The 43,648-nt window shown below is 60.5% G+C and carries 50 protein-coding genes, 1 tRNA gene and 1 rRNA gene; 29 read left to right on the top strand and 23 right to left on the bottom strand.

Translation table 11 applies throughout. The features are described 5' to 3' along the window. The 9 genes from catA to OJHNALOF_RS01400 all read right to left on the bottom strand — a co-directional run. Window positions 1–803 (bottom strand): catechol 1,2-dioxygenase (gene catA, locus OJHNALOF_RS01440; protein WP_165660933.1); only part of this gene is annotated, 803 nt, incomplete at its 3' end. Between the two features lie 56 nt (window positions 804–859). Then, on the bottom strand, window positions 860–1,150 hold the full coding sequence (gene catC, locus OJHNALOF_RS01435; RefSeq protein ID WP_094201632.1) for a muconolactone Delta-isomerase: 291 nt from the start codon (window positions 1,148–1,150) through the stop codon (window positions 860–862). Window positions 1,151–1,163: 13 nt separating this feature from the next. Then, window positions 1,164–2,303 (bottom strand): muconate/chloromuconate family cycloisomerase, encoded by a 1,140-nt coding sequence (locus tag OJHNALOF_RS01430; protein WP_165660932.1) that lies wholly within the window; start codon window positions 2,301–2,303, stop codon window positions 1,164–1,166. A gap of 53 nt (window positions 2,304–2,356) precedes the next feature. Beyond that, window positions 2,357–3,418 carry an NADH:ubiquinone reductase (Na(+)-transporting) subunit F gene (locus OJHNALOF_RS01425; RefSeq protein ID WP_165660931.1) on the bottom strand — a complete coding sequence of 354 codons (1,062 nt, stop codon included), beginning with the start codon at window positions 3,416–3,418 and terminating at the stop codon, window positions 2,357–2,359. Window positions 3,419–3,427: 9 nt separating this feature from the next. Next, window positions 3,428–3,790 carry a phenol hydroxylase subunit P4 gene (locus OJHNALOF_RS01420; RefSeq protein WP_165660930.1) on the bottom strand — a complete coding sequence of 121 codons (363 nt, stop codon included), beginning with the start codon at window positions 3,788–3,790 and terminating at the stop codon, window positions 3,428–3,430. Between the two features lie 57 nt (window positions 3,791–3,847). Beyond that, the gene (locus tag OJHNALOF_RS01415; protein ID WP_094202165.1) at window positions 3,848–5,353 is read right to left on the bottom strand and encodes an aromatic/alkene/methane monooxygenase hydroxylase/oxygenase subunit alpha; all 1,506 of its coding nucleotides are present in this window, start codon (window positions 5,351–5,353) and stop codon (window positions 3,848–3,850) included. A 14-nt stretch (window positions 5,354–5,367) separates the two neighbouring features. After that, window positions 5,368–5,637, bottom strand: coding sequence for an MmoB/DmpM family protein (locus tag OJHNALOF_RS01410; RefSeq protein ID WP_165660929.1), 270 nt, complete (start codon window positions 5,635–5,637; stop codon window positions 5,368–5,370). Between the two features lie 12 nt (window positions 5,638–5,649). Next, on the bottom strand, window positions 5,650–6,639 hold the full coding sequence (locus OJHNALOF_RS01405) for an aromatic/alkene monooxygenase hydroxylase subunit beta (protein WP_165660928.1): 990 nt from the start codon (window positions 6,637–6,639) through the stop codon (window positions 5,650–5,652). A gap of 23 nt (window positions 6,640–6,662) precedes the next feature. Continuing rightward, complete coding sequence (locus OJHNALOF_RS01400) at window positions 6,663–6,962, bottom strand: phenol hydroxylase subunit (RefSeq protein ID WP_165660927.1); 300 nt, start codon at window positions 6,960–6,962, stop codon at window positions 6,663–6,665. Between the two features lie 339 nt (window positions 6,963–7,301). Between OJHNALOF_RS01400 and OJHNALOF_RS01395 the strand changes: the two genes are divergently transcribed. Continuing rightward, the gene (locus OJHNALOF_RS01395; protein WP_165660926.1) at window positions 7,302–9,005 is read left to right on the top strand and encodes a sigma-54-dependent Fis family transcriptional regulator; all 1,704 of its coding nucleotides are present in this window, start codon (window positions 7,302–7,304) and stop codon (window positions 9,003–9,005) included. Between the two features lie 29 nt (window positions 9,006–9,034). Here the strand turns inward: OJHNALOF_RS01395 and OJHNALOF_RS01390 are convergent, their stop codons facing one another. The 7 genes from OJHNALOF_RS01390 to OJHNALOF_RS01360 form a co-directional block, all read right to left on the bottom strand. Beyond that, window positions 9,035–9,883, bottom strand: coding sequence for a transporter (locus OJHNALOF_RS01390; RefSeq protein ID WP_165660925.1), 849 nt, complete (start codon window positions 9,881–9,883; stop codon window positions 9,035–9,037). Window positions 9,884–10,383: 500 nt separating this feature from the next. Then, on the bottom strand, window positions 10,384–10,800 hold the full coding sequence (locus OJHNALOF_RS01385; RefSeq protein ID WP_094202160.1) for a CoA-binding protein: 417 nt from the start codon (window positions 10,798–10,800) through the stop codon (window positions 10,384–10,386). A 29-nt stretch (window positions 10,801–10,829) separates the two neighbouring features. Next, a complete protein-coding gene (locus OJHNALOF_RS01380) occupies window positions 10,830–11,675 on the bottom strand; it encodes a pirin family protein (protein WP_165660924.1) in 846 nt (281 codons plus the stop codon). Between the two features lie 11 nt (window positions 11,676–11,686). Then, window positions 11,687–12,673 (bottom strand): glutathione S-transferase family protein, encoded by a 987-nt coding sequence (locus tag OJHNALOF_RS01375; protein WP_165660923.1) that lies wholly within the window; start codon window positions 12,671–12,673, stop codon window positions 11,687–11,689. Window positions 12,674–12,832: 159 nt separating this feature from the next. Further along, window positions 12,833–13,264, bottom strand: coding sequence for a thioredoxin TrxC (gene trxC, locus OJHNALOF_RS01370; RefSeq protein ID WP_094202157.1), 432 nt, complete (start codon window positions 13,262–13,264; stop codon window positions 12,833–12,835). Further along, entirely contained in the window at window positions 13,264–13,674 is a 411-nt protein-coding gene (locus tag OJHNALOF_RS01365; RefSeq protein WP_165660922.1) for an META domain-containing protein, read from the bottom strand. Before OJHNALOF_RS01365 ends, trxC begins: the two co-directional genes overlap by 1 nt. A gap of 9 nt (window positions 13,675–13,683) precedes the next feature. Continuing rightward, complete coding sequence (locus OJHNALOF_RS01360) at window positions 13,684–14,673, bottom strand: 2-hydroxyacid dehydrogenase (RefSeq protein ID WP_165660921.1); 990 nt, start codon at window positions 14,671–14,673, stop codon at window positions 13,684–13,686. A gap of 177 nt (window positions 14,674–14,850) precedes the next feature. Here OJHNALOF_RS01360 and OJHNALOF_RS01355 point away from each other — a divergent pair, with 177 nt between their 5' ends. Both OJHNALOF_RS01355 and OJHNALOF_RS01350 read left to right on the top strand, forming a co-directional pair. Next, on the top strand, window positions 14,851–15,540 hold the full coding sequence (locus OJHNALOF_RS01355) for an MOSC domain-containing protein (protein WP_165660920.1): 690 nt from the start codon (window positions 14,851–14,853) through the stop codon (window positions 15,538–15,540). A 61-nt stretch (window positions 15,541–15,601) separates the two neighbouring features. Then, a tRNA-Pro gene (locus OJHNALOF_RS01350) sits at window positions 15,602–15,678 on the top strand. Window positions 15,679–15,769: 91 nt separating this feature from the next. Here OJHNALOF_RS01350 and ybcJ read toward each other — a convergent pair. Next, window positions 15,770–15,985, bottom strand: a complete 216-nt coding sequence (gene ybcJ, locus OJHNALOF_RS01345; RefSeq protein WP_094202153.1) for a ribosome-associated protein YbcJ — start codon at window positions 15,983–15,985, stop codon at window positions 15,770–15,772. A 284-nt stretch (window positions 15,986–16,269) separates the two neighbouring features. On the opposite strand from ybcJ, the gene OJHNALOF_RS01340 reads away from it, so the two are divergent. The 17 genes from OJHNALOF_RS01340 to rmuC all read left to right on the top strand — a co-directional run bounded on the left by OJHNALOF_RS01340 (window position 16,270) and on the right by rmuC (window position 30,802). Beyond that, the gene (locus tag OJHNALOF_RS01340) at window positions 16,270–17,403 is read left to right on the top strand and encodes an aminotransferase class V-fold PLP-dependent enzyme (RefSeq protein WP_165660919.1); all 1,134 of its coding nucleotides are present in this window, start codon (window positions 16,270–16,272) and stop codon (window positions 17,401–17,403) included. 286 nt (window positions 17,404–17,689) lie between these two features. Beyond that, the gene (gene phnC, locus OJHNALOF_RS01335; RefSeq protein WP_165660918.1) at window positions 17,690–18,547 is read left to right on the top strand and encodes a phosphonate ABC transporter ATP-binding protein; all 858 of its coding nucleotides are present in this window, start codon (window positions 17,690–17,692) and stop codon (window positions 18,545–18,547) included. Next, complete coding sequence (gene phnD / locus OJHNALOF_RS01330; protein ID WP_165660917.1) at window positions 18,544–19,533, top strand: phosphonate ABC transporter substrate-binding protein; 990 nt, start codon at window positions 18,544–18,546, stop codon at window positions 19,531–19,533. Before phnC ends, phnD begins: the two co-directional genes overlap by 4 nt. A 55-nt stretch (window positions 19,534–19,588) precedes the next feature. Further along, window positions 19,589–20,374 (top strand): phosphonate ABC transporter, permease protein PhnE, encoded by a 786-nt coding sequence (gene phnE / locus OJHNALOF_RS01325; RefSeq protein ID WP_206063518.1) that lies wholly within the window; start codon window positions 19,589–19,591, stop codon window positions 20,372–20,374. Between the two features lie 106 nt (window positions 20,375–20,480). After that, window positions 20,481–21,176 (top strand): phosphonate metabolism transcriptional regulator PhnF, encoded by a 696-nt coding sequence (phnF, locus tag OJHNALOF_RS01320; RefSeq protein WP_094202150.1) that lies wholly within the window; start codon window positions 20,481–20,483, stop codon window positions 21,174–21,176. Then, window positions 21,177–21,620: a phosphonate C-P lyase system protein PhnG gene (gene phnG, locus OJHNALOF_RS01315; protein ID WP_165660916.1), complete on the top strand. Its 444-nt coding sequence runs from the start codon at window positions 21,177–21,179 to the stop codon at window positions 21,618–21,620. Next, window positions 21,620–22,216, top strand: coding sequence for a phosphonate C-P lyase system protein PhnH (gene phnH / locus OJHNALOF_RS01310; protein ID WP_165660915.1), 597 nt, complete (start codon window positions 21,620–21,622; stop codon window positions 22,214–22,216). Before phnG ends, phnH begins: the two co-directional genes overlap by 1 nt. Window positions 22,217–22,219: 3 nt before the next feature. After that, window positions 22,220–23,320, top strand: coding sequence for a carbon-phosphorus lyase complex subunit PhnI (locus OJHNALOF_RS01305; RefSeq protein ID WP_165660914.1), 1,101 nt, complete (start codon window positions 22,220–22,222; stop codon window positions 23,318–23,320). Further along, window positions 23,317–24,174 carry an alpha-D-ribose 1-methylphosphonate 5-phosphate C-P-lyase PhnJ gene (locus OJHNALOF_RS01300; protein WP_165660913.1) on the top strand — a complete coding sequence of 286 codons (858 nt, stop codon included), beginning with the start codon at window positions 23,317–23,319 and terminating at the stop codon, window positions 24,172–24,174. The genes OJHNALOF_RS01305 and OJHNALOF_RS01300 overlap by 4 nt, the downstream gene beginning before the upstream one ends. After that, window positions 24,171–25,028, top strand: a complete 858-nt coding sequence (gene phnK, locus OJHNALOF_RS01295) for a phosphonate C-P lyase system protein PhnK (protein WP_305081006.1) — start codon at window positions 24,171–24,173, stop codon at window positions 25,026–25,028. The genes OJHNALOF_RS01300 and phnK overlap by 4 nt, the downstream gene beginning before the upstream one ends. Before the next feature lie 8 nt (window positions 25,029–25,036). Next, window positions 25,037–25,747, top strand: coding sequence for a phosphonate C-P lyase system protein PhnL (gene phnL, locus OJHNALOF_RS01290; RefSeq protein WP_165660912.1), 711 nt, complete (start codon window positions 25,037–25,039; stop codon window positions 25,745–25,747). 12 nt (window positions 25,748–25,759) lie between these two features. After that, on the top strand, window positions 25,760–26,896 hold the full coding sequence (gene phnM, locus OJHNALOF_RS01285) for an alpha-D-ribose 1-methylphosphonate 5-triphosphate diphosphatase (protein ID WP_165660911.1): 1,137 nt from the start codon (window positions 25,760–25,762) through the stop codon (window positions 26,894–26,896). A 14-nt stretch (window positions 26,897–26,910) separates the two neighbouring features. After that, window positions 26,911–27,477 carry a ribose 1,5-bisphosphokinase gene (phnN, locus tag OJHNALOF_RS01280; protein ID WP_165660910.1) on the top strand — a complete coding sequence of 189 codons (567 nt, stop codon included), beginning with the start codon at window positions 26,911–26,913 and terminating at the stop codon, window positions 27,475–27,477. Next, entirely contained in the window at window positions 27,468–28,232 is a 765-nt protein-coding gene (phnP, locus tag OJHNALOF_RS01275) for a phosphonate metabolism protein PhnP (RefSeq protein WP_165660909.1), read from the top strand. Before phnN ends, phnP begins: the two co-directional genes overlap by 10 nt. A gap of 82 nt (window positions 28,233–28,314) precedes the next feature. Continuing rightward, complete coding sequence (locus OJHNALOF_RS01270; protein ID WP_165660908.1) at window positions 28,315–29,208, top strand: PfkB family carbohydrate kinase; 894 nt, start codon at window positions 28,315–28,317, stop codon at window positions 29,206–29,208. Next, window positions 29,205–29,438, top strand: a complete 234-nt coding sequence (locus OJHNALOF_RS01265) for a hypothetical protein (RefSeq protein WP_094202140.1) — start codon at window positions 29,205–29,207, stop codon at window positions 29,436–29,438. Before OJHNALOF_RS01270 ends, OJHNALOF_RS01265 begins: the two co-directional genes overlap by 4 nt. Window positions 29,439–29,440: 2 nt before the next feature. Further along, a complete protein-coding gene (rmuC, locus tag OJHNALOF_RS01260; RefSeq protein WP_165660907.1) occupies window positions 29,441–30,802 on the top strand; it encodes a DNA recombination protein RmuC in 1,362 nt (453 codons plus the stop codon). A gap of 12 nt (window positions 30,803–30,814) precedes the next feature. Here rmuC and trkA read toward each other — a convergent pair whose 3' ends face one another. From trkA to def, 4 genes are read right to left on the bottom strand one after another with little or no spacing between them, the layout of a single operon-like run. After that, the gene (trkA, locus tag OJHNALOF_RS01255) at window positions 30,815–32,191 is read right to left on the bottom strand and encodes a Trk system potassium transporter TrkA (protein WP_094202138.1); all 1,377 of its coding nucleotides are present in this window, start codon (window positions 32,189–32,191) and stop codon (window positions 30,815–30,817) included. Then, window positions 32,188–33,483: a 16S rRNA (cytosine(967)-C(5))-methyltransferase RsmB gene (gene rsmB, locus OJHNALOF_RS01250; protein WP_165660906.1), complete on the bottom strand. Its 1,296-nt coding sequence runs from the start codon at window positions 33,481–33,483 to the stop codon at window positions 32,188–32,190. The genes trkA and rsmB overlap by 4 nt, the downstream gene beginning before the upstream one ends. Window positions 33,484–33,506: 23 nt before the next feature. After that, a complete protein-coding gene (gene fmt / locus OJHNALOF_RS01245; RefSeq protein WP_165660905.1) occupies window positions 33,507–34,451 on the bottom strand; it encodes a methionyl-tRNA formyltransferase in 945 nt (314 codons plus the stop codon). Window positions 34,452–34,471: 20 nt separating this feature from the next. Then, entirely contained in the window at window positions 34,472–34,981 is a 510-nt protein-coding gene (gene def / locus OJHNALOF_RS01240; protein ID WP_165660904.1) for a peptide deformylase, read from the bottom strand. Between the two features lie 113 nt (window positions 34,982–35,094). Between def and OJHNALOF_RS01235 the strand changes: the two genes are divergently transcribed. Genes OJHNALOF_RS01235 through hemF form a run of 6 tightly spaced genes read left to right on the top strand, consistent with a single transcriptional unit; the run spans window position 35,095 to window position 39,840 of the window. Beyond that, window positions 35,095–36,168, top strand: a complete 1,074-nt coding sequence (locus OJHNALOF_RS01235; protein ID WP_165660903.1) for a LysM peptidoglycan-binding domain-containing protein — start codon at window positions 35,095–35,097, stop codon at window positions 36,166–36,168. Then, window positions 36,149–37,243, top strand: coding sequence for a DNA-processing protein DprA (gene dprA / locus OJHNALOF_RS01230; RefSeq protein ID WP_094202133.1), 1,095 nt, complete (start codon window positions 36,149–36,151; stop codon window positions 37,241–37,243). Before OJHNALOF_RS01235 ends, dprA begins: the two co-directional genes overlap by 20 nt. Before the next feature lie 2 nt (window positions 37,244–37,245). Then, complete coding sequence (locus OJHNALOF_RS01225) at window positions 37,246–37,719, top strand: DUF494 family protein (RefSeq protein ID WP_094202132.1); 474 nt, start codon at window positions 37,246–37,248, stop codon at window positions 37,717–37,719. A 48-nt stretch (window positions 37,720–37,767) separates the two neighbouring features. Then, the gene (locus tag OJHNALOF_RS01220; protein WP_094202131.1) at window positions 37,768–38,310 is read left to right on the top strand and encodes a type I DNA topoisomerase; all 543 of its coding nucleotides are present in this window, start codon (window positions 37,768–37,770) and stop codon (window positions 38,308–38,310) included. Window positions 38,311–38,344: 34 nt separating this feature from the next. Further along, on the top strand, window positions 38,345–38,908 hold the full coding sequence (locus tag OJHNALOF_RS01215) for a Sua5/YciO/YrdC/YwlC family protein (protein WP_094202130.1): 564 nt from the start codon (window positions 38,345–38,347) through the stop codon (window positions 38,906–38,908). Window positions 38,909–38,931: 23 nt separating this feature from the next. Further along, window positions 38,932–39,840, top strand: coding sequence for an oxygen-dependent coproporphyrinogen oxidase (hemF, locus tag OJHNALOF_RS01210; protein ID WP_165660902.1), 909 nt, complete (start codon window positions 38,932–38,934; stop codon window positions 39,838–39,840). On the opposite strand, the gene hdfR is transcribed toward hemF, so the two are convergent. Then, window positions 39,837–40,694, bottom strand: coding sequence for an HTH-type transcriptional regulator HdfR (gene hdfR, locus OJHNALOF_RS01205; protein ID WP_206063516.1), 858 nt, complete (start codon window positions 40,692–40,694; stop codon window positions 39,837–39,839). The two genes, hemF and hdfR, sit on opposite strands and share 4 nt — an antisense overlap. Window positions 40,695–40,856: 162 nt before the next feature. Between hdfR and aroE the strand changes: the two genes are divergently transcribed. Both aroE and OJHNALOF_RS01195 read left to right on the top strand, forming a co-directional pair. Next, entirely contained in the window at window positions 40,857–41,681 is an 825-nt protein-coding gene (gene aroE / locus OJHNALOF_RS01200; RefSeq protein ID WP_165660901.1) for a shikimate dehydrogenase, read from the top strand. Continuing rightward, window positions 41,678–41,938, top strand: a complete 261-nt coding sequence (locus OJHNALOF_RS01195) for a DUF1488 domain-containing protein (RefSeq protein ID WP_094202126.1) — start codon at window positions 41,678–41,680, stop codon at window positions 41,936–41,938. The genes aroE and OJHNALOF_RS01195 overlap by 4 nt, the downstream gene beginning before the upstream one ends. Before the next feature lie 66 nt (window positions 41,939–42,004). Here OJHNALOF_RS01195 and OJHNALOF_RS01190 read toward each other — a convergent pair whose 3' ends face one another. Further along, a complete protein-coding gene (locus tag OJHNALOF_RS01190; protein WP_165660900.1) occupies window positions 42,005–42,541 on the bottom strand; it encodes a gamma carbonic anhydrase family protein in 537 nt (178 codons plus the stop codon). A 458-nt stretch (window positions 42,542–42,999) separates the two neighbouring features. On the opposite strand from OJHNALOF_RS01190, the gene OJHNALOF_RS01185 reads away from it, so the two are divergent. Next, a 16S ribosomal RNA gene (locus OJHNALOF_RS01185) occupies window positions 43,000–43,648 on the top strand; the annotation flags it as partial.

Genomic DNA, 43,648 nt, shown 5'->3' with positions numbered 1-43,648 from the left:
GCGTCGTCGATGCGCACGGCGTCGCACACCAGCTCTTCACGGGTGGCAAAGGCGAAGTCGTCGTAGGTGTATTCGTCACCGGCCAGGTTGATCTGGGTGGTCAGGTGCTTGTAGCCCGGCTTGGACACGAAGTAGTGAATGTGGGCCGGGCGGCGGCCGTGGCGGCCCAGCTGGTTCAGCAACGCCTGGGTGGCGCCCTCGGGCGGGCAGCCGTAACCGGACGGAATGATGCTTTGCGCGGTATAGCGGCCATCGGCGTCGGTGCGAATGCTGCGGCGCAGGTTGTATTCGCTCTGGGACGGGTCGAAGTAGGAGTAGCCCCCCTTGAGATCGGCGTGCCAGATCTCCACCAGGGTGTTGGGCAGGGGCTGGCCGTCCTGGTCGGTGACCACGCCGGTCAGGATCATGGTGTCGCCGTCCTGAGTGCCGTCGTCCATGCGGGCGAAGCCCGCGGACTCCGGGGCGCCGGCCACATACAGCGGGCCTTCAATGGTGCGCGGGGTACCGCCGGCCAGGCCGGCCTGTTCGTCGGCGGCGTCCATGCGAATGTCCAGGTATTTGTCCATGCCCAGGCCGGGAGCGAGCAGGGCGGCTTCGCCGTTTTTGCCCAGGTCGTTGATGTAGTAAACGGCGCTCCAGAATTCTTCCGGGGTGATGTCCAGGTCTTCGATGAGCTGGAAGACGTCGCGCATCACGCGGTGCACGATGGTCTTGACCCGCTCGTTGCCACCGGCCTGGTTCAGACCGGCGACTTTTTCCAGCAGCTCTTTTACCTCGGGGGTATGGGTGGTTTTCACAGACATGATATTGCTCCTTGCATCTTTTTTATGATTTGGTCGTAGGGGGGGACGAACGTCGGTTAACGGTCATCCTGATGAATGGAGGACGGGTGCCGGCACAGGGGCGCCACCTGAATGTCCATGTAGGGAAACAGTGGCAGGTTGCTGATTAGATCCTGCAATTCGGCGTTGTCGGCCACATCAAAAATGCTGACGTTGGCGTAGCTGCCGGCCACCCGCCACAGGTGGCGCCACTTGCCCTGGGTCTGCAGCTCCTGGGCATAGGCCTTCTCCCGGGCCTTGATCTCGGCGGCTACCTCGGCCGGCATGTCGTGGGGCAGATTGACCTTCATCTCGACTTTAAACAGCATGGTTGTCTTCCTGTTACGCGTGGGGGGCGAGTGATGACTTGCGGCGGTATTCGGCCAGCTTGTCTTCGTTGAGGGTGACGCCCAGGCCCGGCCCGGCGGGCAGGGTGACGCCGTGATGGTGGAAGTGCAGCGGCGTCTCCACGATGTCGTCCTTCAGCAGCAGCGGGCCGAACATTTCGGTGCCCCAGTGCAGGGTGTCCAGGGTGGACCAGGCGTGCAGGGCGGCGACGGTGCCGATGGTGCCTTCCAGCAGGGTGCCGCCATAGAGGCCGATGCCGGCGGCGCTGGCCACATTGGCCACCTTCAGCGCCTGCAGCGGGCCACCGGCCTTGGCGATCTTGAGCGCCACCGCGCCGGCAAAGCCGGCCGAGGCCAGGGTGAACATGTCGGTGGCGTCGGCCACGGTTTCATCCGCCAGAATGGGCAGGTGAAACTTCTGCGACAGCCGCACCAGGGCGGCGTGTTCCTTCATGGGGGTGGGCTGCTCGACCAGATCGATGCCGGCGGCCTGCAGCTCGGCCATGCCTTTGGCGGCGGTGCTTTCATCCCAGGCCTGGTTCACATCCACCCGCACGCTGGCGCGGTCGCCCACGGCGGCCTTGATGGCGGCCACATGGCGCACGTCGTCCATCAGCGCGCGGCTGCCGATTTTGAGTTTGAAGTCGCAGTGGCGTTGCTCGGCGAGCAGGCGCCTGGCTTCGTCGATGTCGGTCTGCGTGTCGCCGCTGGCCAGGGTCCAGAGCACCGGAATGTGCTGGTGCACGGCGCCGCCCAGCAGCTGATGCAGGGGCTGGTTGAGGCGCTTGCCCATGAGGTCGAGCAGGGCGGTTTCAATGGCGGACTTGGCCAGGTTGTTGCCGCGGGTGGCGCGGTTGAGCCTTACCCTGAGGGTATTGATGGCCTCGGCGGGCTGGTTCAGCAGCAGGGGCGAGAAGTAGGTGTCGATGGTCAGCTTGACGCTTTCGGGGCTTTCCGGGCCGTAGGCGAGGCCGCCGATGGTGGTGGCCTCGCCGAGGCCTTCCAGGCCGTCGCTGTCTTTGATGCGCACGATGACCATGGTCTGAACGCCCATGGTGGTCATGGAAAGCTTGTGCGGACGTATGGTCGGAATGTCGACCAGAATCGCTTCAATGGACTGAATGGTTGCTGCCATGTCACTTCCCGATATTTCTTGTTCACCATTTAAGTTCTGCATCGCCAACCTTCCTATATGCGCTTGAACAGGGCCGAGCGGTGTTGCTCCTGAGCGCCATCGGCCGCGGTAACAAACCTTTCCATATGGATATCCCGTTCGAACAACCGGCTGTGCATCAGCGTGGTGATGGCGGCATCGATCATTGGTGGCGGGCCACAGAGGTAGGCCTTGTTGCCGGCGCAGCGCTCCTCGAAGTAATCGGCCACCGCCTCGTGCACGAATCCGGTAAAGCCCTGCCAGTCATCTTCCGGCAGCGGCGCGTTCAGTGCCGGGACATAGTGAAAGTTGTCATGCTCGACGGCCAGTTGCTCAAACAACTCACGGTTATAAAGCTCGGCCAGGTTACGTGCGCCCTGAAACAGATAGATGGGACGGCCGTCGCCTTCGGCCAGCATATCCAGGATCATCGACTGGGGGCTGGACAGGCCCGAACCACCGGCGATAAAAATGGCGCCCTGCTCATCGCTCTTGCGAACAAAAAACTGGCCGTAGGGGCCGGACAATTCGAGCCGGTCGCCGACCTTCAGCGCCTCATGCAGCCAGGTCGTGGCCTTGCCTCCTTCGACCTTGCGTACGTGCAGTTCGATTTCCTGCGAAGAAGAGGGCGGGTTGGCCAGGGAGAAGGCGCGGCTGCCAGCCACGCCGGGCACATGCAGGTTGATGTACTGGCCGGCCTGAAACTCCATATTCCGATCCAGCCTGATGCGAAGGCCGCGAATGGTGGGAGACAGGGCGATGATCTCGGTGACGGTGCCGCTGTAATCCTGCACCGGGTAACCGGCGAAATCCGGGTCGACATCGATATCGGCCTCGATCACCAGGTCAGATTCTGGCATGCAGCAACAAGCCAGCACCTTGCCTTCTTCCCGCTCCACATCCATCAGGGCAAAGGGGGATGCCTCACCCACATCGGCAAAGCCATCGGTGACCTGCACCTTGCAGGTGCCACAGGTGCCGTGGCCGCAGGCGAAGGGCAGCCACACACCCTGGCGCAGGGCGGCATCCAGTATGGTCTGCCCTTCTTCCACCTCGATCACATCGCCGGTGGGCTCAATGGTGACTTCGTAGCTCATAAATCCTCCTTACACGCCCGTGCCTTTGTAACCGTTCAGACCCGGAGTCCTGAAACGCAGCAACGATTTGTGATCGAAGCCCAGTTGCTCCAGCGTGTGCTCACGAGACGGTGACAGCGGCTTGCCGTTGAGGATCCACTGCACGCTGGCCCAGTCGATGTGTTTGAAGTCGGGATGCTGGTTGAACCCTTCATTGAGGGGGGTGTCCTGCAGCTCGCCAAACCGCATGGTCGGAGGCAGCAGGAAGGTCTTGGCAGAGCAGAACAGCAGGTGCTCGTCCCATCCGATATACACCAGGATATTCCCGCCAAAGTTGGCTTTGGCATCCCTGACTTCGCCCTTGTAGTCTTTGTTGAGCGCGATAACCGGCATGATGTGTTTCTCCTTGATATCGGGGGCCTTATTCGCCCCCAGTTAAGATGGATGGGGTCAGGCCATTCCTTTCCATTGATTCCAGCGCTGTTCGTCCGGTGAGCCTTTGAAGTCCATGTTGTCGGCACCGACGTTCATGCGGTAATACTCGCTGAGTACTTTTTCCAGCTCGGGACCGCCACAATTGCCCTGCAGGATCTGGTGTACCGGCAGCCAGGCCTGAGCGTATTTTTCCGGCTCGTCACAGAAAATGTCGTGGCAGCCATCGGAGCACATGTGGTAGCGCTCACCCTGGTGCATGGCCTCCCGGTAGCTGATCTGGCCCGGGTCCTTGTCCATCTCGGTAAAGGTCATGGGTACCTGGCAGACCTGACAGAGCTGGGGCAGGCCGGCGCTGTAAAAGCGCTTGCCTTCCGCTTCCATTTTTTTGGCCAGCTCCCAGCGGGGGCGATAATATTTGTCGAAGGTGTCGGGGTACTTTTCACTCAGCCAGTCCAGCTCCTCGTCGCTGGGGATCCAGGTATGGAAGCCGGCGGCATGACCGAAGTTGTAGAAGATCCACCAGGCCTGGTGCGACACGTGTTCCTTTTCTTTTTCGATGACTTCGCTGTATTTCGGCATGCGGATACCGTAGCGGGCCAAATCCTTGAACAGGGCACCACCGGCCTCCTCGAAATACATTTCCCAGGCTTCCTTCCAGGACATCACCTTGTTGGGCAACATGTAATCCATCATCATGCCGACGATGGACAGCAAGCGGGTGCCACGCCAGAACCACTTGTCGATCCATTTTTGTACTATCGGCAGGTTGTCTTCGTGCTGCTCCAGCAGGAACTTGATGATCTCCAGGCCCAGCGTCATGTGACGGGCTTCGTCGGATTGAGCGCTGAACCCGAAGGTAACGGTGGCCATGTCGCCGTTGTGGGCGGCGCCGGACATAAAGGGTACAAACAGCAGGTTGGTCAGCACATATTCAAAGGAGAAGCTGATGGCCAGCAGGAATTCGAAGGGGCCGGCACTGCGGGCGTCTTCAAAGAAGGACTTGGGCACCGACAGGTACCAGACCCTGTCATGCATGTGGCTCCAGTCCTGAAAGCCGTCAAAATGTTTGTTGTAGTGGCTCATGGCGTGGATCTGGGTCTGCACATGGCGCAGTTCATCAATGGCCTGCATTTGTGACGCGATACGCGCGCCAATGCCACCGAATTGCCGGCCCACGTGGGCGTATCCCTGATAAGCCTGATATTCCAGCGGCGTAACGGCCGTCAGAAACAGTTTGATGGCGTTGACATAGCGCGGATCGGAGACGTTAAGCTGACCGTTGTTCTGGGCAAATGCATCGAAAATGGCGTAGAGCTTCTTTTCTTTTTCGGACTGGTATTTCCAGTAGGCATCCATGGTCAGGCGAAAGGGGTCTTCCCATTTTGACCAGTCGGTGATTTTGATGCCTTCGAATTCTTCGAACGGAAAGGCGTCCTTGCGATCCTGGTAGGAGAACTCCCAGTCCAGATCGCGGGTCAGCAGCCGGTATTTATCCTTGATGTTCAGTTTCTTAGCAGCCATGAGTTACTCCTTGCTCAGCCTTTCCAGCACAATGTGAGTTGGTCTTCGTCTTCATCCACGTTGCCGCCCAGGGTGATCAGGTTGAGGTGCAGTTCCTGCACGTCCCAGTCGCGGCCCAGCTTGTCTTCGACGGTTTCACGCCGGATCACCAGCTGATCTTCGTTTTCTATGCGGATCATCGCCGGCATGTGCTGAATGCTGGCACTCGGGTTATCTTCTTCGATGGCCTCGACGATATAGCGGGAGACGTCGTTGTCTTGCAGGGCCAGATACACTTTTGACATGTGATGGTTTCCTTATTTCTTGCTGATGCCAGCCTTGGCGATACGTGTGTCGAGAGCGATCAGCGCTTCCTGCAGGGCATCATCACCCAGTATGTCCCGCACCAGCGGAGACAGGGCGTCGGCAGCCTTGCCACGCCATTTTTCGGTCCATTGCAGCAACTGCTGTCGATTAGCCTCGCTCTCATTGGCCGCAACCTTGAAGACGCTGTCGCTCCAGCGGCCAAGATCCTTATGACATTCCTGCATGAACTCGGTCAGCAGGCCGAGATCACGGCCATCATTGGTGACTAGCCAGGCATCAAGCTGGCGATAGATGACATCATGGAGCAGGGTGTCCAGCACCAGGCTTTGAGCGGTAAAGAGCTCAAACCAGTCTTTGGTGACCAGGGTTTCTTCGCACAGGGCCCGCAGGCCCTGCCAGGCAGGATCCGTCATCCAGTACTCTTTGGCCTGGGCCAGGGCCTCGGCACTGTTGCCATCAAGCAACAGCCCGATGCGGGAGAGATACTGGGCCATGCCCAGCCTGTCCATGCCGGCAAACAGCTGGGCCTGGGTGAGGGCGGTGCCATAGCCGTAGTCGGCGGCAAACATATGATTCAGGTTGGCGGTTTGCTCTACATGACGCAGGGGCAGCAGAAAGCGGGTGACACAGGCTTTCAGTTCATCGCTCAGCTTGGCGGCCAGGTCGCGTTTTTCAAAGAAGGCATAGTTGTTCTCGGCGCCTTCCTGCATGCGGGCCCGATGCTGCACATAGGCGCCGTAGTAGAACTGACGCGGATCGCGGAAGCTGTACCAGTCGGCCATTTCAATGACGGTACGGCTCTTGTCGTTAAGCTGCTTTTCCTGCTCCCATAGCGGGCGGTAATGAAAGTTGGCTTCGCCCTGTACGTCGTAGGTGGCTTCCTGATATCGGCTGGCCGGTTTTTCGCCAAAACGACGGCTGATATTGGCAAAGGTCTGGCGGATCGGTTCTATCCCCGCAGTTTTAATTTCCAGAGTCATTTTGCTTCCTCTTTCCTGAGCATTTATTGCTGCGAATGATCGTGGTTGCGGCCCATCAGGGTTTCTTCACCGTATCGCCACTTGTCTATCTCGGCGTCGACGGCTTCAGTCTGCTCCTGAGTCATGGCCACGACCTGATTGGTGTTACAGAAGGCTTCGAAAGATTCCCTGGGCAACACCAGCTCAACAAACAGGCCGGGATCGCCGATGGCGAAGTCGAACTCGACGAAGCGGGCACCCGGTTGGCTTCGCACACGGATATATTTGGTCAGCTTGCTGGCCTCTGCGTGCGCCGATACGAGGTGTGAACGGGTGGTATTCATCCTTAAAAGCTCCTGAGGCTGTTTGTGGTTTGTAACCTTCACTTAACCTTTCTCACTGTTATTGCAGTGACTGTGCCAATTCGTGAATAGAGTTGTGATATAGGTTTATATGTCTGATTTTTATATATTTAATTTTTGTTTTTGCGTTTTTTAAACGGGGCTAAGTAGAAGGGAGCAGAAGGTGGATTGATCATTTGATCAACTTTGTTTTTGTTATGTTAATTATTTGGTCAATTGATAACCCATCAACGGGTCCATACACTAACCGACAGCGCACATTGTCAGGTGTCATCGCCAGTAGGAAGGTGACGCGGCCATGGAGAGGGAGTGAAAGGGCTGATGCAAGATATTGAAAATATGAACATTCCCGAAACCAGTGACCTGATTGCAGGCATTCGTTTTGATGGTGAGCAGGGAAAAATCTGGTTCAACGAGCAGCGTATGCTGTTGATCCATGCGGCTGTGATGGGATTGCTGCGAAAGGAGCTTATTGAAACCTTGGGTGTACTGCGAGCCAAACGCTTCCTTATGCGCTTTGGCTATCATTCCGGTATGAAAGATGCCGAGATCGCCCGCAAGGTGCGCCCTCATATTGCTCGTGAAGAGTGCTTTATGGCCGGTCCTCAGATGCATGGCATCAGGGGAATGGTCAAGGTGGTCCCCACCCGGCTGGAGCTGGATATGGCCTCCGGTCATTTTCTCGGCGAGTTTGACTGGTTCAATTCCTACGAGGCAGACGTTCACCAACATGAGTTCGGTCAGTCCGAGGAGCCTATCTGCTGGACACTGCTTGGCTATGCCAGCGGCTACACCAGTTATTTCATGGGGCAGACCATTATCTACAAGGAAGTCGGTTGTGTGGCCATGGGGGGAGATCACTGCAGTATCATCGGCAAGCCGGCCCATGAATGGGAAGACAAGGCGGAAATCGAGAAATTCATGTTGCCGGATCCGGTGGCGGAAGAGTTGTTTGCGCTCAGGAGTGAATTGGTCAAGTTGCGCGACAGCGTGGGTGACGACAGTGAAGATGATTACCGGGTGTTCAATTCCATCGGCCAGTCGGCCGCTTTTCGACAGGTGTGCAAGCTGATCCAAAAGGCCTCGAGCAGCCGGGTGACGGTGTTGTTGCAGGGGGAAACCGGGGTGGGCAAGGAAGTGTTCGCCCGTGGCCTGCATGTTGCCAGTGAGCGGGCCGACAAGCCGTTTGTGGCGGTGAATTGCGCCTGTATACCACCGGATTTGATTGAGGCTGAATTGTTTGGGGTAGAAAAGGGTGCCTATACCGGTGCGACCCAGAGCCGGGAAGGCAAGTTCGAACGAGCCAATGGCGGAACCATCTTTCTGGATGAAGTGGTGGAGTTGTCGCCTCGGGCCCAGGCCAGCCTGTTGAGGGTGCTACAGGAAGGTGAGCTGGAGCGTGTAGGTGATGTGCGAACTCGCAACATCGATGTGCGAGTGGTTACCGCGACCAACGAGGATTTGCAGCAGGCGGTGCAGGAAGGGCGGTTTCGGGCAGACTTGTTCTATCGGTTAAATATTTTTCCGGTTTATATTCCGGCTCTGAGAGAGCGCAAGGAAGACATACCGCTATTGGTGCAGCATTTCCTGGAACGTTACCAGGCCATCTACAACAAGCGTACCCTGGGGGTGACCGACAGGGCGCGTGAGGCCCTGCTGGAATATGACTGGCCCGGTAATATTCGTGAGCTGGAAAACCTGATCGAGCGTGGCATCATACTGACCGACAATAACAATGAGATAGAAGTATGCAGCTTCTTCCCTTCTTTCAAGGACAGCGACTCGGCGGTGGGTAAGGTGCGTCAGGACGGCTCCTTGCGGGAAGTGGCAATCTGTGCAGACGGTGACAAGGATGACTGGTGTGCCCAGTTATTGGCCGAGGGAGGCAGTCTGGAGACCCTGGAGACAAGTTTGATCCGCCATGCCCTCAAGGCCGCCGAGGGCAATGTATCCAAGGCGGCTCGAGCTCTGGGCCTGACTCGGCCGGCCCTGGCCTACCGTATGAAAAAGCTGGAACAGTCATAACAAAGCCGGCGCTGGCCGGCTTTAAGCCTTTAAAATACATGGGTCAGCGTCAGGCGGAGCAGATCCCCGCTGGGTCCGTTTTGTACCTCGTATTCGCCGAGATAGGCGACGTTCAGTCCCAGCATCAATGATGGCCAGAAGTAGCTTCCCTCCACTCCTAAAGCATGCTTGGCCATTTTTCCTGCCGGCGCCCCTTTGCTGTTTTCCAACTGCCAGGCATTGTAGCCAATCAGCCCCAGCTCCAGTCCGCTATCAAGCTGCTTGCCGACTCCCCATTCCACCAGCCAGCTGTCGCCTGGAGTGATATTGGTGTCGTCCTGCTTCGATTTGATTTCATAGCGGGACAGGGCAGAGAACGACCAGCTTTTGGCGGCGTCCGGGTAATAGGTTCCGCCCAGGGTTAGCATGGTCGTCCTGAAGCCTTTGCCAATGGAGGCGGGCTCGGTGCCGCTGTAGTCCCCGGTATCCAGCCACATGCCGGCGGCCAGTACGGCGTCCCACTGCTGACCATGCCATCCCAGTACCATGGGACTGACAAAAATGTCACCAACCCCGCGCTCTCTCCTGTCGATACCTGAAATATCGAAGTCGAGGGTAGTCTGTTGCAGCGGGATAATGGCTTCTACACCATAGTCGGCATTCAGCACTTTCTTGTGGGTCATCCATATAAAACGATTAACCAGGGCCGAAACCGAACCGGTGTTATTCTGTGGCAGCTTGTTACCCTGATCATTTCTGAGCGAGTCAATATCGTAGTGGGCCAGGTAACCGCGATAGTAAACCCCTGGTGGGGGGACCAAAGCCCCCTTGATGCCTTCAACCCCGGGCACATAGTGTCCGTTTGCGGCCAGGGCTGGGCCGGCCAGGACAGGCAGCATGGCCGCTGTCCATCTGCCGGCATGTTTTCGCGATTTTTTGGCGAGTACCTGCGTCATAACCTCTCCTTGTTATAAAAGAGGCGCCTGGTTTGGATTAAACCACCAGCGCCACTCCAGACTGTTGAGTTCCTGTGGCGACAGTAGGAGCACTATCTTTAAATCAACATTCATGCCATTCGTGTGAATTTTTAATTCACTGTTTTATAAGTATTTTTTTGGAGTGGTGTTATGGTGATTTCGAGTGGGTTTGGTGAAATGATGAAGTGTCGGAAGTGATGTTGATTAAATGGTAAACCGGTCATAGCTCGGCTGGGGAAGGTAAATTTTACAGAGACTGGCAGGCACAACTTATAACGGCCAGTTTAGATAGACCTGGCCATTGATGGAACAGCGTTGTCCCATCCATATCGAATGTCAAAAGCAACAAACGGCGCCTTCGCCTCTATGAGGGAAGGGCCATATGTTATCGGTTTAAGGGCGCGGAGAGGCCTTTATTACATTCAACCCAGCAATTCCCGGTGGGCCACCTTGATGCAAAGATCCTCCACATATTCCAGCTCCGCTTCGGTGGCGGCTTCGGCGGCGGCCTTGCTGGTGACGCCTTCCTGCAACCACAGGCACAGCGCCTCATGCTCGATGGCCTCAAGGGCGATGTCGGCGGCGAATTCGCCCCGGCGGAACACGTTGACCAGTTGCACCGGCTGATCCAGATCTTCCAGGCCCGCCACGCAGGTCTCTCCCAGGATCACGGCCCCGGCCAGCTGCGGGTTGACCGGGAAGACCCGGTAGCCTTGCTGCTGCAGGTAGTCCATTACCTGATAGCTGGCCCGCTCCGGCCGGTTTGAGGCACCCACCAGGGCGATGCTGCTGGTGTCGGAAAGAATACGTTTCAGGCGTTGCTGAGCTGGCGCATCCATGATGATTTCCCGTTGGCTGAAAACGCCTTTTATACCAGCTTGCCGGCCCGGTAATCCATGATCGCCCGCTCGATTTCGGCCTGTGTGTTCATCACGAAGGGGCCGTATTGCACCACCGGCTCGTTGAGCGGTCGTCCGGCCAGCACCAGCAGCCGTCCCCCCTGGTTACCGGCGGTGAGCGACAGGGTGTCGCCGTCGCCCAGCAGGGCGCTCTGTCCTTTAGGCAGCATGTGGTCGCCAACGCTGATCTCGCCCTCAAAGCCATAGAGCAGGGCGCTGAGCGTTGACGGCAACGGCAGGGTCAGCCGTTCGCCGGCGGCGAGGCGAATATCGGCAATAAAGGGGTCGGTATGGGGGCTTTGAATGGGGCCTTGCCAATGCTGGTCCGCCAGCCTCAGGTGGCCGGCCAGCAGCACCAGTTCGCCGCCACCGGGCAGCGGAACCCGGGGCAGCTCGGCCGCGGCGATGTCCTGATAACGGGCCGGCTGCATCTTGAGGGCCGCCGGCAGGTTAAGCCAGATTTGAAAGCCCTGCATGCGGCCGGCTTCCTGCTGGGGCATTTCCGAATGGATCACGCCTCGGCCGGCGGTCATCCACTGCAGATCACCGGGGCGAAGGTGGCCCTCGTTGCCCATGTGATCCCGGTGCAGCATATGACCGTCAAGCATATAGGTGATGGTTTCAAACCCCCGGTGCGGATGGTCTGGAAAGCCGGCAAGGTAGTCGGCGGCTTCATCCGAGGCGAAGTGATCCATCATCAGAAAGGGATCCAGGCGTTGATCCGGACGCTGGCCAAGCACTCGGCGCAGGCGCACGCCGGCGCCGTCCCGTGTGTCCAGGGCCGCATAACTGGTGGCGATGGTACGTGATGCCATGCTGTTGTTCCTCATTGAAACCGAATGCTTCTATCGTGGGCCTGCCACCAGTCCTGAGCCGGCCCGATGGAGATGATGCCATGAGGGTTGATGGTGGCGTGGCTGCGAAAATAATGATGGCGAATGTGCGCCATATTGACGGTGCTGGCCACGCCGGGCTGCTGGTAGAGGTCCCGCAGAAAACCATAAAGGTTGTGATAATCGCTGATTTGGCGGCGATCGCACTTGAAGTGAGTGTGATAAACCGCATCAAAACGCACCAGGGTGGTCCACAGCCGAATGTCCGCCTCGGTCAGCCGGTTGCCCAGCAACCAGCGCTGCCGGCCCAGCCGTTGCTCCAGCTCGTCGAGGCTGGCAAACAGCGGCCTGATGGCTTCGTCGTAGGCGGACTGCGAGGTGGCAAAGCCGGCCTTGTACACGCCGTTATTGATGTTGTCGTAAATGATGTGGTTCAGGGCATCGATGTCGTCCCTGAGGGATGCGGGATAGTAGTCGCCCCCGGTCGCTCCCAGGTCGTCAAAGGCGCTGTTAAACATGCGAATAATGTCGGCCGACTCGTTGCTGACGATGGTGCGGCGTTGTTTGTCCCACAGCAGGGGGACCGTGACCCGGCCCGAATAGCGGGCGTCCGCCAAGGTATAGAGCTGGTGCAAATAGTGATGGCCATAGAGCAGGTCGCCGGTGGCGCCGTCATTATCACTGGCAAAGGTCCAGCCGTGCTCTTTCATTAACGGATGCACCACAGACACGGTGATCGCTTCTTCCAGCCCTTTCAGCCGGCGCATGATCAGGGTGCGGTGGGCCCAGGGACAGGCCAGGGACACATAAAGGTGATAGCGACCAGGCTCGGCGGCAAAGCCGCCCTTGCCGGTGGGGCCGGGGCTGCCGTCGGCGGTGATCCAGTTTCTGAACTGGCTCTCGCTGCGCTCAAAGCGGCCCTTATTCTTGTCGGTGTTGTACCAGACGTCGTGCCAGACGCCCTCGATCAGCTTGCCCATGGAATGCTCCTGTCACAATGGATACATGAGTCATTATGGTCGAGTGGTCTGGCGTAGATAGCGGGAATATTCGAGCCGAATATTCAAAAAATATGAAGGGGAGTTACTTGGAGCACGGACGATTCGTTCGTGCTCCAGCGTCAGCAACGGGATTAATTATCAGTAAAACTGACGTAACCACTGCGTCAGTTGTCCGGCGGGCAGGGCACCGGACTGGCGGGCCACTTCCCGGCCGTTTTTAAACACGATCAGGGTGGGGATGGAGCGAATGCCAAAGCGGGCCGCCGCCTGCTGGTGCTCTTCGGTATTGAGCTTGGCCAGCCGCAAGCGGCCGGCGTGTTCGCCGGCGGCGGCCTCAAACACCGGCGCCATCATCTTGCAGGGACCGCACCAGGGCGCCCAGAAATCAAGCACCAGCGGCAGGCTTTCGTTGGCAAGCAGCCGGTCAAGCTTGGGACCGTCCAGCTCCAGCACGGTGGCCGGGGTTAGCGCCGCCTTGCACTTGCCGCATTTTGGGCCCTGCTGCAGGCGTTCGGCCGGTACTCGGTTACGGGCCGAGCAGGCCGGACACACCAGGTAGTGTTCGCTCATTACTGCACCCAGTCGGCCAGCTGATAGGTAAGGGTGTGTTGTTCGCCCTTGAGCTCAAGCTGCTGGTCGCTGTGCTGTACGGTCGCGCCCTGGGTCAGGGTATTGAGCACGGCGGCTTCCACTTTCTGCTGTTCGGGGGCACAAGCCATCTGGGTAACCCCCAGGGGATCGGCCCTGAGCTTGCCCTGCTCCAGGGTGGCGCTGCCAAAGAAGCGGTTGCAACCGGCCAGACCGTTAATGGAAAAGTGTTCGCCAATTTCCAGATCCGACTGAATATCTGCACCCACGGCCACGCCGTCGATGGCGGCCAGGTTCCAGTGGTGATGCTGCAGATCCGACTCGGTGACCTTGAGGCCGCCGCTGCAGGCGGTCAGCAGCAGGGCGGTGGTGGCGGCGAGGGCGAGTTTCATAAAGGCTCCTTAGTTGATCTTGTTATCGCAGGGCTGACCATCGGCCAGTCGTTGCAGGTTGTCGAGGGTGACCTGCGCGATGGCGGTTAGCGCTTCCTTCGTCAAAAAGGCCTGGTGACCAGTGAGAATGACGTTGGGGTAGGTTGAAAGCAAGTGAAAGGTATCGTCATGAATGATTTCACAGGACTTGTCGGCAAAGAACAGGTGTTCTTCTTCTTCGTACACGTCCAAGCCCAGATGGCCGATTTTGCCACTGTTAATGGCCTCAATGGCGTCTTTTGCGTTGAGCAGACCGCCCCGGCTGGTGTTGATGATCATCACGCCGTCCTTCATTCGGGCAAAGCTGGTGCGGTTGAGCAGGTGATGGTTATCGGGGGTGAGCGGACAATGCAGGCTGATCACGTCCGACTCGGCACACAGCCGCTCGAGCGAGACGTAGCGGGCGCCCAGATCCAACACACGTTGGTCCTGCTTTGGATCGTGTACCAGCAGGGTCAGGCCCAGGCCCTTGAGAATGTTCAGGGTGGCCAGGCCGATTTTGCCGGCACCGATAATGCCGGCGGTTTTGCCGTGCATGTTAAAACCGACCAGGCCGTTGAGGGAGAAGTTGGCATCCCGCGTGCGCTGATAGGCCTTGTGAATATGGCGGTTGAGGCTCAGCATCAGCCCCACGGTGTGTTCGGCCACTGCCTCGGGGGAATAGGCGGGCACCCGTACCACCTTTATGCCGGCGGCGGCGGCGGCCTGTAAATCCACGTTGTTGTAGCCGGCGCAGCGTAGGGCAATAAACTTGACGCCGCCCTCGGCCAGGGTGTGAATCACCTGCGCATCCAGGTGATCGTTGACGAACACGCACACGGCGTCGAAGCCCCGGCCCAGCATGGCGGTGTCGGCGTTCAGATCCGCGTCAAACCAGGTAATATCAAAGCCATACTGGCGGTTCTGCTCGATAAAGTGCGCCTGCATATAGGGGCGGTTGCTGAAAAAGGCGATGTTCACGGGCGGGCTCCGCTGGAATGGCATGTTTAGGATTATTGGGTGCAACCGGCGTCATTATCAAGGCCGTGACCGGTGTGTGGTTTCTGTTTGGGGCTGCTTTTGTCGCAGGATGGGCCGCCTGCTTGCCCGTGACGAAAAATAATGTTTTTATGTGAAGGTATTTTCAAGGAGGGCGGTATGCAGGTTCTTGTGTTGGCCGGAAAGGCACGGCCGCTGGCGCCGGGCATCGACAGCGCTATTGATAAACGACCGGTGGGTGACGGTCTGTTTTGCCACCGCACCGGGCTGGAAGGTGACGTTCAGGTTTCCACCCGTTTTCACGGCGGGCCGGAGCGGGCGCTGCATTACTACCCGGCAGAGCATTACCCGGTATGGCGCCAGTGGTTTGAGGGCATGGGGCTGAGTGGGCGCGCGTCCTTGCTGGTGCCCGGCGCCTTTGGCGAGAACCTCTCGGGCAGCGGCCTCACCGAGCACGAGGCCTGCATCGGTGATGTGTTCCGGCTGGGTGACGCCCTGGTGCAGATCAGCCAGCCGCGTTCGCCCTGCTACAAGCTCAATGCCCGCTTTGGTCACGACTCTTTCTCGGTGCTGATGCAGGCCAATGGCCGCACCGGCTGGCTGCTGCGGGTGCTGGAAGAAGGCTGGGTCACGCCCACCGCGTCCTTTGAGCTGGTGGAGCGGCCCTGCCCGGGCATGCCGGTGCGGCGGGCCGGCGATATTGTGTTCAACCGTGGCTTTGATGCCGACGGCTTGCGTGAGCTGGCCGAAACCGAACAATTATCAGACAGTTGGCGTAAAAAAGCGGCGGATTATCTGGCCGCCGGCCGCGTCAGTGACTGGACCATGCGATTATTGGGCCCAAAGTGAATTAATGATGAAAAAGGGCTTGCAAGGGGGGCGGTGTTTCTGTAAATTCTCGCCCCGTTAACGGCATGTAGCGCAGCCTGGTAGCGCACTTCGTTCGGGACGAAGGGGTCGGAGGTTCGAATCCTCTCATGCCGACCAGACTCTTCAAAAAAGCCTCGCAGCAATGCGAGGCTTTTTTGTTTGTGCATAAAAAATAAAACAAAGGGGCCGGCAGGCCCCTTTTGGGTCGTTACTCGCCGACGGTGACCGTCTGGCCGTTGAAGCGAACCGTCTGCCCCGCCACTATCTTGCAGCGCTTGCGCACTTCCACCTGGCCGTTCACGGTGACGGCCCCCTCGTCGATCACCGCCTTGGCCATGGCGCCGGAGTCGCACCAGCCCAGCACTTTCAGCAGGTTGCACAGGGGAATGTAGTCATTGCCCTCAAGGCTGAATGTTTCGTTCATGAATGTTCTCTTATCTGGTTGTTTGGTTTGTTTTTTCTGTTCTATTTGGTTTTAAGTTTTGCATCTATGCATTGTGTGCAGTTTTGTTGATGGTTTTTTTGCTGTTTGGCAAAGGATTGGGCATTATTATTGTTTCAAATCATGCCGCACCGCCGTGTACCTGTGCGTATCCAGCCTGTCAGGTGCTCTGGCCCCGTCGGGGGAGCTATGCCATTCTTGAGCCAGTGCCGGTGGTGCGCTTGCGGCCCTGTTTTCAGTATCAGTTACTTTATCAAGAGGTGATTATGTCCGGATTGCTGCCCAATATCGACCCCGATGGTCTGCTGGAATATTCGGTGGTCTACACCGATCGTGCGCTTAACCATATGTCGGCGCGTTTTCAGCGAGTGATGAAGGACATCTCCGCCAGCCTGAAAGAGCTCTATCACGCCCATTCGGCAATCATTGTGCCCGGCAGCGGCACCTTTGGCATGGAAGCCGTGGCTCGTCAGTTTGCCACTGGCAAGCGCTGCCTGGTGGTGCGTAACGGCTGGTTTAGCTACCGTTGGAGCCAGATCTTTGAAGCCGGCAGCATTCCGGCATTCGAGACCGTGCTCAAGGCCCGCACCATAGAAGACGGCCCCCAGGCCGCCATGGCGCCGGCGCCCATTGAGGAAGTGGTGGCCACCATTCGCGAGCAGAAACCCGAGCTGGTGTTTGCCGCCCACGTGGAAACCGCCGCCGGCATGATGCTGCCCGACGACTATATTCGCGCCATGGCCGACGCCGTGCACGAAGTGGGCGGCCTGCTGGTGATCGACTGCATTGCCTCCGGCACCATTTGGGTGGACATGGAAGCCTGCGGCGTCGACATTTTGCTGAGCGCCCCGCAAAAGGGTTGGAGCAGTTCGCCCTGCTGCGGCCTGGTGATGCTGAGCAAGCTTGCCCGGGAGCGTATCGACGACACCCAGAGCAGCAGCTTTGCCTGCGATTTGAAAAAGTGGCTGCAGATCATGGAAACCTATGAGCAGGGTGGGCATGCCTACCATGCCACCATGCCCACCGACGCCCTCACCGCTTTCCGCGACACCATAGTGGAAAGCCGAGAGCTGGGCTTTGCGGTGATGAAGCAGCGCCAGCAGGAGCTGGGCGACCGGGTGCGAGCCGTGCTGGCTGAGCGGGGCATCAAGAGCGTGGCCGCCGACGGCTTTGCCGCCCCGGGAGTGGTGGTGTGCTATACCGACGACGCCGGTATCAAGAGCGGCAGCAAGTTCGCCGCCGAGGGCCTGCAGATCGCCGCCGGTGTGCCTCTGGCCTGCGACGAGCCCGCCGACTTCCAGACCTTCCGCCTGGGCCTGTTCGGCCTCGACAAGCTGAAGGACGTGGACCGTACCGTGGCGACCTTTGAAGCCGCCCTGGATCGGGTGCTGCAGGGCTAACCTGCTTGCTTACCCTTACATCACGAAGCCGCCTTTCGAGGCGGCTTCGTCGTTCTTGGTGTGCCTGGCGTGCTGAAGGGCGAGTGAAGCTTTTCTGAACATCATATCTAGACAAGTGATCGGCCGAATTTGAGTTTTGCCGTTAATTATCTACAAAACAGCAGGTTACGTGATTTTTTCGCCGCATAACAGTTGTTTCCCTCTCATTTTCTGACGCATTTCCTCAATAAAACTGTCATTTGCCGTCCGCAGTATGGCCCTCGAAACCAACGTGAGGCTGCTGACAATGAGCAACAACATCATTGAGGTCAGGCGTCTGAGCAAGACCTTTGACAACAAAAAAGCGCTGAAAGAAATCAGTCTGGATATCTCTCATGGGGGCATCACCGCCCTGCTGGGACCGTCCGGCTCGGGCAAGTCCACCCTGCTGCGCCATCTGAGTGGCCTGGTCTGCTCCGACAGGCAGGAGGGAACAGAGATTCGTGTGCTGGGGCAGCTGGTGCAGTCCGAAGGCCGTGCCGCCAGTCAGGTGCGTGGCTGCCGCGCTCGGGCCGGCTACATCTTTCAGCAGTTCAACCTGGTCAATCGCCTGAGTGTGCTGACCAATGTGCTGATTGGTGCCCTGGGCAGCACCGCCCGTTGGCGTACCCTGACCGGCCGATTTACCCCGGAGCAGCGTCGGCAGGCGATGCAGGCCCTGGAGCGGGTCGGCATGGCGGCCTTTGCCGAACAGCGGGTGTCCACCCTTTCCGGTGGTCAGCAGCAACGGGTGGCCATCGCCCGTTCGCTGATGCAGCAGGCACACATCATCTTTGCCGATGAGCCCATTGCTTCACTCGACCCGGAGTCGGCGCGCACCGTGATGGAGCTGCTCAAGGACATCAACGAACGCGAAGGCATTCCGGTGGTAGTCACCCTGCATCAGGTGGACTATGCGCTGAAATACTGCCAGCACCTGGTAGCCCTGCGGGAAGGGGAGGTGTTCTATCAGGGAGCGGCCGAGGCGATCACCGAGGGTGAACTGGCCTCCCTCTATACCCAATCCCGGCCGGACAGTCGAGTGTCGGCCTCGGACGCGGCGGCCGGTGTGCGCCCGCGCTCTACTCCCTTTGTAACCGGCTCAATTCAAGGACAACTGTCATGAAACATGCACTGAAGAAACTCGTGGGGGGCGTCAGCCTGTTGAGTGCCCTGGCGGCGACGCCGGTCATGGCCGATGAGGCACCGCTGTCCACCATCCACTTTGGCATTATTTCCACCGAATCCCAGCAAAACCTCAAGCAAAGCTGGGAGCCCTTCCTGGCCGACATGGAGAAACGGCTGGGCCTGGAAGTGGAGGCATTTTTCGCGCCGGATTATGCCGGCATTATTCAGGGCATGCGCTTTGACAAGGTCGACATCGCCTGGCTGGGCAACAAGTCGGCCATGGAGGCAGTGGATCGCGCCGGCGGCGAAATTTTTGCCCAGACCGTGCGCGCCGACGGCCAGCCCGGTTACTGGAGCCTGCTCATCGCCCATCAGGACAGCTCGCTCGCCTCGGTGCAGGATGTGCTGAAGCAACGCCAGCAGCTGGTGTTCGGCAACGGCGATCCCAACTCCACTTCCGGTTTCCTGGTGCCCTCCTATTACGTATTTGCCCAGAACGATGTTTCTCCCCAGGAGTTCAAGCGCACCCTGAATTCCAGCCATGAGGTCAATGTGTTTGCCGTGCTCAACAAGCAGGTGGATGTGGCCACCAACAACACCGAAAGCCTGGCGCGTTTTGCCGAGCGTGAGCCGGAAAAAGCCAAGAACATCAAGGTGCTGTGGAAGTCGCCGTTGATCCCCGCCGATCCCATCGTCTGGCGCGAGAACCTGCCGGAAGCCACCAAGCAGGTGGTATACGATTTCTTTATGAACTATGGCCGCTCCGGTGACCCGCAGCAGCGAGAGATTCTGGCGGCACTGGAGTGGGCGTCCTTTACCCCTTCCAGCAACCTGCAATTGCTGCCCATTCGCCAGCTTCAGTTGTTCAAGGAGCTGAAAGAGCTGGAGAACGGCCAGGCCGGCGAGGACGAAATCGCCCAGGTGAAAATGCAGCTGGCGGCCCTGGATAGGCAGATGTCCGCCCTGGCGGCCATGACCAACTAACCACCGGCAAAGGGCCGGCGTGTCCGGCCCCTTGCGGTTATCGGAGACGGTAATAATGAATACTGACGCTGTAATGGCAACGGGACCGGGCGTACGCCTGTGGTCGTTGTTTAAATGGGGAGCGTTGGCCCTGGTGCTGGCCTGGGCCTGGCAGGGCGCCGAGATGGATCCCGCCGTGCTGGTCAGGGATGCCGGCAACATGGCCGAGCTGGCATCGGGCTTTTTTCCACCGGACTTCACCCACTGGCAGTTATACCTGAAGGAAACCCTGGTCACCCTGCAGGTGGCGCTCTGGGGCACCCTGCTGGCCATCGTGCTGTCGATTCCCTTTGGTTTGCTGTGTGCCGAAAACCTGTTCCCGCAGTGGGTATGCCAGCCGATGCGCCGGTTGATGGATGCCGCCCGGGCCATCAATGAAATGGTATTTGCCATGCTGTTTGTGGTGGCCGTCGGCCTGGGACCCTTTGCCGGTGTGCTGGCGCTGTTTGTACACACCACTGGGGTGCTGTCGAAGCTGTTTTCCGAAGCGGTGGAGGCCATAGAGCCGGGCCCCATTGAGGGAGTGCGGGCCACGGGTGCGGGCAAGCTGGAAGAGATCCTCTACGGCGTGCTGCCCCAGGTGTTGCCGCTGTGGATTTCCTATTCGCTTTATCGCTTCGAGTCCAATGTCCGCTCGGCCACCGTGGTCGGCATGGTGGGTGCCGGTGGCATTGGCGTGCTGCTGTGGGAAGCGATTCGCAGTTTCCAGTTTGAGCAGACCGCCGCCATCATGCTGGTGGTCATTGTGACGGTCAGCCTGCTCGATGTCGCTTCCCAATATATCCGTAAGAAATATATCTAATTTTTTTAACCGAGCTTGTCTAGACAACAAACAGTGAGGCGTAAGGAGGTAATGGCACTATTACCTTTCGGCCTCACTCCAATTAAAGAACGGAGCGGTAGTGTATATGCGGGTATATATGGAAATCAGCCGGCAGCTGGAACTGGATATTCGACAGCATTACGGTCCCGGAGACTATTTGCCACCGGAAATGCAGCTGGCCACGCGTTTTCAGGTTAACCGCCATACCGTGCGCAGGGCCATCGACGAACTGGTGGCCAATGGCCTGGTTCAGCGGCATCAGGGCAAGGGCAATATGGTATTACGGCAACCGCATCAATACCTGTTGCACGACGGCGCCCACTATACCGGCAACCTGCTGGAGCAGGGCTCTCTGCCCAGTTGCCGAGTGATCAAGTCCCGAATGCTGGTGGCTTCCGGAAAACTGGCCAGGGAGCTGGAAGTGAAGCCGGAGCAAAAAATCATTCACATTCAGACACTGAGAAAAACCGAAGGCATTCCCCGCTGTGTGATTAACCATTATTTGCCCGATGCGGAATGGTGGCCGGTATTAAAACACTTCAGGCAGGGGTCCCTGCACGAATTCCTAAGAAAAACACTGGGGCTGGAGTTGAAACGGCAATCGACTCGATTAAGTGCCCGCACGCCGCTGAGTGAAGAATGCCGTTTGTTGCAAATAAACAAATCGGTGCCGGTGATGCGTATTAAAACCAGAAACCTGATCAAGGGAACGAAGCGAATTGCGGAATTCTCCGTCAGCTCTTCCCGTTCCGACCTGATTGAATATGTCGTGGAGCACTAAATGAATACATCACAACGCAAACAGTGGATGTCGGTACTGGCCCGCGCATCCTGGCCCGAGCTGGAAGCTCGTTGGCAGGCGCTGGGACTGAAAGTGGATTACCAGCCGATACGGGCGCCGGAAGTGGGCCTGGCCCAGGTGCGGGCGCGCATGGGCGGCACCGGTCGCGCCTTTAACCTGGGCGACACCACGGTGACCCGAGCCGTGATTGAACTGGCCGGCGGCGGGCTGGGTTACAGCTATGTGCGTGGCCGCAGCAAGGCGCATGCCGAGCTGGCCGCGGTGATCGACGGCCTGATGCAGACCGATGAAATGAATGAACGGCTGAATCGTGAACTGATCGCGCCACTGACGGCGCTGAAGGCCGAGCAGGAAGCACTACGTCGCCGGCAAGTGGCGGCCAGCAAGGTGGACTTTTTTACCATGGTGCGGGGAGACGACTGATGACCACCATTACCACGGCCTTTGCCGATGCCGTACACGACAGCCAGGCCTGCTTTCGCCGCCTGCTCACCGCCATGGCGGAGCCGGGCACGCGGGTGCAACTGGATCGTGCCCATGCCTTTGGCGCCATGAACGCCGGTGCCGTGCAGGTGCTGCTGACCCTGGCCGATCACCATACGCGGCTGTGGTTGTCGCCCGCCCTGCAGGCGGACACCGCCACCCTCGATAACCTGCGCTTTCACGTAGGCGCCCCCCTGGTGAGCGATCCGGCCCAGGCCGATTTTGCAGTGCTGGCTTACCAGGATACGAGCGGCTGCGAGGCCGTGCTGGAGGCACTGCCGGCGGGCACCGAGGAGTACCCGGATCAAGGCGCGACCCTGGTGTTGGAAACCGACTCCCTCGACCAGGGAGTGGCCGCCGTACTGTCGGGGCCCGGTATTCCCGGGCAGCGTTCCGTGTGCCTGGGCAGCCTGCCGCCGGCCCTGGTGCGCTGGTTGAGTGAGCGGGATCCACGCTCGCCCCTGGGCCTGGATCTGATACTGGTCTACGAGCGCGAGCTGATCGCGATTCCTCGTTCTACTCAAGTGGAGGTGTAACCCATGTATGTTGCAGTCAAGGGCGGCGAAAAGGCCATCGCCGCCGCCCATCAGTTGCAGGCGCAGAAGCGCCGCGGCGATACCGCGCAGCCCGAACTCAGCGTGGCCCAGGTGGAACAGCAACTGGCCGGGGCCGTGGACCGGGTGATGACCGAGGGCGGTATTTACGACAAGGAGCTGGCGGCGCTGGCGGTCAAGCAGGCCGGCGGTGACCTGGTGGAAGCCATCTTCCTGCTGCGCGCCTATCGCACCACGCTGCCCCGGCTGGCGGTCACCGAACCGGTGGACACCGCCAACATGCGCATCGAGCGCCGTATTTCTGCTACCTACAAGGATCTGCCCGGCGGCCAGGTGTTGGGCCCCACCTACGACTATACCCACAGGTTGCTGGACTTTGCCCTGCTGGCCGAGGGCGAGCACGCCGGTCCTATGCCGGTGCAGACCGAAGCCGAGCCCTGTCCCCAGGTGTCGGCCATGCTGGAGCACCAGCAGCTGCTGGTGCTCGAGGCCGACGATGGTCGTGAGCCCGCCGATGTCACCATGGCTCCGGTAACCTTTCCCTGTGATCGCTCGGCCCGGCTGCAACAGCTGGTGCGCGGCGACGAGGGCTTTTTACTGGCGTTGGGCTATTCCACCCAGCGGGGCTATGGCCGCAACCACCCCTTTGCCGGCGAGATCCGTTCCGGCGAGGTGACCCTGGAGCTGGTGCCCGAGGAGTTGGGATTTGCCATCGAAATCGGCGATATCGAGTTGACCGAGTGCCAGATGATCAACGGCTTTACCGGCGACAAACAGCACAAACCGGCCTTTACCCGCGGCTACGGCCTGACCTTTGGCTTTGGCGAGCGCAAGGCCATGTCGATGGCACTGGTAGACCGGGCGTTGCAGGCCCCGGAATACAACGAGCAGGTGACCGGCCCGGCCCAGGACGAGGAATTTGTGCTGGCCCATGCCGACAACGTGGAGGCGGCGGGCTTTGTGTCTCACCTCAAGCTGCCCCATTACGTCGACTTTCAGGCCGAGCTGGAGCTGCTGCGCCGCATGCGCAGGGAACATGAACAGGCGCAGGGCGCCAACGTCGGTGAACAGGGGGAGCAAGCATGACCACCCAGCAGGACACACAGTACCAGGGCTATAACTACGCCTATCTGGACGAGCAGACCAAGCGCATGATTCGGCGGGCCCTGCTCAAGGCGGTGGCCATTCCCGGTTATCAGGTACCCTTTGGCGGCCGGGAAATGCCCATGCCCTATGGCTGGGGCACCGGCGGCGTGCAGCTGACCGCGGCGCTGATCGGCCGGGAAGACACCCTCAAGGTGATCGATCAGGGCGCCGACGACACCACCAATGCGGTGTCCATTCGCGCCTTCTTTCAGAAAGTGGCCGACGTGGCTACCACCGAAGTGACCACGGCGGCCAGCCTGATCCAGACCCGTCACCGCATTCCCGAAACGCCGTTGCAGTCGGGACAGATCCTGGTGTATCAGGTGCCGATTCCGGAGCCGCTGCGCTTTATCGAGCCGCGGGAGACCGAGACCCGCAAAATGCACGCCCTGGAGGAGTACGGCATCATGCACGTCAAGCTGTATGAGGACATCGCCCGCTACGGCCAGATCGCCACCGCCTACGCCTACCCGGTGCGGGTCAATGGGCGCTACATCATGGATCCGTCGCCGATCCCCAAATTCGATAACCCCAGAATGGACATGATGCCGGCGCTGCAGCTGTTTGGCGCCGGCCGGGAAAAGCGCATTTACGCCATTCCTCCCTACACCCGCGTCGCCAGCCTGGACTTTGAAGATCATCCCTTTGAAGTGCAGCAGTGGGACGAGCCTTGCAGTATTTGCGGCGCCACCGACAGCTTTCTGGACGAGGTAGTGACCGACGATCGGGGCGGCCGAGTATTTATCTGCTCCGATACCGACTATTGCCGGCAACAGCAGGAGCAACAGGCATGAATCAATCCATTTTTTCCACGGCGGGAGACACCGACATGACACCGCAACAGGCCACCGTTCGGCTGCCGGAGCAGGCGTTGTTGTCGGTCCGTAACCTCACCAAACTCTATGCGCCGGGCAAGGGCTTTGCCGAGGTGTCCTTTGATCTCTATCCCGGCGAAGTGCTGGGCATTGTCGGCGAGTCCGGCTCGGGCAAGAGCACCCTGCTGAGCGCCATTTCCGGCCGGCTGGCGCCGGACGAGGGCGAAGTCTTGTATTTGCGCGGCGGTGCCGACAGCCAGCTGGAGCAGGTGGTCAGCCTGTATCGAATGGCCGAAAGCCAGCGCCGCCAGCTGCTGCGCACCGACTGGGGCGTGGTGCACCAGCACCCCCTCGATGGCCTGCGGCCGCGGGTATCGGCCGGCGGCAATATCGGCGAGCGGCTGATGGCGGTGGGTCAGCGTCATTACGGCAACATTCGCGAGCGAGCGCTGCAATGGCTGCAGGACGTGGAAATTCCCGCCGATCGCATCGACGACATGCCGGTGACCTTTTCCGGCGGCATGCAGCAGCGGCTGCAGATCGCCCGTAACCTGGTGACCCATCCCAGACTGATCTTCATGGACGAGCCCACCGGCGGACTGGATGTGTCGGTGCAGGCCCGGCTGCTGGATCTGCTGCGCCGGCTGGTGTCGGAGCTGGGGCTGGCGGTGATCATCGTCACCCATGATCTGGCGGTGGCGCGGCTGTTGTCGCACCGGCTGATGGTGATGAAACAGAGCCGGGTGGTGGAAACCGGGCTGACCGATCAGGTGCTGGATGATCCTCAGCATCCCTATACCCAGTTACTCGTGTCTTCCGTACTGCAAAGCTAGGAGCCGTCATGACCCTTGCACTGAAAGTTTCCGACGTTCACAAGACCTTTGTGCTGCACAACCAGAACGGCATTCGCCTGCCGGTGCTGGCCGGCGCGTCCCTGAGCGTGGCGGCGGGAGAATGCGTGGTGCTGCACGGCCGTTCCGGCAGTGGCAAGTCCACTCTGTTGCGCACCCTGTACGGCAACTACCTCACCGACACCGGCCGTATCGAGGTGATGCATCAGGGCCAGTGGCTGGACATGACCCAGGCCAGCCCGCGCGCCCTGGTGAACGTACGCCGCCAGACCATTGGCTGGGTCAGCCAGTTTCTGCGGGTGATCCCCCGCATCAGCGCCCTGGAAGTGGTGATGCAGCCGATGATCGAGCAGGGCGGCGAGCGGGCCGAGGCCAGACGCCGGGCCGAGCGCCTGCTGACCCGGCTCAATGTGCCTGAACACCTGTGGCAGTTGGCGCCGGCCACCTTTTCCGGCGGCGAGCAGCAGCGGGTGAACATCGCCCGGGGCTTTATCGCCGACTACCCGGTGCTGCTGCTGGATGAGCCGACCGCCTCCCTCGACGCCGCCAACCGGGCGGTGGTGGTGGAGCTGATTCACGAGGCCAAGGCCCGGGGCGCCGCCATTGTCGGCATTTTTCACGACGAGGACGTCCGCGAGCAGGTCGCCGATCGTCTTTATGATATTCAGTCCCGCGCCGACGCCCGGCCGGTGATGCAGTAAGGGAGCCTGAGCATGATTATTACCAATGTGAACCTGGTGCTGGAAAACGAAGTGGTCAAGGGCTCTCTGGAAGTGCGGGACGGCGTTATTTGTGCCATGGCCGACAGCCCCAGCTTGCGGCCTGGCGCCATAGACGGCGAGGGCGGCTGGCTGCTGCCCGGCCTGGTGGAGCTGCACACCGACAACCTGGACAAGCATTTTACCCCGCGACCGGGCGTAAACTGGCCCCCCCTGGCGGCCATGCGTGCCCACGACGCCCAGGTGGTAGCGGCCGGCATCACTACCGTGCTGGACGCGGTGGCCATCGGTGACGAGCGTGACGGCGGTACCCGCCGGGACAACCTGGACCGCATGATCCATACCGTGGTGGACAGCGAGCGCCGTGGCCTGAACCGGGCCCAGCATCTGCTGCACCTGCGTTGCGAGCTGCCTCACGAGACCACGGTGCCGCTGTTTGAGCACTATATCGCATTGCCGGAGGTGCGGCTGGTGTCGCTGATGGATCACTCCCCGGGTCAGCGCCAGTTCGTTAATCCGGTGAAATACCGGGAGTACTATCAGGGTAAATATCGTCTTAATGACCAGCAGATGGACGAGTTCGAGCAACAGCAGCTGGCGCTGTCGGCGCGCTGGTCCACCCCCAATCGCAACGAGATTGCCCGTCAGTGCCGGGAGCGGGGTGTGTCCCTGGCCAGCCACGATGATGCCACCCAGGCTCATGTCGAGGAGTCTCGGCGGCTGGGCATGGCACTCGCCGAGTTTCCGACCACGGTCGAGGCGGCGCAGGCGTCCCACCGGCACGGCCTGATGGTGATGATGGGCGCGCCCAATGTGGTGCGCGGCGGCTCCCATTCCGGCAATGTGGCTGCCCACGAGCTGGCCGCCCTCGGCGTGCTGGACGTGCTGTCGTCCGACTATTATCCGGGCAGTCTGCTCGATGCGGTCTTTCGCCTGGCCGCCGATGAACGAAACGGCCTGCAACTGGCCGAGGCGGTACGGCTGGCCACGCGCAACCCGGCCCACAGCCTGGGGCTGACCGACAGGGGCGTGCTGGCGGAAGGCAAACGCGCCGATCTGGTGCTGGCCAGGCAGCTGGACAAGCAGGTGTATCCGGTCCGGGTCTGGTGCCGGGGCGAACTGGCCTATTGATGGAGGGGACGAGCATGGGAGAACCATTCGGCAGGCTGTTCTATCTGATGGGGCCGTCCGGCGCCGGCAAGGACAGTTTTCTGCAGCTGGTACGCCATCGGCTGGCAGGCGAACTGCTGGTGGCCCACCGTTACATTACCCGGACCGCCAGTGCCGGCGGTGAAAACCATGTAGAACTGTCCGAGGCGGAATATCACCAGCGCCGTGAGTTGGGCCTGTTTGCCCTGCACTGGCAGGCCAATGGTCATTGCTATGCCCTGGGCTGCGAGCTCGACAGCTGGTTGACATCGGGACGGGATGTGATGGCCAACGGCTCCCGGGCCAGCCTTGCCGAGGCCCAGGCCCGATTTGGCGAACGGCTGGTGCCGGTGTTGCTGACCGTGGATGCTGCGACCCTGGAGGAGCGGCTGCGGGCCCGGGGGCGGGAAAGCGAAGCCGAGATTCGCCAGCGGCTGGCGCGGGCCGAAGCCCACAGTCGAGGGCTGCCGGTGTCGGTGTGGCGGCTGGATAACTCGGGGCCGCTGCAACAGACGCTGCAACAGTTTGAGAGTTATCGCAAAGGAGAGCAGGTATGCGTCTGACCCTGCTGGGCACGGGGGCGGCCGGCGGCATGCCCCTTTATGGCTGTGACTGTGTGGACTGCCGCCAGGCCCAGGCCGATCCAGGTCTTGGCCGGATGCCCTGTTCGGCGCTGTTGGAATGGGGTGAGCACCGGCTGTTGCTGGACGCCGGCCTGCCGGATCTGCACCGGCGCTTTGCGTCCGGCAGTTATGACGGCATGTTGCTGACCCATTTTCATGTGGATCATGTGCAGGGGCTGTTTCACCTGCGCTGGGGGCCGGCGGCACCCATACCGGTATGGTGCCCGCCCGATCCCGACGGCTGTGCCGATCTGCTCGAGCATTCGGGCTGCCTGGACTTTCGGCCGGTCATGACCCATGGACACACCTGGCAATTGCACGGCCTGAGCATCACGCCGCTGGACATGGTGCATTCCCGCCCGACCCTGGGTTATTTGTTTGAGTATCATGGCCGGCGGCTGGCCTACCTTACCGACACCAAAGGGCTGCCGGCCCACACGCTGAGGCTGCTGCAAGGCTTGCCGGCATTGGAGGTGTTGGTGATCGATTGCAGCTTTCCGCCGGGCAGTGCCGGGCGCAACCACAACAGCCTGAACGAGGTGCTGGAGCTTCACGCCGGGCTGCGGCCCCGCTCCACCGTGCTGACTCATATCGGACATGACCTGCATGGCTGGCTGCAACGGCATACGCTGCCGCCGGGGGTGCGGGCGGGATGGGACGGCCTGAGCCTGGAGCTGTGCGAAGCCTTGGCCTGAGCAGTGCTAAATGGACCCTCGGGGTGGTGCCCGCCAGCCGCCTTGGCTAAGATGCGCTTTCTGACGTTTCGGGAGGCGGTTCATGCCGGGAGCAAACAACATCAACAAGCGCATAGTGCTGCTGGCCAATCTCAACTGCGATCATGTGCTGCAGCTGGAAGCGCCCTTGTCGGCCGGGGCCCGGCTGCATTACCGGGACGGCGGCCGTCGCCTCGGGGGCGGGGCCGCCAATACCGGCACCGGCCTGTGCTGGGCCGGGCACCAGGTGATGCTGGCGTCCCGCCTGGGGCGGGACGCCACCGGCGACTGGCTGCAGCAACAGGCGGCGCAGCTTGGGCTGAACCTGGACTATGTAGAACGCGTTGATGGCCACGCCGGCGAGTTGCTGGTGCTGGTGGACAGCCGGGGCGAGCGCACCATACTGCGCCAGGCCAGGCCCGCGGCCTTGCCGGCCCGGCTGCCTCAAGGGCCGGTGGACTGCCTCTACGTCAATACCGACGGCGCCGAGGTGGCGACCTACATGGAGGCCATGAACGCCCACAGCCTGGTGATCAGCCAGTATCCCAGAAGCGGACGCTGGGCGCGGCCCTGCCGAGTGATGATCGCTTCTGCCGCCGACATGGGTGAGATTGCCGATCCCTGGCAGCATGCACAGGCCCTGGCCGGTGAGCGGCTGGAGTGGCTGGTGCTGACTCGAGGGGAAGCCGGTGCCGAGGCCATTTCCGCCGGCCGGCATCTGCGGGTGCCGGCCCTCAAGATGAAGGTGGTGGACGCCACCGGTGCCGGCGACGCCTTTGCCGGCGGCCTGGTTCACGCCCTGGTATCGGGGCGGTCCATGGCCGATGCCCTGGCCGAGGCCGTGCGTTGGGCCGCCTGTACCCTGTCGTCGTCCTCTTCCATTCCTTCGGGGCGGCTGCGGGACTACCTGGCTGGTAAGCTGATAACAGAGGATCTGCATGGAGACGGCGTGTCGTGAATGACGGTTTTCTGGCTTCCGTCCTAGCGCTGTGCTGGCGCTGGTCGGTGTTTCTGATGTTCCCCCTGCTGGTCTTTGGCTACGTGGAGGTGCTGGGGGTGCCCCTGGCCGAGTTTGACAACGGCGTGAATCATCACAAGTGGATTCTGGTGTCGCTGTATCTGCTCTATGTGTTGCTGTGGTGGCGCCTTAACCGCCGCGTACTGGCGTTGATTGCCCGGCGGAGGTAAGAATGACGGAATGGTTGCCTGCCTACTGGCCGCTGGCGCTGGCGGCGTTATCGGGCCTGGCCGGCTGGGGCCTGACCCGGCTGGCCATGGGCGTGCGGCTGCAGCTGGCGGCCCAGCAGGCCGAGCACTGGCAGCGCGGGCTGAAGGAACGTCAGGTCGAGCTGCAGGACACGCGCCAGCGGCTGGAGCAGCAGCAGCAGCTGGTGTTGAAAATGAACGGCCGGCTCAAGGAATACGAGACCCTGCTGCGTCAGGAACGGCAATGGGCGGCGGAAAAGCAGGCCCAGTTTGAAGCCAGTGAAACTCGGCTGCAGCAGCAGTTCGAAAACCTGGCCCAGCGCATTTTTGAACAGAAAACCCATAACCTGCGTGAGCTGAATCAGACCAGTCTGGACGCCTTGCTGGGGCCGCTGCGGGAGCAGCTGGAAGGCTTTCGCCGCAATATGCAGGAAACCTACGCCGACGAGAGCCGCCAGCGCCACAGCCTGAAATTTGAAATTGAACGGCTGGCGGAGCTGCACCGGCAGATGAGCGCCGATACCAACGCCCTGACCCGAGCCCTGAAGGGCGACAGCAAGCAGCAGGGCAACTGGGGCGAGGTGGTGTTGTCTCGGGTGCTGTCGGAGTCGGGCCTGCGCGAAGGCCATGAATACAGCACTCAGCAAAGTCTGAGCAACGCCGACGGCAAGCGCTACCAGCCCGATGTGATCGTGCACCTGCCCCAGGACAAGGACATTATCATCGACGCCAAGGTCTCGCTCACCGCCTATGAGCGTTACTTTAACGGAGACACCCAGGCCGAGCGTGAGCAGGCCCTGCGGGAGCACGTGACCTCGGTGCGGGGCCATATTCGTGAACTGGGACGCAAGGATTATCATCAGCTGCAGGGGGTGCGCACCCTGGACTATGTGCTGATGTTTGTGGCGGTGGAGCCGGCCTTTCTGGTGGCGGTAGAAGCCGAGCCCGGCCTGGTGAAATATGCCCTCGACCACAATATTTTGCTGGTTAGTCCCACCAACCTGCTGGTAGCCCTGCGCACCATAGAGAATCTGTGGCGGGTAGAGCGGCAGAACCAGAACGCCCGGCGCATTGCCGAGTCGGCGGGCAAACTCTACGAAAAATTGCGGCTGTTTACCGAAGACATGGAGGCGGTGGGTGGCTCACTGCGCCGTGCCGACGACAGCTACCAGCGCGCCATGAAGCGGCTCAGCCAGGGCCGGGGCAACCTGGTGCGCCAGGCCGAGGCCTTTCGCGAGCTGGGGGTGGAGGTCACCAAGCCGCTGCCCGAACACCTGCGGGAGCAGGCACGGCTGCAGGACGAAGACGAGCCGATTCGGCTAAACGGCAGCCGGCCCCCGGAATGAGGGGCCGGGCCGTTACAGGAAGAAGGGGCTGGGCTGAAACAGCCGCTCCACTTCCGGAATAAACTTCTTGTCGACCAGAAACAGCACCACGTGATCGTTTTGCTCGATCACCGTCTTGTCGTGACCGATCAGTACCTCTTCGCCGCGTACGATGGCGCCTATGGTGGTGCCTGGGGGCAGCTTGAGGTCGCCGATGCGGCGGCCCACCACCCGTGAGGTGGTGCTGTCGCCGTGGGCGATGGCTTCAATGGCTTCCGCCGCACCCCGGCGCAGGGAATACACGTTGACGATGTCGGCCCGGCGCACATGGGTCAGCAGGGCGGAAATGGTGGCCTGCTGGGGCGAGATGGCCACGTCTATGGTGCCGCCCTGCACCAGATCCACATAGGCGCCGCGCTGGATCAGTACCATCACCTTGCGCGCGCCCATTTTCTTGGCGAGCATGGCCGACATGATGTTGGCTTCGTCCTGGTTGGTGACCGCGATAAACACGTCCACCTGATCGATGTGCTCTTCCAGCAGCAGTTCCTGATCCGAGGCGTCGCCGCAGAACACGATGGTGTGCTCCAGCAGCTCCGACAACTGCTCCGCCCGGCCGGGGTTGTGTTCAATCAGCTTGACTGAATAGTGTCGCTCCAGCCGCCGCGCCAGGCCGGCGCCGATATTGCCGCCGCCGACTATCATGATGCGTTTGTAGTCACTCTCCAGTCGTTGCAGCTCCGACATCACCGCGCGAATATGACCGCTGGCGGCCACGAAAAACACCTCGTCGTCGGCCTCGATAATGGTGGTGCCTTGCGGACGAATGGGCCTGTCCTGGCGAAAGATGGCCGCCACTCGAGTATCGATACCGGGCATGTGATCTCGCAGGGTGGAGAGCGCGTTGCCCACCAGGGGGCCGCCGTAATAGGCCTTGATCGCCACCAGGCCCACCTTGCCTTCGGCAAAGTCCACCACCTGCAGGGCGCCCGGATACTGCACCAGACGGTAGATGTATTCGGTGACCAGCTGCTCGGGGGCGATCAGGTTGTCTACCGGAATGGCTTCGTTCAGAAACAGCCGCTCCCGCTCGGCGAGGAATTCCGGCGAGCGAATGCGGGCCACCTTGTTGGGCGTGTTGAACAGGGAGTAGGCCACCTGACAGGCGATCATGTTGGTTTCGTCGCTGCTGGTGACCGCCACCAGCATGTCGGCATCCTGGGCGCCGGCTTCCCGCAGCACCGCCGGATAGGCACCGTGGCCGTTGACCACCCGCAAATCGTACTTGTCCTGCAGCTCGCGCAGCCGTTCGGTATTGGTATCGACTATGGTGATGTCGTTGTTTTCGCCGACCAGGTTTTCCGCCAGGGTACCGCCCACCTGGCCGGCCCCCAGAATGATGATTTTCATGCCTGTTTCGCTATCCTGGCGTAATAGAAACCGTCACGGCCCAGTGCGTCCGGCAGCAGCTGCCAGCCCGGTTGTGCCGGCGTGTCGTCGGCATGCAGGGGCTGGTGCACGGCATCGGGCGTACGGGCCAGAAAGGCCTTGATCTGCTCCCGGTTTTCGTCGGGCAAAATGGAGCAGGTGGCATACAGCAGCATACCGCCGGGTTTCAGCTGTTGCCACAGGGCATCGAGAATACGCGACTGCAGGGCGGCGAGCTGGGCGATGTCTTCGGGCCGGCGTAGCCACTTGATATCGGGGTGGCGGCGAATTACCCCGGTGGCGGAGCAGGGGGCGTCGAGCAGAATGCGATCGAATTGCGGCCCCTGCCACCAATCGGCAGGCCGAGCGGCGTCGCCCTGCAGTACGGTGGCTTCCAGGCCGATGCGTTCCAGGTTCTGGTACACCCGCTGCAGCCGCTCCGGGTCCATGTCGATGGCCACCAGCTGTTTCAGCGCGGGCTGTCGCTCCAGCACGTGCGCGGTTTTGCCGCCGGGGGCGGCGCAGGCGTCGAGTATCAGCTCGCCCGGTTGGGCGTCGAGCAATTGGGCCGCCAGCTGGGCGGCGGCGTCCTGCACCGAGCAGTGGCCTTCGGCAAAGCCGGGCAAGGTGGAGACGTCCGCCGGGCGCGCCAGCCGCAGGGCCTGGGCGGCCACCGGATCGGGAAAGGCCTCAATGCCGTGCTCCGCCAGCAGCGCCGCATACCGCTCCCGGCTGTGGTGGCTTTCATTGACGCGAATCCACATGGGCGGATGGCAGTTGTTGGCGGCCATGATGTCCTGCCACTGCTTCGCATAGGCCTGTTGCAGCCGCTTTACCAGCCAGTTGGGGTGGGCCTGGCGCAGCTGGGGCAGGGCGTCCACCTTTTGTTCCAGATCATGCTGCTGGCGCTGCACATTGCGCAGCACCCCGTTGACCAGCCCCTTGAAGGGGTCGGCCTTGAGCCGCTTGCAGGCGGCCACGGTTTCCGCCAGGGCGGCATGGGGCGGAATGCGGGTATACAGCAGCTGATACAGGCCCACCAGCAGCAGGGCGTGCACGGGCTGGTATTTGCCCTTGAGTGGCTTGTCGAGCAGCTGCTTGGCCATGGCATCGAGCCGGCTGTACCAGCGCAGGGTGCCAAAGCACAGCTCCTGCAGCAGGGCGCGATCCTTGGCGGCCACCTCCTGTTGATAGCGGGGCAGCAGGGTAGACAGGGACTGGCCCTGGTTGATCACCCGGTGAACAATATTGGCCGCGGCGGCGCGAGTTTTCATGGCATTCTCTTAATGTGCGGTATTCAGGGCAGTTGGGTGCCGGGGGTGAACCAGTCCTTGCGGGCGTTGAGCAGATCCTGGCAACTCATGGCCTTTTTGCCCGGGGGCTGCAGGCTGAGCAGGCGCAGCACGCCGTCGCCGGTGGCCACGTCGATGCCGTTTTTACCGGCGGCGATGATGGTGCCCGGGGCGGCGGTGGTGCTCTGGTCCAGCACCTCGGTTTGCCACAGCTTGATATTGTGTTCGGCCACCATGAAGTAGCTGACCGGCCAGGGGTTAAAGGCGCGTACGCAGCGCTCCAGCCGAGCGGCAGGCAAAGACCAGTCGATGCGGGCTTCTTCCTTACTGAGCTTCTCGGCGTAGTTGGCCTCGGCGTCGTTCTGCGGCTCGGCCACGGCGCTGCCATCGGCGAGCTGGTCCAGTGTGTGCAACAATGCCTGCGGACCCAGCCCAGCCAGTTTTTCATAGAGACTGGTGGAGGTGTCGTCGGCGGCAATGGACAGGCTTGCCTTGTGCAACATGGCACCGGTGTCCAGGCCCTTGTCCATCTGCATGATGGTGACGCCGGTGTCGGCGTCGCCGGCCCAGATAGCGCGCTGAATGGGGGCAGCGCCGCGCCAGCGGGGCAGCAGCGAGCCGTGCACGTTAATACAGCCTAGGCGCGGAGTGTCGAGCACCACCTGGGGCAGGATCAGGCCGTAGGCCACCACCACCATGAGATCGGCGCCCAGCGCCGCCAGCTCGGCCTGAGCCTCTTCGCTGCGCAGGCTCTGAGGCTGAAACACCGGCAGACCGGCCTGCTCGGCGGTCACTTTGACCGGGCTGGGCGTGAGTTTTTTGCCCCGGCCGGCGGGCCGGTCGGGCTGGGTGTAGACGGCAATGACATTGTGGCCGGCGTTCAGCAGCGCCTGCAGGTGGCGGGCGGCAAAGTCGGGGGTGCCGGCAAAAATCAGATTGAGTTTGCTCAAGAGACGTCCTTAGCGAGGGATCAGCGTTGGTCCTGGCGGGCCATTTTTTCCATTTTCTGACGAATGCGCTGACGCTTGAGCGGCGACAGGTAGTCGACAAACAGCTTGCCCATCAGGTGATCCATCTCATGCTGAATGCAGATGGCCAGCAGATCGTCGGCTTCCAGTTCAAAGGTCTCGCCGTGGCGATCCTGGGCGCGTACCTTCACCCGCTCGGCGCGGGGCACCAGGGCGCGGGCGCCGGGTACTGACAGGCAGCCTTCCTCGATACCGGTGCTGCCGTGCTCTTCCAGAATTTCCGGATTGATCAGCACCAGCGGGTGCTCGCGGTCTTCGGACACGTCGATGACGATAAGACGCTGATGAATGTCGACCTGAGTGGCGGCCAGGCCGATGCCTTCCTCGGCATACATGGTCTCAAACATATCATCTACAATGGTCTGTAACTCGGGCGTAAAGGCCTCAACCGGCTTTGCGACCGTGCGCAGGCGCTCATCGGGAAAGCGCAATACTTCTAATACATTTGCCATAACTACGGTGTTTTTCCTGTATTCGGTTCTGCAAGTATTTTAGCCATTTACAACATAAAGATCAGCAATAGTTGGCGGCCGCCGCACATGGCGCAAAATCGGGGAACACGGACGTGAACATATCAAGAGCACTCTTGCTGGGCGGCACGCTATTGCTGACCGCCGGTCTGGCCCAGGCACAGCCCCTGACGTTGAAACAGGATCACCCCAGCCATTACACGGTGCGCAAGGGCGATACCCTGTGGGACATTTCTGCGCATTTTCTCAACTCGCCCTGGCACTGGCCCAAGCTGTGGCATGCCAACCCTCAGGTAGCCAACCCACATCTCATTTATCCCGGCGACCGACTCACCCTGATCTGGGTGAATGGCGAGCCCCGGCTGGTACGGGAAGGCAGTGTACTGGCCAATGAGGTCAGGCTGTCGCCGCGAATGCGCGCCGAGCCGGCAGTCCCCAGCATTCCGCTCGCCGCCATCATGGACTACACCGGTAATCACGAATTGCGCTCGCCTTCGGCCCTGGAGGGCATGCCGGTGCTGCTGGGGGACCAGCAGGGGCGCACCCTGCTGCGCCAGGACGCCGCTGCCTTTGTGCGTGGTGAGCTGGTGCCGGGTGAGCTCTATGGCGTGTATCGTTCGGGAGAGGTGTTGAGGAATGATATTGATGATAGTGAGCTGGCACGGCGGCTGATGCTGGTGGGCACGGTGCTGGCGGAAGGCCGGCCTGTCGATGGTATCAGCCGGGTGCGCATCAGCAGCCTGCGGCGGGACATGCGCCCGGGCGACCGTTTGTTATCGCTGGATCCGCAGAGCGCACTGGCGGCGTTTTATCACCCCAGGCCGGGGCCAGGCCTGAACCACGGCCGAGTGCTGGCCATGGGCCACGAAGGCAGCATTGCCATGCGCCATGAGGTGGTTTTTATCAACAAGGGCAGTTTGGACGGTGTGCGCGCCGGTGATTTGTATGGCGTACTGCGGGAAAGCGCCGCCATCGACACCGCCGCCCTGGAAGAGGCAGGATTCTGGCGCCGGAGCGCCGCGAGTGAATTGCCGCCCCTGCCGGTGGCGCGCATCATGGTGTTTCGCGCCTATGACAGGGTCAGTGCCGCCCTGGTGCTGGACAGCCGTGAGCCGGTGCAGCGCCACTACCTGTTGGGTGAACCCAGTTATGACGAGCACGGCCTCTGATCATCCCCTGCTGCCCTGGCTGGCCTTGCGTGAGGCGCCGGGGTTGGGGCCGGTACGGGCCTGGCAATTGTGGCAGCGGCTGGGGCCCGGGCTGTCGTGTCCAGAGCGGCTGCTTGAGATGGGGGTCAGTGAGGCCATGCAACGCCACTTGCTGGCGCCGCAGCAGGCATTGCTGGAGCGGCTGTTGGCATGGTGCCGGGGCGGCCCCGGGCGGCATATTCTGACACGGCATCATCCCGACTATCCGCTGGCGCTCAACCAGTTGCCCGATGCGCCCCTGCTGTTATTTGTGGAAGGCAACAGCACCGCCCTGAATGTGCCCCAACTGGCGGTGGTGGGCAGCCGGCATCCGTCCTATGTGGGCAAGCAAAACACCCAGGCCTTGATACCGCCGCTGGTTGAAGCCGGGCTGGCCATCACCTCGGGGCTGGCCATGGGCATAGACGGTCTGGCGCATCGCGCGGCACTGGATGCCGGTGGTATCACATTGGCGGTGTTTGGCTCCGGGTTGGCACGCTGCCACCCCAAGCGGCATGCTCGACTGGCCGGGGAGCTGGTAGAGCACGGTGGAGCTCTGTTGTCGGAGTGTTACCCCTGGGAGCCGCCTCAGGCCTTTCAGTTTCCCCGTCGTAACCGCATTATCAGCGGTCTCAGCCTGGGCGTGCTGGTGATGGAGGCGGCCGAGCGAAGCGGTTCGCTTATTACCGCCCGCTTTGCCCTGGAGCAGGGACGTGAGGTGTTTGCCGTGCCCGGCGCCCGCCAGAATCCCCAGGCCTGTGGTTGTAACCGGTTGATCCAGCAGGGGGCCAAACTGGTCAACGAGGCGAATGATGTACTGGAAGAGCTGGCCGGCTTCTCTGCGGCAGCGGTCAAAATTCACGAGACCGCAACGGAGCAATCATTGCCTTATCCGGACTTGTTGGATAACGTAGATTCAGAGGCAACGGCGCCGGATGTTATCGCGGCACGCTGCCAGCAGCCGGTGCATGAGGTGTTGACCCGGTTGGTCGAGCTGGAACTGGCTGGCTGGGTGGAATCCGTGCCCGGGGGTTATGTCAGAGCGAGGAGGAGCTGATCATGTTCGAAGTACTTATGTACTTGTTCGAGACCTACATCCATACCGATGTAGACACCATGGTGGATCAGGATGAACTCGCCGAAGAACTGACCCAGGCGGGCTTTAACCGGGAAGAGATCCTCAAGGCGCTGGCCTGGCTTGAGCGACTGGCCGAGTTGCAGGAGGCGGAAGACTCGCCGTCCTGGGCGCGGTCCACGCCCGAGTCATTTCGCATTTACACGCCGGAAGAGCTGTACAAGCTTGATACCGACGGCCGGGGCTTTCTGCTGTTTCTGGAACAAATCCAGGTGTTGAACGCGGAAACCCGGGAGATCGTCATTGAGCGGGTGATGGAGCTGGACTCGCCGGTGATTGAACTGGACGATCTCAAGTGGGTGGTGCTGATGGTGCTGTTCAATGTGCCCGGCAGTGAGTCGGCCTACCATCAGCTGGAAGAGCTGCTGTTCGAGCAGCCCGACGGAGCGGTTCACTGAACACGGCCGCGCTGGTAGAATTCGCCTCAGTGAATTCGGAGGCGCGGCATGTCCAAAATCGATCCCAGTCTGTTCAGCGGTCAGCACGGAGCCAGGCCCGATGAGCCCTGTCCCCGCTGCGGCCAACCTCTGCACCTGCGCCATGGCAAGCATGGCGCCTTTCTTGGCTGCTCGGCCTATCCCGACTGTGATTACCTGCGCCCGCTCAAGGTGATTGAGCACGACGAGGACGTGGAAAAGCCCCTTGAAGGCAGCGCCTGCCCGCTGTGTGGCCACACCCTGGCCATTCGCAAGGGGCGTTATGGGCTGTTTATCGGCTGCTCCCATTATCCGTCCTGTCACTACGTGGCCGATATCAACGAACAAAGCAGCAACGAGCCACCCTGCCCGGTGTGTGCCAAGGGCCGCCTGGTGGCCCGCACCTCCCGCTACGGCAAGCGGTTCTATGCCTGCGATGCCTATCCCGGTTGTCGCTTTATCATCAATGACAAACCGGTGGCTCAGGCCTGCCCTAAATGCGGTTTCGGTATTCTGGCCGAGCGCAAGGGGCGGCTCTATTGCCCCAACAAAGGCTGCGACCATCAGCAATAAGCGGCTTTATTTCAAGAAAGGAAGTTCATTATCAATGACTCAGCAAACGCTTTTTACCGCCGTTGACCGGCTCGAACAGGGTGGCGTGATCGGTTACGCCACAGAAGCGGTGTTTGGCATTGGATGCGATCCCGATAACGGCGAGGCGGTGCAACGGGTGCTGACCATCAAGGAGCGTCCCATCGACAAGGGCCTGGTGCTGATCGCCGCCGACTTCAGCCAGTTACAGCCTTACCTGGATCTGACCCGGCTGCCGGAAGGCAGGCTGGAAGTGATCCTGGCCAGCTGGCCTGGCCCCTACACCTGGATTATTCCGGCCCGCCCCGAAGTACCCGAGTGGCTTAGGGGACGTTTCGACTCCCTGGCGGTGCGGGTAACCGATCACGCCCAGGTGCATGATCTCTGCCTGGCCTTTGGCAAGCCACTGGTGTCCACCAGCGCCAACAAGAGCGGTGAGGAGCCGGCGCGTACCGCCGATGAACTGGCCGCCCGGCTCGGCAGCGAACTCGACTACATTTTGCCTGGTAACACCCACGGCAGGGCCAACCCCTCTTTGATTCGCGATGGCATTACCGGCGCCGTGGTGCGCCCGGCCTGAGTACAAGGCAACAAGGAAACAAGATGAATAGCAAACCGAATACGGCGGCGGTAAAGGCGTTTTTATTGGAGCTGCAGGATCACATCTGCCGCCAGCTGGAGCTGGCCGACGGCACCGGCCGTTTTAAAGAAGACAGCTGGACCCGGGAAGAGGGCGGCGGCGGCCGTAGCCGAGTATTGCGTAACGGCACCGTGATCGAGCAGGGCGGCGTGAACTTTTCCCATGTGCACGGCGCCGCCATGCCGGCCTCGGCCACCGCTCATCGGCCCGAGCTGGCCGGTCGTTCGTTTGAGGCCATGGGCGTGTCCCTGGTGATCCACCCGCATAATCCTCATGTGCCCACCAGCCATGCCAATGTACGCTTTTTTATCGCCGAAAAGGAAGGTGCTGAGCCGGTGTGGTGGTTTGGCGGCGGCTTTGACCTGACTCCCTTCTATCCGGTGGAGGAAGACTGTCGGCACTGGCATCAGGTTTCAAAAGACCTGTGTGCACCCTTTGGTGATGAGGTGTATTCGAAGTACAAGGAATGGTGCGATCGCTATTTCTATCTCAAGCACCGGGATGAAACCCGGGGCGTGGGTGGCCTGTTCTTTGACGATCTCAATGACTGGCCCTTTGAGCAGTGCTTTGCCTTTATGCAGGCGGTGGGCGAGGGTTATCTGGATGCCTATTTGCCGATCATCGAGCGGCGCAAGAATACCCCTTACGGTGAGACCGAACGTCAGTTTCAGTTGTACCGGCGCGGCCGCTACGTGGAATTCAACCTGGTCTACGACAGGGGCACCCTGTTTGGCCTGCAGACCGGTGGTCGCACCGAATCTATCCTGATGTCGATGCCGCCCCTGGCGCGTTGGGAATACAACTGGCAGCCGGCGGCAAACACCGCCGAGGCCCGGCTGCAGGCGTTTCTGGTACCCAGAGACTGGGTTTAATCCTCTGCGCCTTTTCCGGCACCAAACAGTTCAATCACCTGGTCGATCAATGCCTGGCGCTCGCCGCCGGGCAAAAAGGCGGCATACACTTCCCGGCTGATGGTGGGGGCGTCGTCCACCAGAAAGAGTCGTTCCTGGTCCTGATATTGCCGAATCATGGAGCTGGGCAGAAAGGCACTGCCGCCGTGGTGCAGCAGATATTCCAGCGCAATACGCACCGAGCCGGTGTGCAGTAGCGGCGGTGTGGCGGTATTGAACAGCTTGGCATGCTGGGTGTTGAAGGCGGTGCCCCAGTCGATGCGAATATAGTCCTGGGCCATGGCCCGGCCGGCATCGAGCTCCGGGTAGGTGGAGACCAGCTGCAGATCCATGGTATGGGTGGCGATATGGCGCACGCCCTCAATGCGGGCCGGATCCGTCAGAAAGGCCAGATCCAGGGTGCGGCTCAGCAGTGCCCGGGTCATTTGCTCCGGGGTGCGAATGTCTGCCCGCAGTGACAGCGCCGGCAGCTCGCAGTAGAGCCGGTGCAGGCCGTCCTGCAGGTAGGCGTCCCACAGGTTGGCGGTGCCCGCCACCGCCAGCTGCTGAGTCTGCCGCTCACTTAGTGCTACCTCGTGCTGGGCCCGGGCCCAGGCCAGCAGCATGGACTCGGCATGAGGGATCAGCGCCTCGCCCGACGACGTCAGCTGAATGTTGTTGCGCAACCGAGTGAACAGGGTGACGCCCAGCTGGCTTTCAAGCTGACGAATGCGAAAGCTGACCGCCGACGGGGTCAGGTACAGGTGCTCTGCCGCCTTGCCGAAGTGACGAGTACGGGACACTTCCAGAAAGGTTTTTAAAAGTTCGGTATCCAAGGCCAACCACAATTATTTTGTTCGTTAGCGCAAAATCTATTCATTTCGGCGGTTAATGCAACCAAAAAAATGCCATTCGTGGCAATATGACGCCTTTCTCTAATTAAACAGCACGAGCGGAGCCCCCTGTGGCGGTCGTTTCGAACAGCAGCGAGTCACATCATGGACAGATACGTCGTTATCGGCAATCCCATCGCCCACAGCCAGTCTCCCTTTATTCATCAGGCATTTGCCGAGCAGACCGGGCAGGACATGAAGTATGAGCGCCTGCTGGCGCCGCTGGACAGTTTCGAAAGCAGCCTGCGTGACTTTGTGGAGGCAGGTGGTCAGGGTTGTAATGTGACCGTGCCCTTTAAAACCGATGCTTTGGCGGTGGCCGGTGAGCTCAGTGAGCGGGCTACCCTGGCGGAAGCGGTTAACACCCTCAAACTGTTGCCCGACGGTCGCTGGTTTGCCGATAACACCGACGGTGCCGGCCTGGTGATGGATCTGCACCGGCTGGGAGTAGCTCTGGTCGGACGGCGTATTTTGCTGCTGGGGGCGGGCGGTGCGGCTCGGGGTGTCATTGCGCCGTTACTGACGGAACAGCCGGCGACGCTGGTGGTGGCCAACCGTACCGAGAGAAGGGCCGAAATACTGGCAAATCGCTTTGCCGGGCTGGGCCCGGTCAGCCATCAGCCGCTGGATGCGCTGGAAGGGGCGTTCGACCTTATCATTAACAGCACGTCTGCCAGCCTACAGGGGGAGCAACTGGCGTTGCCAGCGAGCCTTTGCCATTCCGGTACACAAGTCTACGATATGATGTATGGACGGGAAGAAACCCCCTTTCTGCAATGGGCCGCGGAGCAGGGTGTGCAGGATCGCTTTGACGGCCTGGGCATGCTGGTGGGGCAGGCGGCAGAGAGTTTTTATCTCTGGCGTGGCGTGCGTCCCGACATGGCGCCGGTATTGCAAGCACTCAGGGCCAGGCTGGAGCAGGCACTATGAATCAGGACATTATCGTCGGTGACGAAATTTACTGGCAGCCCGAGGAGCAGCGGGTGGCGTTCAGTACCCACTGGCAGGGGCGGCAGATCCCCTGTTTTATCATGCTGCACCGGCTGGAGCACCTGTCGGGCCAGCCGCTGGCCGATGAGGCCAGCGTAATTCTGGCCTTTGAGCAGGTTCGTTTTGATATTGAAGAGCTGGTGTGCGAGCGTATTGAAGAAGAGGCCTTTGCCCCTGATGGCAGCATCGGCCTGTAATTGCATAAGACGAAAAAGGGTGAGGAGTGAGGAAAAATACATGCGCACACACCTCACACCTCACAATTAGCGTCGCTGAAGATACTCATCCTTGAGGCGCACATAGTTATCGGCCGACTCTGGCAAAAAGGCTTTTTCCTTTTCGGTAAGTGGCCGCGCCTGACGAACCGGTGAGCCTACATATAAATAGCCCGACTCCAGCCGCTTGCCCGGCGGCACCAGGGTGCCGGCACCGATAATCACATCATCCTCCACCACGGCGCCGTCCAGAATAATGGCACCCATGCCCACCAGAACTCGATTGCCGATGCTACAGGCGTGCAGCATGGCCTTGTGACCCACGGTGACATCATCGCCAATGAGCAGCGGCAGGCCATCGGGTTTGTCCTCGCTCTTGCGGGTCACGTGCAGTACGGTGCCGTCCTGAATATTGCTGCGGGCACCAATGCGAATATGGTTTACGTCGCCTCGGGCCGCCACCAGCGGCCAGATGCTGCTGTCGTCACCCAGATGAATATCACCGTACAGTACGGCAGATGTTTCCACGAATACGCGGGCACCCAGGGTGGGCGTGATGTTGTTGTAGGCCTTTAATACGCTCATAGATGTGGTCTCGTCTCTTTCAGAAGGGGCTGAATAAGGCTTTATGTTACTTGAATGGACAAAAAAGCACAGGATCTGTGTATAACTCTGTGGTTAATGTGTGGTTTTGCTGGGTTGTTGAGCTGTTGGTGCGAAAGGGCGAGTTTTTTACAAAAAAGCCCTTGCGCAAAATCGGCGGCTCCCTATAATGCGCCCTCACTGACACGGCGGAACACGCCGACGGTCACAAGGGTTGAAAGCGAACAAAACAAAGTTCAAATCAACGCTTGACGAACACCAAGAGTTGCGTAGAATACGCAGCCCTGACCAGCGAAAGCGGTCACGCTCTTTAACAATTTATCAAGCAAACTGTGTGGGCACTCGCAGTCGATTGAGAAACAAAAAATATTGTTTTTCAATGATTTGTGAAGTGCACTAGCAATAGCAGCAATTCAGATATTCATTGAGCATCAAATCTTTAATTGAAGAGTTTGATCATGGCTCAGATTGAACGCTGGCGGCAGGCCTAACACATGCAAGTCGAGCGGTAACAGGAGAGTAGCTTGCTACTTTTGCTGACGAGCGGCGGACGGGTGAGTAATACTTGGGGATCTGCCCGGTCGAGGGGGATAACCGTTGGAAACGACGGCTAATACCGCATACGCCCTACGGGGGAAAGCAGGGGACCTTCGGGCCTTGCGCGATTGGATGAACCCAAGTGAGATTAGCTAGTTGGTGAGGTAACGGCTCACCAAGGCGACGATCTCTAGCTGGTCTGAGAGGATGACCAGTCACACTGGGACTGAGACACGGCCCAGACTCCTACGGGAGGCAGCAGTGGGGAATATTGCACAATGGGGGAAACCCTGATGCAGCCATGCCGCGTGTGTGAAGAAGGCCTTCGGGTTGTAAAGCACTTTCAGTGGTGAGGAAAGGAGGTTGGCTAATACCTGACCTCTGTGACGTTAACCACAGAAGAAGCACCGGCTAACTCCGTGCCAGCAGCCGCGGTAATACGGAGGGTGCAAGCGTTAATCGGAATAACTGGGCGTAAAGCGCACGCAGGCGGTTTGTTAAGCCAGATGTGAAAGCCCCGGGCTCAACCCGGGAACTGCATTTGGAACTGGC

The organism is Oceanimonas sp. MB9, from assembly GCF_011319775.1.
Taxonomy (GTDB): Bacteria; Pseudomonadota; Gammaproteobacteria; order Enterobacterales; family Aeromonadaceae; genus Oceanimonas; species Oceanimonas doudoroffii.
This window is presented reverse-complemented; position numbering and strand designations above follow the sequence as displayed.

Bases quoted from the DNA above. Each gene is read 5' to 3' on its own strand.
- OJHNALOF_RS01300 (WP_165660913.1), top strand. From the start codon at position 23,317: ATGACCACCCAGCAGGACACACAGTACCAGGGCTATAACTACGCCTAT.
- rsmB (WP_165660906.1), bottom strand. From the start codon at position 33,483: ATGAAAACTCGCGCCGCCGCGGCCAATATTGTTCACCGGGTGATCAAC.
- hemF (WP_165660902.1), top strand. From the start codon at position 38,932: ATGAATAGCAAACCGAATACGGCGGCGGTAAAGGCGTTTTTATTGGAG.
- OJHNALOF_RS01190 (WP_165660900.1), bottom strand. From the start codon at position 42,541: ATGAGCGTATTAAAGGCCTACAACAACATCACGCCCACCCTGGGTGCC.
- OJHNALOF_RS01195 (WP_094202126.1), top strand. From the start codon at position 41,678: ATGAATCAGGACATTATCGTCGGTGACGAAATTTACTGGCAGCCCGAG.
- OJHNALOF_RS01415 (WP_094202165.1), bottom strand. From the start codon at position 5,353: ATGGCTGCTAAGAAACTGAACATCAAGGATAAATACCGGCTGCTGACC.
- OJHNALOF_RS01430 (WP_165660932.1), bottom strand. From the start codon at position 2,303: ATGGCAGCAACCATTCAGTCCATTGAAGCGATTCTGGTCGACATTCCG.
- OJHNALOF_RS01385 (WP_094202160.1), bottom strand. From the start codon at position 10,800: ATGGATGCGCCAGCTCAGCAACGCCTGAAACGTATTCTTTCCGACACC.
- catC (WP_094201632.1), bottom strand. From the start codon at position 1,150: ATGCTGTTTAAAGTCGAGATGAAGGTCAATCTGCCCCACGACATGCCG.
- trxC (WP_094202157.1), bottom strand. From the start codon at position 13,264: ATGAGCGAACACTACCTGGTGTGTCCGGCCTGCTCGGCCCGTAACCGA.
- ybcJ (WP_094202153.1), bottom strand. From the start codon at position 15,985: ATGAACGAAACATTCAGCCTTGAGGGCAATGACTACATTCCCCTGTGC.
- phnK (WP_305081006.1), top strand. From the start codon at position 24,171: ATGAATCAATCCATTTTTTCCACGGCGGGAGACACCGACATGACACCG.
- OJHNALOF_RS01220 (WP_094202131.1), top strand. From the start codon at position 37,768: ATGTCCAAAATCGATCCCAGTCTGTTCAGCGGTCAGCACGGAGCCAGG.
- OJHNALOF_RS01400 (WP_165660927.1), bottom strand. From the start codon at position 6,962: ATGAATACCACCCGTTCACACCTCGTATCGGCGCACGCAGAGGCCAGC.
- def (WP_165660904.1), bottom strand. From the start codon at position 34,981: ATGGCAAATGTATTAGAAGTATTGCGCTTTCCCGATGAGCGCCTGCGC.
- phnG (WP_165660916.1), top strand. From the start codon at position 21,177: ATGAATACATCACAACGCAAACAGTGGATGTCGGTACTGGCCCGCGCA.
- rmuC (WP_165660907.1), top strand. From the start codon at position 29,441: ATGACGGAATGGTTGCCTGCCTACTGGCCGCTGGCGCTGGCGGCGTTA.
- phnE (WP_206063518.1), top strand. From the start codon at position 19,589: ATGAATACTGACGCTGTAATGGCAACGGGACCGGGCGTACGCCTGTGG.
- dprA (WP_094202133.1), top strand. From the start codon at position 36,149: ATGACGAGCACGGCCTCTGATCATCCCCTGCTGCCCTGGCTGGCCTTG.
- OJHNALOF_RS01215 (WP_094202130.1), top strand. From the start codon at position 38,345: ATGACTCAGCAAACGCTTTTTACCGCCGTTGACCGGCTCGAACAGGGT.
- OJHNALOF_RS01425 (WP_165660931.1), bottom strand. From the start codon at position 3,418: ATGAGCTACGAAGTCACCATTGAGCCCACCGGCGATGTGATCGAGGTG.
- OJHNALOF_RS01340 (WP_165660919.1), top strand. From the start codon at position 16,270: ATGTCCGGATTGCTGCCCAATATCGACCCCGATGGTCTGCTGGAATAT.
- OJHNALOF_RS01365 (WP_165660922.1), bottom strand. From the start codon at position 13,674: ATGAAACTCGCCCTCGCCGCCACCACCGCCCTGCTGCTGACCGCCTGC.
- phnH (WP_165660915.1), top strand. From the start codon at position 21,620: ATGACCACCATTACCACGGCCTTTGCCGATGCCGTACACGACAGCCAG.
- OJHNALOF_RS01305 (WP_165660914.1), top strand. From the start codon at position 22,220: ATGTATGTTGCAGTCAAGGGCGGCGAAAAGGCCATCGCCGCCGCCCAT.
- phnL (WP_165660912.1), top strand. From the start codon at position 25,037: ATGACCCTTGCACTGAAAGTTTCCGACGTTCACAAGACCTTTGTGCTG.
- phnC (WP_165660918.1), top strand. From the start codon at position 17,690: ATGAGCAACAACATCATTGAGGTCAGGCGTCTGAGCAAGACCTTTGAC.
- OJHNALOF_RS01355 (WP_165660920.1), top strand. From the start codon at position 14,851: ATGCAGGTTCTTGTGTTGGCCGGAAAGGCACGGCCGCTGGCGCCGGGC.
- OJHNALOF_RS01380 (WP_165660924.1), bottom strand. From the start codon at position 11,675: ATGGCATCACGTACCATCGCCACCAGTTATGCGGCCCTGGACACACGG.
- OJHNALOF_RS01225 (WP_094202132.1), top strand. From the start codon at position 37,246: ATGTTCGAAGTACTTATGTACTTGTTCGAGACCTACATCCATACCGAT.
- OJHNALOF_RS01420 (WP_165660930.1), bottom strand. From the start codon at position 3,790: ATGCCGGTTATCGCGCTCAACAAAGACTACAAGGGCGAAGTCAGGGAT.
- trkA (WP_094202138.1), bottom strand. From the start codon at position 32,191: ATGAAAATCATCATTCTGGGGGCCGGCCAGGTGGGCGGTACCCTGGCG.
- phnF (WP_094202150.1), top strand. From the start codon at position 20,481: ATGCGGGTATATATGGAAATCAGCCGGCAGCTGGAACTGGATATTCGA.
- phnN (WP_165660910.1), top strand. From the start codon at position 26,911: ATGGGAGAACCATTCGGCAGGCTGTTCTATCTGATGGGGCCGTCCGGC.
- OJHNALOF_RS01405 (WP_165660928.1), bottom strand. From the start codon at position 6,639: ATGACTCTGGAAATTAAAACTGCGGGGATAGAACCGATCCGCCAGACC.
- OJHNALOF_RS01395 (WP_165660926.1), top strand. From the start codon at position 7,302: ATGCAAGATATTGAAAATATGAACATTCCCGAAACCAGTGACCTGATT.
- aroE (WP_165660901.1), top strand. From the start codon at position 40,857: ATGGACAGATACGTCGTTATCGGCAATCCCATCGCCCACAGCCAGTCT.
- phnM (WP_165660911.1), top strand. From the start codon at position 25,760: ATGATTATTACCAATGTGAACCTGGTGCTGGAAAACGAAGTGGTCAAG.
- phnD (WP_165660917.1), top strand. From the start codon at position 18,544: ATGAAACATGCACTGAAGAAACTCGTGGGGGGCGTCAGCCTGTTGAGT.
- OJHNALOF_RS01375 (WP_165660923.1), bottom strand. From the start codon at position 12,673: ATGGGCAAGCTGATCGAGGGCGTCTGGCACGACGTCTGGTACAACACC.
- OJHNALOF_RS01410 (WP_165660929.1), bottom strand. From the start codon at position 5,637: ATGTCAAAAGTGTATCTGGCCCTGCAAGACAACGACGTCTCCCGCTAT.
- OJHNALOF_RS01390 (WP_165660925.1), bottom strand. From the start codon at position 9,883: ATGCTGCCTGTCCTGGCCGGCCCAGCCCTGGCCGCAAACGGACACTAT.
- OJHNALOF_RS01270 (WP_165660908.1), top strand. From the start codon at position 28,315: ATGCCGGGAGCAAACAACATCAACAAGCGCATAGTGCTGCTGGCCAAT.
- phnP (WP_165660909.1), top strand. From the start codon at position 27,468: ATGCGTCTGACCCTGCTGGGCACGGGGGCGGCCGGCGGCATGCCCCTT.